This window comes from Nocardioides dilutus, assembly GCF_054779555.1.
Genome location: NZ_BAAGYA010000001.1, coordinates 1,721,903 through 1,777,814, shown reverse-complemented (window position 1 = coordinate 1,777,814; position 55,912 = coordinate 1,721,903). Strand labels below are relative to the sequence as shown.

Annotated in this window: 55 protein-coding genes, 1 tRNA gene and 1 riboswitch (2 of these 57 cut by a window edge); of the genes, 25 read left to right on the top strand and 31 right to left on the bottom strand. The window is 71.8% G+C overall.

The genetic code is table 11. The annotated features are described in order from the left end of the window. The 13 genes from ACYVC6_RS08690 to ACYVC6_RS08630 all read right to left on the bottom strand — a co-directional run. Positions 1-16: transfer RNA gene (locus ACYVC6_RS08690), tRNA-Gly, on the bottom strand; it reaches 58 nt to the left of the window's first position. Between the two features lie 52 nt (positions 17-68). Further along, positions 69-1,121, bottom strand: a complete 1,053-nt coding sequence (locus ACYVC6_RS08685; protein WP_460712988.1) for a PP2C family protein-serine/threonine phosphatase — start codon at positions 1,119-1,121, stop codon at positions 69-71. A 39-nt stretch (positions 1,122-1,160) separates the two neighbouring features. Then, a complete protein-coding gene (locus ACYVC6_RS08680; protein ID WP_460712986.1) occupies positions 1,161-2,006 on the bottom strand; it encodes an Fpg/Nei family DNA glycosylase in 846 nt (281 codons plus the stop codon). After that, entirely contained in the window at positions 1,999-2,520 is a 522-nt protein-coding gene (locus tag ACYVC6_RS08675) for a ribose-5-phosphate isomerase (RefSeq protein ID WP_460712984.1), read from the bottom strand. Before ACYVC6_RS08675 ends, ACYVC6_RS08680 begins: the two co-directional genes overlap by 8 nt. 13 nt (positions 2,521-2,533) lie before the next feature. After that, positions 2,534-4,210 carry a phosphomethylpyrimidine synthase ThiC gene (gene thiC / locus ACYVC6_RS08670; protein ID WP_460712982.1) on the bottom strand — a complete coding sequence of 559 codons (1,677 nt, stop codon included), beginning with the start codon at positions 4,208-4,210 and terminating at the stop codon, positions 2,534-2,536. Then, the gene (locus ACYVC6_RS08665; RefSeq protein WP_460712980.1) at positions 4,207-4,959 is read right to left on the bottom strand and encodes a bifunctional hydroxymethylpyrimidine kinase/phosphomethylpyrimidine kinase; all 753 of its coding nucleotides are present in this window, start codon (positions 4,957-4,959) and stop codon (positions 4,207-4,209) included. Before ACYVC6_RS08665 ends, thiC begins: the two co-directional genes overlap by 4 nt. Further along, a complete protein-coding gene (locus tag ACYVC6_RS08660) occupies positions 4,956-5,537 on the bottom strand; it encodes a thiamine phosphate synthase (RefSeq protein ID WP_460712977.1) in 582 nt (193 codons plus the stop codon). The genes ACYVC6_RS08665 and ACYVC6_RS08660 overlap by 4 nt, the downstream gene beginning before the upstream one ends. Further along, a complete protein-coding gene (locus ACYVC6_RS08655; RefSeq protein ID WP_460712975.1) occupies positions 5,534-6,301 on the bottom strand; it encodes a thiazole synthase in 768 nt (255 codons plus the stop codon). The genes ACYVC6_RS08660 and ACYVC6_RS08655 overlap by 4 nt, the downstream gene beginning before the upstream one ends. Continuing rightward, complete coding sequence (gene thiS / locus ACYVC6_RS08650) at positions 6,298-6,513, bottom strand: sulfur carrier protein ThiS (RefSeq protein ID WP_460712973.1); 216 nt, start codon at positions 6,511-6,513, stop codon at positions 6,298-6,300. The genes ACYVC6_RS08655 and thiS overlap by 4 nt, the downstream gene beginning before the upstream one ends. Then, positions 6,510-7,547 (bottom strand): FAD-dependent oxidoreductase, encoded by a 1,038-nt coding sequence (locus tag ACYVC6_RS08645; RefSeq protein ID WP_460712971.1) that lies wholly within the window; start codon positions 7,545-7,547, stop codon positions 6,510-6,512. Before ACYVC6_RS08645 ends, thiS begins: the two co-directional genes overlap by 4 nt. A gap of 1 nt (position 7,548) precedes the next feature. Then, entirely contained in the window at positions 7,549-8,169 is a 621-nt protein-coding gene (thiE, locus tag ACYVC6_RS08640; RefSeq protein ID WP_460712969.1) for a thiamine phosphate synthase, read from the bottom strand. Continuing rightward, positions 8,166-8,275: riboswitch (TPP riboswitch) on the bottom strand. (Overlaps the previous gene by 4 nt.) A 60-nt stretch (positions 8,276-8,335) precedes the next feature. Further along, complete coding sequence (locus ACYVC6_RS08635) at positions 8,336-9,223, bottom strand: alpha/beta hydrolase (RefSeq protein ID WP_460712967.1); 888 nt, start codon at positions 9,221-9,223, stop codon at positions 8,336-8,338. Beyond that, on the bottom strand, positions 9,223-9,834 hold the full coding sequence (locus ACYVC6_RS08630; protein ID WP_460712965.1) for a LysE family translocator: 612 nt from the start codon (positions 9,832-9,834) through the stop codon (positions 9,223-9,225). The genes ACYVC6_RS08635 and ACYVC6_RS08630 overlap by 1 nt, the downstream gene beginning before the upstream one ends. Before the next feature lie 51 nt (positions 9,835-9,885). Here ACYVC6_RS08630 and ACYVC6_RS08625 point away from each other — a divergent pair, with 51 nt between their 5' ends. Continuing rightward, complete coding sequence (locus ACYVC6_RS08625) at positions 9,886-12,018, top strand: carboxypeptidase regulatory-like domain-containing protein (protein WP_460712963.1); 2,133 nt, start codon at positions 9,886-9,888, stop codon at positions 12,016-12,018. A 12-nt stretch (positions 12,019-12,030) separates the two neighbouring features. On the opposite strand, the gene ACYVC6_RS08620 is transcribed toward ACYVC6_RS08625, so the two are convergent. Then, positions 12,031-14,583, bottom strand: coding sequence for a CHAT domain-containing protein (locus ACYVC6_RS08620; RefSeq protein WP_460712961.1), 2,553 nt, complete (start codon positions 14,581-14,583; stop codon positions 12,031-12,033). An 87-nt stretch (positions 14,584-14,670) separates the two neighbouring features. Here ACYVC6_RS08620 and ACYVC6_RS08615 point away from each other — a divergent pair, with 87 nt between their 5' ends. Further along, on the top strand, positions 14,671-16,053 hold the full coding sequence (locus ACYVC6_RS08615; protein ID WP_460712959.1) for a S8 family peptidase: 1,383 nt from the start codon (positions 14,671-14,673) through the stop codon (positions 16,051-16,053). Positions 16,054-16,059: 6 nt separating this feature from the next. On the opposite strand, the gene ACYVC6_RS08610 is transcribed toward ACYVC6_RS08615, so the two are convergent. Next, the gene (locus ACYVC6_RS08610; protein WP_460712957.1) at positions 16,060-16,515 is read right to left on the bottom strand and encodes a hypothetical protein; all 456 of its coding nucleotides are present in this window, start codon (positions 16,513-16,515) and stop codon (positions 16,060-16,062) included. Then, positions 16,512-17,108 carry an RNA polymerase sigma factor gene (locus tag ACYVC6_RS08605; protein ID WP_460712955.1) on the bottom strand — a complete coding sequence of 199 codons (597 nt, stop codon included), beginning with the start codon at positions 17,106-17,108 and terminating at the stop codon, positions 16,512-16,514. The genes ACYVC6_RS08610 and ACYVC6_RS08605 overlap by 4 nt, the downstream gene beginning before the upstream one ends. Positions 17,109-17,318: 210 nt before the next feature. Between ACYVC6_RS08605 and ACYVC6_RS08600 the strand changes: the two genes are divergently transcribed. After that, the gene (locus tag ACYVC6_RS08600) at positions 17,319-17,645 is read left to right on the top strand and encodes a hypothetical protein (RefSeq protein WP_460712953.1); all 327 of its coding nucleotides are present in this window, start codon (positions 17,319-17,321) and stop codon (positions 17,643-17,645) included. Positions 17,646-17,839: 194 nt separating this feature from the next. Next, positions 17,840-18,130, top strand: a complete 291-nt coding sequence (locus ACYVC6_RS08595; protein WP_460712951.1) for a hypothetical protein — start codon at positions 17,840-17,842, stop codon at positions 18,128-18,130. A gap of 36 nt (positions 18,131-18,166) precedes the next feature. On the opposite strand, the gene sucD is transcribed toward ACYVC6_RS08595, so the two are convergent. Both sucD and sucC read right to left on the bottom strand, forming a co-directional pair. Further along, positions 18,167-19,048 (bottom strand): succinate--CoA ligase subunit alpha, encoded by an 882-nt coding sequence (sucD, locus tag ACYVC6_RS08590; protein WP_460712949.1) that lies wholly within the window; start codon positions 19,046-19,048, stop codon positions 18,167-18,169. Positions 19,049-19,060: 12 nt separating this feature from the next. Next, positions 19,061-20,227, bottom strand: coding sequence for an ADP-forming succinate--CoA ligase subunit beta (gene sucC / locus ACYVC6_RS08585; RefSeq protein WP_460712947.1), 1,167 nt, complete (start codon positions 20,225-20,227; stop codon positions 19,061-19,063). A 212-nt stretch (positions 20,228-20,439) separates the two neighbouring features. Between sucC and ACYVC6_RS08580 the strand changes: the two genes are divergently transcribed. Next, complete coding sequence (locus tag ACYVC6_RS08580; RefSeq protein WP_460712945.1) at positions 20,440-21,672, top strand: M23 family metallopeptidase; 1,233 nt, start codon at positions 20,440-20,442, stop codon at positions 21,670-21,672. 114 nt (positions 21,673-21,786) lie between these two features. Here the strand turns inward: ACYVC6_RS08580 and ACYVC6_RS08575 are convergent, their stop codons facing one another. The 7 genes from ACYVC6_RS08575 to ACYVC6_RS08545 form a co-directional block, all read right to left on the bottom strand. Then, on the bottom strand, positions 21,787-22,701 hold the full coding sequence (locus ACYVC6_RS08575; RefSeq protein ID WP_460712943.1) for a cation diffusion facilitator family transporter: 915 nt from the start codon (positions 22,699-22,701) through the stop codon (positions 21,787-21,789). Continuing rightward, positions 22,691-23,329: a cation diffusion facilitator family transporter gene (locus ACYVC6_RS08570; protein ID WP_460712941.1), complete on the bottom strand. Its 639-nt coding sequence runs from the start codon at positions 23,327-23,329 to the stop codon at positions 22,691-22,693. The genes ACYVC6_RS08575 and ACYVC6_RS08570 overlap by 11 nt, the downstream gene beginning before the upstream one ends. Beyond that, entirely contained in the window at positions 23,326-23,706 is a 381-nt protein-coding gene (locus tag ACYVC6_RS08565) for an ArsR/SmtB family transcription factor (protein ID WP_460712939.1), read from the bottom strand. The genes ACYVC6_RS08570 and ACYVC6_RS08565 overlap by 4 nt, the downstream gene beginning before the upstream one ends. A gap of 50 nt (positions 23,707-23,756) precedes the next feature. Continuing rightward, positions 23,757-26,180 (bottom strand): DNA helicase PcrA, encoded by a 2,424-nt coding sequence (gene pcrA, locus ACYVC6_RS08560; RefSeq protein ID WP_460712937.1) that lies wholly within the window; start codon positions 26,178-26,180, stop codon positions 23,757-23,759. 199 nt (positions 26,181-26,379) lie between these two features. Further along, complete coding sequence (locus ACYVC6_RS08555; protein ID WP_460712935.1) at positions 26,380-26,736, bottom strand: hypothetical protein; 357 nt, start codon at positions 26,734-26,736, stop codon at positions 26,380-26,382. Positions 26,737-26,772: 36 nt separating this feature from the next. Further along, on the bottom strand, positions 26,773-27,453 hold the full coding sequence (locus ACYVC6_RS08550) for a LuxR C-terminal-related transcriptional regulator (protein ID WP_460712933.1): 681 nt from the start codon (positions 27,451-27,453) through the stop codon (positions 26,773-26,775). Beyond that, positions 27,450-28,748, bottom strand: coding sequence for an ATP-binding protein (locus ACYVC6_RS08545; RefSeq protein ID WP_460712931.1), 1,299 nt, complete (start codon positions 28,746-28,748; stop codon positions 27,450-27,452). The genes ACYVC6_RS08550 and ACYVC6_RS08545 overlap by 4 nt, the downstream gene beginning before the upstream one ends. Before the next feature lie 143 nt (positions 28,749-28,891). Here ACYVC6_RS08545 and ACYVC6_RS08540 point away from each other — a divergent pair, with 143 nt between their 5' ends. Together ACYVC6_RS08540 and ACYVC6_RS08535 are read left to right on the top strand one after the other, a co-directional pair. Further along, a complete protein-coding gene (locus ACYVC6_RS08540; protein WP_460712929.1) occupies positions 28,892-30,214 on the top strand; it encodes a PspC domain-containing protein in 1,323 nt (440 codons plus the stop codon). Then, positions 30,211-30,537 (top strand): hypothetical protein, encoded by a 327-nt coding sequence (locus tag ACYVC6_RS08535; RefSeq protein WP_460712927.1) that lies wholly within the window; start codon positions 30,211-30,213, stop codon positions 30,535-30,537. The genes ACYVC6_RS08540 and ACYVC6_RS08535 overlap by 4 nt, the downstream gene beginning before the upstream one ends. A 1-nt stretch (position 30,538) precedes the next feature. On the opposite strand, the gene ACYVC6_RS08530 is transcribed toward ACYVC6_RS08535, so the two are convergent. Further along, positions 30,539-31,492 (bottom strand): glycerophosphodiester phosphodiesterase family protein, encoded by a 954-nt coding sequence (locus ACYVC6_RS08530; RefSeq protein ID WP_460712925.1) that lies wholly within the window; start codon positions 31,490-31,492, stop codon positions 30,539-30,541. A gap of 145 nt (positions 31,493-31,637) precedes the next feature. Here ACYVC6_RS08530 and ACYVC6_RS08525 point away from each other — a divergent pair, with 145 nt between their 5' ends. Genes ACYVC6_RS08525 through ACYVC6_RS08515 form a run of 3 tightly spaced genes read left to right on the top strand, consistent with a single transcriptional unit; the run spans position 31,638 to position 33,686 of the window. Beyond that, complete coding sequence (locus ACYVC6_RS08525; RefSeq protein WP_460712923.1) at positions 31,638-32,198, top strand: YbaK/EbsC family protein; 561 nt, start codon at positions 31,638-31,640, stop codon at positions 32,196-32,198. Positions 32,199-32,228: 30 nt separating this feature from the next. Continuing rightward, entirely contained in the window at positions 32,229-32,720 is a 492-nt protein-coding gene (locus ACYVC6_RS08520) for a DUF6328 family protein (protein ID WP_460712921.1), read from the top strand. A gap of 15 nt (positions 32,721-32,735) precedes the next feature. Continuing rightward, complete coding sequence (locus ACYVC6_RS08515) at positions 32,736-33,686, top strand: hypothetical protein (protein WP_460712919.1); 951 nt, start codon at positions 32,736-32,738, stop codon at positions 33,684-33,686. Here ACYVC6_RS08515 and ACYVC6_RS08510 read toward each other — a convergent pair. Next, positions 33,680-34,396 carry an SDR family NAD(P)-dependent oxidoreductase gene (locus ACYVC6_RS08510; RefSeq protein WP_460712917.1) on the bottom strand — a complete coding sequence of 239 codons (717 nt, stop codon included), beginning with the start codon at positions 34,394-34,396 and terminating at the stop codon, positions 33,680-33,682. The genes ACYVC6_RS08515 and ACYVC6_RS08510 overlap by 7 nt on opposite strands. Before the next feature lie 143 nt (positions 34,397-34,539). On the opposite strand from ACYVC6_RS08510, the gene ACYVC6_RS08505 reads away from it, so the two are divergent. Genes ACYVC6_RS08505 through ACYVC6_RS08495 form a run of 3 tightly spaced genes read left to right on the top strand, consistent with a single transcriptional unit; the run spans position 34,540 to position 35,955 of the window. Next, a complete protein-coding gene (locus ACYVC6_RS08505) occupies positions 34,540-35,136 on the top strand; it encodes a hypothetical protein (protein ID WP_460712915.1) in 597 nt (198 codons plus the stop codon). 1 nt (position 35,137) lies between these two features. Further along, complete coding sequence (locus tag ACYVC6_RS08500; protein WP_460712913.1) at positions 35,138-35,332, top strand: hypothetical protein; 195 nt, start codon at positions 35,138-35,140, stop codon at positions 35,330-35,332. A gap of 56 nt (positions 35,333-35,388) precedes the next feature. After that, the gene (locus ACYVC6_RS08495) at positions 35,389-35,955 is read left to right on the top strand and encodes a TOPRIM nucleotidyl transferase/hydrolase domain-containing protein (RefSeq protein WP_460712911.1); all 567 of its coding nucleotides are present in this window, start codon (positions 35,389-35,391) and stop codon (positions 35,953-35,955) included. Here ACYVC6_RS08495 and npdG read toward each other — a convergent pair. Then, complete coding sequence (gene npdG / locus ACYVC6_RS08490; RefSeq protein ID WP_460712909.1) at positions 35,930-36,610, bottom strand: NADPH-dependent F420 reductase; 681 nt, start codon at positions 36,608-36,610, stop codon at positions 35,930-35,932. The genes ACYVC6_RS08495 and npdG overlap by 26 nt on opposite strands. 91 nt (positions 36,611-36,701) lie before the next feature. Here npdG and ACYVC6_RS08485 point away from each other — a divergent pair, with 91 nt between their 5' ends. The 10 genes from ACYVC6_RS08485 (at position 36,702) to ACYVC6_RS08440 (ending at position 51,678) form a co-directional block, all read left to right on the top strand. After that, positions 36,702-38,858 carry an acyltransferase family protein gene (locus ACYVC6_RS08485; RefSeq protein ID WP_460712908.1) on the top strand — a complete coding sequence of 719 codons (2,157 nt, stop codon included), beginning with the start codon at positions 36,702-36,704 and terminating at the stop codon, positions 38,856-38,858. Positions 38,859-38,911: 53 nt separating this feature from the next. Then, positions 38,912-39,943, top strand: a complete 1,032-nt coding sequence (locus ACYVC6_RS08480) for an LLM class F420-dependent oxidoreductase (protein WP_460712906.1) — start codon at positions 38,912-38,914, stop codon at positions 39,941-39,943. Continuing rightward, positions 39,943-40,890: an oxygenase MpaB family protein gene (locus ACYVC6_RS08475; RefSeq protein WP_460712904.1), complete on the top strand. Its 948-nt coding sequence runs from the start codon at positions 39,943-39,945 to the stop codon at positions 40,888-40,890. The genes ACYVC6_RS08480 and ACYVC6_RS08475 overlap by 1 nt, the downstream gene beginning before the upstream one ends. Next, positions 40,883-42,031 carry an acyl-CoA dehydrogenase family protein gene (locus tag ACYVC6_RS08470; protein ID WP_460712902.1) on the top strand — a complete coding sequence of 383 codons (1,149 nt, stop codon included), beginning with the start codon at positions 40,883-40,885 and terminating at the stop codon, positions 42,029-42,031. Before ACYVC6_RS08475 ends, ACYVC6_RS08470 begins: the two co-directional genes overlap by 8 nt. A gap of 190 nt (positions 42,032-42,221) precedes the next feature. Beyond that, positions 42,222-44,357 carry an MMPL family transporter gene (locus ACYVC6_RS08465; protein ID WP_460712900.1) on the top strand — a complete coding sequence of 712 codons (2,136 nt, stop codon included), beginning with the start codon at positions 42,222-42,224 and terminating at the stop codon, positions 44,355-44,357. A 67-nt stretch (positions 44,358-44,424) separates the two neighbouring features. After that, positions 44,425-46,977: a bifunctional FO biosynthesis protein CofGH gene (locus ACYVC6_RS08460; protein ID WP_460712898.1), complete on the top strand. Its 2,553-nt coding sequence runs from the start codon at positions 44,425-44,427 to the stop codon at positions 46,975-46,977. A gap of 184 nt (positions 46,978-47,161) precedes the next feature. After that, positions 47,162-48,256 (top strand): sugar ABC transporter substrate-binding protein, encoded by a 1,095-nt coding sequence (locus ACYVC6_RS08455; RefSeq protein ID WP_460712896.1) that lies wholly within the window; start codon positions 47,162-47,164, stop codon positions 48,254-48,256. A 101-nt stretch (positions 48,257-48,357) separates the two neighbouring features. Then, the gene (locus tag ACYVC6_RS08450) at positions 48,358-49,134 is read left to right on the top strand and encodes an ATP-binding cassette domain-containing protein (RefSeq protein WP_460712894.1); all 777 of its coding nucleotides are present in this window, start codon (positions 48,358-48,360) and stop codon (positions 49,132-49,134) included. A gap of 14 nt (positions 49,135-49,148) precedes the next feature. After that, positions 49,149-50,435, top strand: a complete 1,287-nt coding sequence (locus tag ACYVC6_RS08445) for a sugar ABC transporter permease (RefSeq protein ID WP_460712892.1) — start codon at positions 49,149-49,151, stop codon at positions 50,433-50,435. Positions 50,436-50,451: 16 nt separating this feature from the next. After that, positions 50,452-51,678, top strand: coding sequence for an ROK family protein (locus ACYVC6_RS08440; protein WP_460712890.1), 1,227 nt, complete (start codon positions 50,452-50,454; stop codon positions 51,676-51,678). A gap of 41 nt (positions 51,679-51,719) precedes the next feature. On the opposite strand, the gene ACYVC6_RS08435 is transcribed toward ACYVC6_RS08440, so the two are convergent. The 3 genes from ACYVC6_RS08435 to ACYVC6_RS08425 are packed head-to-tail and all read right to left on the bottom strand — an operon-like array spanning position 51,720 to position 55,501. Continuing rightward, positions 51,720-52,913: an ROK family protein gene (locus ACYVC6_RS08435; protein ID WP_460712888.1), complete on the bottom strand. Its 1,194-nt coding sequence runs from the start codon at positions 52,911-52,913 to the stop codon at positions 51,720-51,722. A 4-nt stretch (positions 52,914-52,917) separates the two neighbouring features. Next, complete coding sequence (gene xylA, locus ACYVC6_RS08430) at positions 52,918-54,084, bottom strand: xylose isomerase (RefSeq protein ID WP_460712886.1); 1,167 nt, start codon at positions 54,082-54,084, stop codon at positions 52,918-52,920. A gap of 22 nt (positions 54,085-54,106) precedes the next feature. Further along, positions 54,107-55,501: an FGGY family carbohydrate kinase gene (locus ACYVC6_RS08425; protein ID WP_460712884.1), complete on the bottom strand. Its 1,395-nt coding sequence runs from the start codon at positions 55,499-55,501 to the stop codon at positions 54,107-54,109. A 132-nt stretch (positions 55,502-55,633) separates the two neighbouring features. On the opposite strand from ACYVC6_RS08425, the gene ACYVC6_RS08420 reads away from it, so the two are divergent. Further along, positions 55,634-55,777: a GPGG-motif small membrane protein gene (locus ACYVC6_RS08420; protein ID WP_460712882.1), complete on the top strand. Its 144-nt coding sequence runs from the start codon at positions 55,634-55,636 to the stop codon at positions 55,775-55,777. Positions 55,778-55,848: 71 nt separating this feature from the next. Next, positions 55,849-55,912 carry the 5' end (the start) of a TIGR03619 family F420-dependent LLM class oxidoreductase gene (locus tag ACYVC6_RS08415; protein ID WP_460712880.1) on the top strand. It continues 812 nt past the right edge of the window, so only the first 64 of its 876 coding nucleotides appear in the window; the start codon lies at positions 55,849-55,851; its stop codon lies beyond the right edge, outside the window.

Genomic DNA, 55,912 nt, shown 5'->3' with positions numbered 1-55,912 from the left:
ATTGAGCTACATCCGCGCACCCGGGATCGTGCCACAAACTGGGCCTCCGACCCGAACTGGCGGCGGGCTCAGGAGCGCGTGAGCAGGAGCACGGCCCGGTCGTCGGACGTCGATCCGAGGCCGTCAACCAGCCGCTTGGCCGACCCCACGATGCCGCCGCGCATCATCTGCTCGGTCTCGCCGAGCATCCGGTCGATCCCCAGGTCGATGTCGCGGCGCGGCCGCTCGACCATGCCGTCGGTGTAGAGCAGGAGCGTGTCGTCGCGCTGGAGGACGCCCGAGGCACAGGTGAACTCCGCGTCCCGGACGATGCCCAGGATCGGACCCTCGGTCGGCAACACCGTCCACCTCCCCGAGCCGGCCTTGCGCAGCGCGGCCGGCGGGTGACCCGCCGAGCGCACCTCGTAGGAGCCGGTGCGCAGGTCGACCGACAGGTGGATGGCGGTCGCGAACCCCTCCTGCCACTCCTGCCGCAGCAGGTAGTCGTTGGCCGCCGGCAGGAACGCCGCGGCCGACAGGGCACCCAGCAGCCCGCCGAAGGACCCGGCCAGCAGCAGAGCCCGGACGCCGGCCTCCTCGCCCTTGCCGGAGACGTCCACCAGCGCCACCTCGAGCCGGTCCGGCGTCGGCCGGGTGGCCACCAGGAAGTCACCGGCGAACGCCGTGCCCCCGGCGGACTCGAGCGCCGTCTCGACGTACCAACCCGGGGGCAGGTGGTCGAGGCCGGTCTGGCGGCTGATCCGGTCGCGCAGGTCGACGAACATCGACTCCCCCGCGACCAGGCCCACGCCCAGGCGCGAACGGCGCCACGATGCGGCCAGCACGATCAGGCACATCAGCACCTGGATGCCCACAGCCCCCCAGGTGCGCACGGTGCGCTCCTCCTGGGCGGCGACCGAGACCGCGAGCAGGACGAGGATGAACACGACGAACAGCGGCAGCCGCCGCGGACCCAGCAGGATGCTGCCGAGCAGCAGCGGCACCATCAGGCTGGTGATGGGCACGATGTTGGTGACCGCGACGACGGCGATGACCACCGCCAGGCTGAGGGCCACGAGCCCGACCATGATCTGCGTCTGCACCGTGACCCCGCGGCGGGCCAGTGTCTGCGTCCAGGTCATGGGAGGTGGGTCCTCGTAGTCGTCGGGGGCTGGCTCACTCTAGGGGGCGCCTCGGTAGCGCCGTTGACACTTGCCACACCAGTAGAGGTTGCGGGCCTGGAGCTCGACCGTCCGCACCCGCGAGCCGCAGACGCGGCACGGCAGGCCGGCCCGGCGGTAGACATAGGAGTGGCCGCGCCGGCGCCCGGCCCCGAGCGGTCGGGCGTCGGCCTCGCTGTCGGTCAGGTGCTCGGGACCGACGGTGTCGATCAACCCGCTGCGCACACCGTCCTCCATCAGACCGACCAGGTCGGCCCACATCTCCTGCCACTGCCGGGCCCGCAGGGAGCGGCCGGGGCGGAACGGGTCGACGCGGTGCCGGAAGAGCAGCTCGGCACGGTAGACGTTGCCGACGCCGGCGACCACCGACTGGTCCATGAGCAGCCCGGCGATGGGCGCCCGGCTGCGCCGGATCCGCTGCCAGGCGACGTCGGGGTCGGCATCGGGGCGCAGCGGATCTGGCCCGAGCCGCGCCAGCACGGCCGCCCGCTCCACCTGGGTGAGCAGCTCGCAGGCGGTGGCGCCGCGCAGGTCGGCGTACGCACCGCCGCCGACCAGCCGCAGCCGGACCTGACCGACCGGCTCGGGCACCGCGCGGACGTCGCGATGCACGTCGAACCTCCCGTAGAGCCCGAGGTGGACGTGTACGACGTCTTGGACCGCGCCCTCGCCGAACGACGCGAACAGGTGCTTGCCGTAGGCCTCGGCGGCGTCGAGCACCCGGCCGTCGAGGAGCGCCGCGGACTCTGCGAACCGGCCCTGCGGGCTGGTCACCCGGACCTGCTGGCCCGCGAAGGCATCGCCGATGTCCAGCGCCAGGCGATGGAGGGTGTGGCCCTCAGGCACCCGCGGCCCCACGAGCAGCCCCGTCAACAGCGGAGTCCGGCAAGGGCGGCAGCTCGCGGGTCTGCTCGTAGGACGACATCTGGCCGATCCGGCGTGCGTGCCGCTCGTCGCCGCTGAACGGCGTCGTGAGGAACACCTCCACGAACCGGGTCATGTCCTCCAGCGAGTGCATCCGACCGCCCACCGAGACGACCTGGGCGTCGTTGTGCTGGCGGGCGAGGGCGGCGGTCTCCTCCGACCAGGCCAGCGCGCACCTGATGCCGGCGACCTTGTTGGCCGCCATCTGCTCCCCGTTGCCGGACCCACCGACCACAACGCCGAGGCTGTCCTGCCCCTCGGCCCGCTCCCGGGCGACCGCCTCGGCGGCGCGCAGGCAGAAGACGGGGTAGTCGTCGAGGGCGTCGTAGACGAACGGTCCGTGGTCGACGGCCTCGTAGCCGTGCTGTCCGAGCCAGCCGATGAGGTGGGCCTTGAGGTCGATGCCGGCATGGTCCGAGCCGAGGTGCACGCGCATGGCCGCAATCCTGTCAGGAAGCGGGCTGCTCGACGTAGACGGTGCCGCCCAGCTCCACGAACTCCTGGGACTTCTGCTTCATCCCGAGCTCCGCATCCCCGAACCGCTCCCGGACGTCCTGGCTGATCCGCATCGAGCAGAACTTCGGGCCGCACATCGAGCAGAAGTGGGCGGTCTTCGCGTTCTCCGCCGGCAGCGTCTCGTCGTGGAACTCCTCGGCGGTCACCGGATCGAGCGACAGCGCGAACTGGTCGCGCCACCGGAACTCGAAGCGCGCCTTCGAGAGCGCGTCGTCCCAGTCCCGCGCACCGGGGTGGCCCTTGGCCACGTCGGCTGAGTGCGCGGCCAGCTTGTAGGTGATCACGCCGGTCTTCACGTCGTCGCGGTTCGGCAGGCCGAGGTGCTCCTTGGGTGTGACGTAGCAGAGCATCGCCGTGCCGTGCATGGCGATCGTGGCGGCGCCGATGGCTGAGGTGATGTGGTCGTATCCCGGCGCGATGTCGGTCGCCAGCGGACCCAGCGTGTAGAACGGCGCGCCGTGGCACCAGTCCTGCTGCAACCGGACGTTCTCCTCGACGAGGTGCAGCGGCACGTGGCCGGGTCCCTCGACCATCACCTGCACGTCGTGCCGCCACGCCCGCTGCGTCAGCTCGGCGAGGGTGCGCAGCTCGGAGAGCTGGGCCTCGTCGTTGGCGTCGGCAGTCGAGCCGGGCCGGAGGCCGTCGCCGAGGGAGAAGCTGACGTCGTACTGCCCGAATATCTCGCAGAGCTCGTCGAAGTGCGTGTAGAGGAAGTTCTCCTCGTGGTGCGCCAGGCACCAGCCGGCCATGATCGAGCCGCCCCGGGAGACGATCCCGGTCACCCGCTGCGCGGTCATCGGCACGTAGCGCAGCAGTACGCCGGCGTGGATCGTCATGTAGTCGACGCCCTGCTCGCACTGCTCGATGACGGTGTCCCGGAAGACCTCCCAGGAGAGCCGGTCGGCCTCGCCGTCGACCTTCTCCAGAGCCTGGTAGATCGGCACCGTGCCGATCGGCACCGGGCTGTTGCGGATGATCCACTCCCGCGTGGTGTGGATGTCGTCGCCGGTCGACAGGTCCATCACGGTGTCGGCGCCCCAGGTGATCGCGTGGGTGAGCTTGTCGACCTCCTCGGCGATGCTGCTGGTGACCGCGGAGTTGCCGATGTTGGCGTTGATCTTCACCAGGAACCGCTTGCCGATGACCATCGGCTCCGACTCGGGGTGGTTGACGTTGACCGGGATGATCGCGCGGCCTGCGGCCACCTCGCTGCGCACCAGCTCGACGTCGCAGCGCTCGCGCTCGGCGACGTACCGCATCTCCTCGGTGACGATGCCCGCGCGGGCGTAGGCCATCTGCGTCGTGGTGCGGCCGGTGACCGCGCGCCGGGGCGTACGCCGCTCACCGCGCCACTCCCCCTGAGCCTCCCCGCGCCGCACGGCGGACCTCCCGTTGTCGAGCAGCTGGGTCTCGCGACCGTCGTAGGACTCGGTGTCACCGCGACCCTCGATCCACTGAGCGCGCACGGGGGGCAGCCCGCGCTCAGGATCGGAGCCCGGGCCCTCGGTGCAGTAGCGCTCGAAGGTCTCGCCGTTCGTCAGGGCGACGCGGGTGAAGGGCACCTTGAGGTCTCCGACCTCGATGCGGGTGTGGGCGGGGTGGACGGTCATGTGGTGTCTCCTTGGGTGCCGGTGGTGAAGGTTGCCGGGACGAGGTGTGCGATCGGCCCCCGGCCACGGCCGAGGTCCCAGTCCTTGCCGAGCCGCAGCTGCCGGACGACGTACGACGCCGCGGACCGTGCTGCCTCGGGAAGGTCGAGCCCGTGGGCCAGGTGGGCGGCCAGGGCCGCGGCGTAGGTGCAGCCGGTGCCGTGGTCGTTGGCAGTGACGACGCGTGCGTGCGGGAGCCGCACCGCCGGCTGCCCGGGGGCGCAGAGCAGGTCGGTGTCGCCACTTCCCGTGCGGATCACGGTGACGCCGTGGTCGCGCCCGAGGCGCTCGTCCTCGTCGGCATTGGGCGTGCTGACCGTCGCGACCGGAAGCAGGTGCTCGCGATAGGCGCGGACGACGGCCTCGTCGGCGAGCAGGGCTCCGGACGTCGCCGCGATCACGGGGTCGACGACGAGGACCCGGTCCGCACAGCGCTCGGCGACGAGCCGCACCACCTCGGGCGTCCCGAGCATCCCGGTCTTCACGGCGACCGGATCGAGGTCGTCGAGGACCGCGTCGAGCTGGGCTGCGACCACGTCGAGCGGCACCGGGTGGATGGCCCGAACGCCGGTGGTGTCCTGCGCGGTGATGGCCGTGACCACCAACGCGCCGTGCACGCCGAGCGCGGCGAAGGTCGTCAGGTCCGCGGCGATGCCCGCCGCTCCCCCGGAGTCGGTGCCCGCGACGGTGAGGACGACGGGCGGGCTCACGCTGCCACCTCCTGCAGCAGCGCAGCGACGACGCCCGCCGGGTCGGGAGCCCGCATCACGGCACCCATCACGGCGACGCCGTACGCCCCGGTCGCACGGGCCGCGGCCGCATTGCCAGGGGTGATCCCGCCCAGTGCGTAGACGGGGATGACGTGCCCCGCGAACGCCTCCGCTGGCAATGGGGGCCCGTAGCCGGGCTTGCTCCCAGTCGGGGCGTACGGCGACAGCGTGGCCCACTGCGCGCCCTCTCGGGCCGCGGCGACGACGTCGGGTGCGCTGTGGCAGGACCGCCCCCAGGACGCCGCCCGCGATGCGTCGGGCGCGGGTGCCGGCTGGCGGGAAGCCAGGTGGAGGCCGCTGGCTCCCGGCACCGGCCGGTGGGCGGCGATGACGGCGAGGCCGGCCGCGGCGAGGTCAGCCGCCAGGCCTGCGCGTTGCTCGTCGGCGAGGTCGGTCTCGCGCAGGACCACGTGGGTCAGACCGGCGTCGGCGCACGGCGCGAGCACCGAGCGCAGGCTCTGGCCCAGCTGCAGCTGGCTCCGGTCGGTCAGCACGAGCAGCCGCGGGGGCGGGCTCACGAGATCCGCCCCCGGATCGGGCTGGAGGCGCGTGCGGTCGCCCGGCGTGGGATCCGACCTGCCCGACGTGCCGTGCGACCGGCCTCGACCGCGAGGCGCAGGGCCCGGGCCATGGCGATCGGGTCGTCGGCCCGGGTCACGGCCGTCGCGGCGAGCACCGCGTCGCAGCCGAGCTCCATCGCCACGGCGGCGTCGCTGGCCGTGCCCACGCCGGCGTCGAGGACGAGCGGGATGTCGACGGCCGCACGGAGCCCCTCGATCGCATGCGGGTTGAGCACCCCGAGGCCGGAGCCGATCGGCGAGCCCAGCGGCATCACGGCGGCGCAGCCGGCGTCGACCAGTCGCCGGGCGACGACCGGGTCGTCGGTGGTGTAGGGCAGGACGGTGAAGCCGCGGCGCACCAGCTGTTGTGCCGCGTCCAGCAGCTCGACCACATCGGGGAGGAGCGAGGTCTCGTCGCCGATCACCTCGAGCTTCACCCACGTCGTGCCCAGCGCCTCGCGCGCCAGCTCGGCGGTGAGCACGGCCTCGCGGGCCGAGAGGCAGCCGGCGGTGTTGGGCAGCACCCTGACGTCGGCGGCCCGCAGGGCAGCGAGTAGCCCTCCCTCGGCGACCGAGGAGATCCGCCGGATGGAGACCGTGACCAACGCCGGCTCGGCCGCCGCGAGCACGGGCTCCACCAGGGACACGTGGGGCAGCCCGCCGGTGCCGAGGAACAGCCGCGACGGCAGCTCCTCGCCCGCGATGGTCAGCGCGTCGCTCATCCGCCCTGCACCGCCGTCACGACCTCGACGACGTCGCCGTCGGCCAGCGGCCGGCGTGGCCAGTCGTCGCGCGGCACCACCTCGTCGTTGACGGCGACCGCGACGCCGTGCGGGCGGGGGTCGTCGAGGCGCAGGGTCAGCAGGTCGGCGACGGTGCCGGCGTCGAGCGCCAGCGCCTCGCCGTTGACCGTGACCGTCATCGTGATCGTCATCGTGTTCCTCCTTCGGTCGCTGCGATGGATGCGCTGGCGGGTCCGGCGAAGCGCCGCGGGTCGACGGCGTCGTCGACCGACCCGCACTCGAGGTGGGCGGCGACCAGGCGCGCGGTGAGCGGTGCCAGCAGCACGCCGTGCCGGTAGTGCCCGGCTGCCAGCAGCACGCCGTCGACACCGGAGGGCCCGACGAGCGGCCGCCCGTCGGCGGTGGCGGGCCGGTCGCGTGCCGTGGTCTCGAGGAGCTCGGCGCGGTCGAGCGCCGGCCAGATCGCGCGGGCGGCCGCCAGCAGGCGCCGCACGCCGCCGGCGGAGACCACGGGGGGCGCCGCGTGCTCCTCGCTGGTCGCGCCGACCACCACCTCCCCGCCCGCGCGCGGCACGAGATAGACCGGCTCGCCGCCGACCCACCCGCGCACCGTCCGCGACGGTGGGTCCTCACTGCGCAGGCGTAGGATCTCGCCGCGCACGCCGCGCACCAGGTGCCGCCACGGCCGGGGCAGCTGCGCCCCGGTCGCGACGACGGTGACGTCGGCGCCGCCCGCGTCCTCGGCCACCACCCGCACCCGGCCCAGCAGGGCGGCGCACACGGCGCGCGGGTCGACGCTGGCCTCGGCGGGCAGCAGGGCGCCGCCGGCGACCCGTGCCAGACCGGGCTCGAGCGTCCGCACGGCCGCGGGTGCCAACGGCTCCGCCGCGTGACCGTGGCGGGCCACGAGCGCGGCCTGCCGCTCGACACGCTGGGCGTCGCCGGCGTCGTGCCCGACGAGGAGCGTCCCGTCCAGACGCAGGACGACGCCGAGCCGCGCGGCCAGGTCCGGCCACAGCGCGAGCGAGGCCAGACCGAGCCGGAGCAGGTCCTCCTCGCCGTGCCAGACCTCCGCGGCCGGGCTGAGCATCCCCGCAGCGGCGTACGACGCCCCCCGCGCCGGGCACCGGTCGACCACCGTCACGGCGTGCCCACGCCGCTGGAGCTCATCGGCGACCGTGAGGCCGACGATGCCGGCACCGAGGACCGTGATGCGCCTCCCCATCTCAGGCACCGAGCGCTGCGACGAGCTCCTTCGCTGCCTCTACCGGGTCCGGATGTCGCCAGATCCCGCCGATCACAGCCACGCCCTGGGCGCCGGCGGCGACGACGGCGGCCACCTCGTCAGCCGTGATGCCGCCGATCCCCACGACGGGCAGCACGCCGGTGGCCGCGCGCAGACCCCGGACGCCGACCGGGTCGGGAAGCCCGGCCTTGCTGGACGTGGCGAACACCGGCCCGACCCCTGCGTAGTCCGCGCCCGCCTCAGCGGCTGCCTCCACCGCGGCCAGCGATCGGCAGGTCACGCCGAGCAGCAGCCCAGGTGCGAGCCGCCGGGCGACGTCGACCGGCAGGTCGCTGCTCCCGAGGTGCGCCCCGTCGGCGCCCGCAGCGACGGCGACGTCCACGCGGTCGTTCACGGTGACGAGCGCGCCCACCGGCCGGACCGCCGCGACCACGGCCCGGGTCAGGGCGATCAGCCGGCGGGCGTCGTACGACTTCGCGCGGACCTGGAAGCCGTCCACACCGGCGGCTGCCAGCTGGGGCACCAGGGTGAGGTCGTCGTGCTCGGAGACGATGCAGATCAGCCGAGGAACCGACAGCGCAGATGACGACGCAGGTGACATGGTGCTCCTTCGCTTCCTTCGCCGGTATGAGCCGGATCAGGTTCAACGGTCGGAGCGGCTACAGCTCCCTCTCAGCCCGCTGCCGCGGACTCCCGTGGGTTGGATGCGCCGAACATAGCCGATCTTCGCGGGTCGCTGTTCGGCGATCCCGAAGCGTGACGCGAGGTCACGAACCAGACGACAGGAAGGCCGCCGTCTGGCGGAGCAGCTGTTCCGCAGCCGGGAACACCGCGTGGTGCCGCCAGAACCCGTGGATCTGCCCCAGGTAGCGGGTCGCGATGACGGTCACCCCGGCCTCGGCGAGCCGCCTCGCCAGCTCCTCCCCCTCGTCGCGCAGCGGGTCGTGCTCCGCGGTCACGAGGAGGGTTCGGGGAAGCGTGCCGAGACGGTCGGAGCGCAGCGGCGCCAGGTCGGGGTCCTCGAGGTCCGCGGGCGTCGCGGCGTAGTGCTGCCAGTACCACGCCGCCTCGCGCGGGTCGAAGCCGTCGGCCGCGGTGCGGTAGGAGTCGAAGCCCGCCTCCGGGTCGAGGAAGGGATAGATCAGCACCGCCGCCGCGAAGCGGCCCGGGTGGCGGAGTGCCGCCACCAGGGCGAGGTTGCCACCGGCGCTGTCGCCGTGGACGTACGCCGGTCCGCCGAGCTCCAGCCCGGCCGACTCCCGGTCCAGCCAGGCGAGCACCGTGTCGACGTCGTCCGGCGCCGCCGGGAACCGGTGCTCGGGCGTCCGCCGGTAGTCGACGCTGAGGACCGCGCGGCCGGTCCGGTTGGCCAGCCGGCGGCAGCCGGGGTCGTGGACGTCCACGTCGTGGAAGACGAAGCCGCCGCCGTGCAGGTGCACGACGACCCCCTCGCCGGCCCCGTCCGGCCGGTAGAGCCGGACCGGCACCCCGTCGGCGTCGAGGTCGCGCACCTCGCCGACCTCCTCGCGCGGCTCGGCCAGGGCATCGGTCCGGTTGGCCGCCCGAGCCGCGTCGATGTCGTAGCCCTCGGTCCATACCGGCGTCTCGGCTGAGGCGGCCTCGACGGCCGCCCGCGCCTCCGGGTAGAGCGCCATCAGCGGGTTTCGAGGGCCAGCCGGCCGCTGAGGACGACGAAGCAGGCCGCGAAGGCCCGCCGGACCCGGTGCACGACGCGCGGCCGGGTCAGCACCTGGTGGCGCACCGACGCCGCGGCGAGCGCGTAGCCGACGAAGACCAGGTAGGTCATCAACACGAAGACCGCGCCGAGGCCGAGCATCCAGCCCAGCTCGTGGTCCGTGCCACTCGGCACGAACTGCGGCAGGAACGCGAAGAAGAAGATGGTGAGCTTGGGGTTGAGCGCGTTGACGCCGATCGCCGAGACGATCACCGCCCGGCGGCTGGTGGGCGTGTCGTCGGCGTCGATGCGCAGCGCGCCGGTGTCACGCCAGGTCGACCAGGCCATCCAGAGCAGGTAGGCGACGCCGGCGTACTTCACGACCTGGAACGCCACGCCGCTGGCCTGCAGCAGCGCGGCGAGCCCCGTCACCGCGGCGAGCAGGTGCGGGACGGTGGCGATCGTGCAGGCGAACGCCGCCAGCAGACCCGCCCGGGCGCCGCGGCCGAGGGCCGCGGCGAGCGTGAATAGCGCACCGGTGCCGGGGGTCACGCAGATGACGAGCGCAGTGATCAGGAAGGACCAAGACACCTCGGCCACGCTACTGGGCAGCGACGGCCACCTCGGGACACAATCCACGGCGTGACCAGCACCCGGCGCCTCAGGCACGCCCTCGTCCTCGTTCCCGCCCTGGTGGCCGCCGGCCTGGCCGTGCCCGGGCCAGCCCCCGCCGCGGCGCCGGCGGGGCCCGTGGGGCCCGTGGGATCAGCGCCGGCGGCCGAGTCGCGCACGTGGGACTCGACCTACTACTCCAGCCCGCCGCCACTGGTGGCGCCGGCCGACTCGGCCGCAGGTGCGGCGGTCCCCGCGGACCGAGCCGCGCCGAAGCCGCCGGCGACCAGCGGGTTCGTGACCGGCCGGGTGATCGGGCCGGGCGGCAAGCCGGTCAAGCAGGCCCTGATCTACGGCGTCCGCTACTCCGACCTCGGTCTGCCCGTCGACTTCAGCGAGGAGGAGCGCGTCGTCACCCGGACCACCGCCAACGGCTTCTTCCGGCTCCCGCAGCTCACCGAGCGCTACCTGGTCCGGATCTGCTCCGCCGAGCCTGGCGCGGTCGAGTGCAGCACCGACCCGGTGGTCAAGAGCTTCGCGCCGTCGTACGTCGGGCCCGACGGGACCACGGTGAGCTGGCTGCGCCAGACCTCGATGTTCCCGCCCCGCAAGCCGTCCCGGTCGATCGGAGAGGTCACCGTCAAGGCCTCGGCGGTCCTGGCCGGCACGTTCAGGGGCGGCGAGAACCAGACCGTCTACCTGCTGCGCGGGGACAACAGCATCGCCGACCGCGCGTTCACCGACGAGAAGGGCAAGTACCGCTTCGAGGTCGCCGGCGGCACCTACCGGGTCGAGGTCGACAAGGACCCGGGACTGCGCAACGACTTCACCGTGCCCGGCTTCCGCTCCGACAAGCTCAAGCTCAAGCCCGGCAGGATCAAGCACCTGTCATTCCGCACCCGGCACGCCGGCGTCGTCCGTGGCACCGTCACCTCGGGCGGCAGCCCGGTCGCGGACGTCTTCCTCGCGATCCTCGACGAGAACGAGCGGTTCGCGGCCGGCGTGGTGACCGACGCGGCCGGGCAGTACGCCGTGACGTCGCTCGAGCCCGGCGACTACACGGTCCGCACGTCGGTCGGCTTCTCCGACTACATGTCCCAGACCAAGCCGGTCACTCTCGAGCAGACCGTCCCCAAGACCGTCGACTTCGCGCTCGACCCGGGGGCCACCGTCCGGTTCTCGGTCGCGGATGCGACGTTCCCCGGCGGTGACGGCGACATCCAGGCCGAGCTGCGCAACCAGGCCGGGCGGGTGATGAAGGTCTACGAGGGCAATCCGGCCAACGAGCCCGGCGGCCAGGTGGTCCTCCGCGGGCTGCCGCCGGAGCAGTACAAGCTCTACGTCCGGCGCGGCGCGTTCCCGCTCGCACCCCCGGAGGAGACGTTCTTCCCGTGGGCCCAGCGCAGCCTGGACGTGCTGGCCGGCTCGGACACCAACCTGGGCGCCATCGCCCTGGACCAGGCCCCGATCACCCTGAGCGGGCGGATCAACAAGGGCTCGCAGGTCAAGATCACTGCCCTCCCCCAGGACCCGTGGCTGCGGGAGGCCCACGAGGTCGGCGACCAGGCCACCCCGATGGCCCTGCTGTGGACCGAGGTGGCCAGGAGCGGCAGCTACACCGCCCACGGGATGGTGCCCGGCACCTACAGCGTGCTGCAGACGACGTCCTACCGGGACCGTGGTGACAAGGGCACCGCCCACGGCGCCAACGTCGCGACCATGCTCCATTCGGTGACCGTGGCCGGCGCCACCACGGCCGACTTCGTCGCACCGAAGGGGGCGATGGTGAAGGGCCGGATGACCTATGGCTCCAACGGCCTCCCGGTGATCGCACCCATCGGCTTCCGGGTCCACGACAGCGGCCCGCAGTCGTGGCTGTTCCCGACGGTCTCGGGCAGGCAGAAGTTCGGCAAGGGCTTCCGGGTCGAGCGGCTGCACAAGGGCGACGCGGTCGGCCGGATCCTCGACCTGGAGGCGCTCTACGACGAGCACCCCGACACGCTCATCCCGGACACCCTGGTCTCCTCGGCCCGGCTGGCCGAGGCGGGCACGCCCTACTGGCTCATCGCCAAGGCCCAGCGCTTCAAGCTCAAGGGCAAGCAGGTGCTCGACCTCGGCGTCATCAAGGTGCTGGTGCGCGGGCTGGACCCGAACAGCCGGTAGTCGTCGATCGGCTCAGACACCCAGAGAGACGAACGCCGCCGCCGTGGCTGCGGCCGGGCCGCCCTCGGCGTCCAGCCGGAGGGCGAGCAGGGCGGTCGCCGGGTCATCGCCGCGGTCCAGGTGGGCGTGCAGATCGACCATCAGCTCCGCGGTGACCGCGTCGTTGACCTCGGCGACGCTGCACACCAGCCCCGCCGTGCCCAGCGCGAAGAGGGCCGACGCCAGTCCGAGCAGCTCGTCCGCCCCGACCGGGGCCAGCACGCCCGACTCGCACGCTGAGAGCACCATCCGGTGGGGCGCCACTTTCAGCCGCTCGAGGTCGTGGACGGTCAGCGGGCCGTCGGCCATCTCCAACGCGGAGAAGAGCGGGCTGTCCGCGCGGAACCGGCCATGCGCCGCCACGTGCGCGAGCCGGGCGCCGTCGAGTGCCGCCAGCGCGGCCTCGACGGTGGCGTCCGTCCCGCTCAGGTGCAGGGCGTCCGGCAGCCGCCGGGCGAGCACCGGGACCTCGGCGCCGCCCGTGCCCAGTCCGGGCCCGGCCAGCAGGGTGACGCCGCTGCCGCGCCGCGGCCGGGCGGCGCGAGCGCGCAGCCACTGCGCGGCACTGGGCACCACCCCGAACGGGCGTCCCGCCAGCGCCGGGAGCATCGCCCACGGGACGCCGTGCAGCCGGGCGGTCGGCACCACGACGACCGGACCGTCCGGCAGCGGCGGGGCCGCGTCCCCGAACAGCACCTGCTCCAGCCGGTCGCCGAGGTCGCCGGGCGCGTAGGGCCGGCCGCGGGCGCTGCGGCGCAGGATGAACCGCGCCGAGTCGGCCAGCGCCAGCGCGTCCGCAGTGGTGCCCGCGACGTACCTCCGGACGCGGCCGCGGTGGACGACCAGCACGTGCAGCACTCCGTCGACGTCGACCAGCTCGACCAGGGTGCCGTCGCCGACCGTCGCCACCAGGTGGTCGACGTCGAACCGCTCCACCTCCTCGTCCGCGCCGGCGAGCCGGTGGTGCTCCGCACGCACCTGCCGTTCGAGCCGGGTGCGCTCACCCTCCAGCTCGTCAGTGGGCTCGCCGTCGGCCCGCGCCTGGGTGAGCCGACGCACCGTCTCCCGCAGCGCCACCAGCGACTCAAGGACCGGCGCGCTGCCGGGCGTCACGGGCGCCTGCGCGAGCGCGGTGCTGCGCCAGCGCTCGCTCCACCTGAGCAACGCCCTAGGGTCGCCCGCCGCGTGCCTCAGCGCCAGGGTCGCGAGCTCGGAGCCGTGACCGGTCGCCAGGGCCCGGAGCTCGGTGCTGCCGAGCACCCGGCGGTGGTCGTCGAGCGCGTCGAGACCGCGAGCGCACCCTCGCAGGACCCCGCCCCGGTCGGCCGCGAGCTCGCGTTCCAGGGCCCGCCCCAGCCAGCCACTCGCGCGGACCAGCGACGTCGACCGGGTGCGGTATCCGGCGGCCAGGTCGAGCAGGCCGACACGGCGCCCGTCCTCGACGAGCCGGGACGCGACGATGAGGGCAACCGGGGCCTCGTCGGCATGCTGGGCGTCGAGTGTCTCCGCGACGTGGACCGCCTCGGCCGCGAGCCGCCTTCCGCGCTCACCCGCCCGGGCCCGTGCGCGCACGGCCACGAGCCGGGCCTGCGTCTCCCACCACGAGTCACCGAACCTGCGGTAGCCGTCACGCGCCTGGGCCGCCAGAGCCGCGGCGCCGTCGAGGTCGCCGGCGGCGAGCCGGGCGTTGGCCCCCCAGGTCTGCAGGCGGGCCACGTCGGCCGGGATCAGGTCGGGCTCGGCGAGCTCGCGGTCAGCGACCTCCACCGCCTCGGCGACCAGTCCGGCAGCCAGCAGCGTCTGGCATCGGGCGGTCGCCAGGTGGGGCCGGCGGTGGCCGAGGGCGGCATAGGCCCCGGTCACCTCGTCGAAAACGCGCAGCGCCGCCGGCAGGTCTCCGCGGACATAGGCGAACTCGCCGAGGTTCTGGCGCGCCCACAGCGCCTCGAGCTCCAACCCGGCCTGCTCGAACAGCTCCGCCGCCCGAGAGGTGTGCTCCTCGGCGGCCTCGACCCGGCCCATGGTCATCTCGAGGTAACCGAGGTTGTGTAGTGTCCCGGCCTCCCAGGCGGGCTGGCCGGTGCGACGGAACCCGTCGAGAGCCGCGAGCATGTCGTCGTAGGACGCGCGGTGCCGGCCCAGCATGCCGAGCGCCGTGGCTCGGCGCATCCAGGTCACTGGATTCACGACCGACGGGTCGGCCACGGCGAGGTCGAGGAGTCGCAGTCCCGCGCGAGGTCGGGCGGCAACCACTAGGGTCAACCCGTAAGTCGCGCGGACGTCGCTGACCAGGTGCGGGTCGCCGGAGCGCACCGCCGACCGGACCGCCTCGCGCATCGCCGACACGGCACCGTCCAGGTCGCCACGGTCCCGCCTGACGATGCCCAGCGCCTGCTGGGCACGTGACCGGTCGGCGGGACCTGGGTCGCCCGCGAGGAGCCGGGTCGCCAGCGCCTCCGCGCGCTCGGGCTCCTCGACTGCCAAGGAGACGAGGTCGGCGACGTCGTCACCCCCTGAACGTGTCATTTACGGCGTTCTCCCGGCGCATTACGTTGGCTGTTCCGACCGACCGTCCTCGGATCGGATTCTGCTGTCTATCTCGGAGGATGGTCCATGTCGGCACCGGGAGACTCCCCCACACCCCGCCCGTCCTTCTCGGCACGCCTCCTGGCCTCGCTGCGCGCCACGTGGCACCGCATCCTGGGTCGCCCGTCCAAAGGACAGGAGCCCCAGGACGACCTCAAGCGCCGCACCGCCGAGGTGCAGCTGGGACTGATCCGCGAGGCGTTGGGCCAAGACGGGATCGGCGCGCACTGGGGGGACGCCGCGGAGGACGGGTTCTTCCTCTACCGGCCCGGCCACCTGCTCGTGCGTGATGACGGCCGCGGCTCGCTCGAGGAGTTCTTCGCCGAACGGCAGGAGGACTACGACGGCGAGCCCCGGATCGCCGAGGAGCTCCCGCTCGGGCTCAGCCTCATCGAGCTCCCGCGCCGGCGGGACGGCAAGGACGACCTGCCACGCACCCTGGACGAGATCGAGAGGTCCGGCCGCGACGGGATCGCCACCCCGGACCACCTCCTCTACGTGACGCCCAACGGCTGGGGCCGGCTCTGCCCGGCCACCGAGCCCGAGCTGCCGCTGGGCAAGGGCCCGCTGCCGGCGGTCACCACCAACCCCGACGCGGGCAGCGACATCCGAGTCTCGGTGGTCGACACGGGGTGGTACGACGCGGCGGCGATCAACCCGGAGACACCCTGGCTGGCTGGGTCCATCGAGGGCGACCTCGAGCACGTCGACCCGCACGACATCCACGCCTACGCGGGACACGGCACCTTCGTGGCCGGCATCATCCGCTGCCTGGCTCCCAAGACCTACATCGAGATCGAGGGGGTGCTGACCCACGCCGGCGCCGTGTTCGAGTCCGCCATCACCCGCGAGCTCAACGAGGCGATGTCGGACGAGGACCGACCCCAGCTCATCTCCATCTCGGCCGGCACCTACACGCGCAACAACCGCGGGCTCCTGGTGTTCGAGGCACTGGCGGCCGCACACGGCCTGACCGAGCGCGAGGGTGGGGTGCTGGTCGTGGCGGCGGCGGGCAACGACTCGAGCAAGCGGCCGTTCTGGCCGGCGGCCTACCCCTGGGTGCTGTCGGTCGGTGCGCTGGACGAGGACATGTGCGTCTCGGACTTCTCCAACTTCGGCGACTGGGTCGACGTCTACGCCCACGGCCGCGACCTGGTCAACGCGTTCCCCACCGGCACCTACACCTGCCACGAGCCGCTGCACGCCGGCGAGGTGCGGAGCTTCACCGGCATGGCCCAGTGGAGCGGCACGTCCTTCGCCACCCCGGTGGTGACCGGGCTGATCGCGGCCTACATGAGCGAGCACGGCGTCAGCGCACGACAGGCTCGGGACGACCTGGTCGCGGCCGGCAAGATCGTGACGGACCCGGCCGGCCTCAAGCGACCGGTGGTCGGCCCGCCGTTCGTCTGAGGCTCGTCAGAGGGCGACCCAGGGGCTGGTGAGGGTCCAGTCCCCTGCCTGCACCACGAACCGGACCGGCCCGGGGGCGACGTCGTCGAGCCGGAAGAAGCCGGAGGGGTCGACGTCCAGCGGCTCGTCGTCGGCGATCGTGCGCTGCATCAGCACGGACTGGGCCGTCGCACCCACGACCTGGCCCCTGACGGTGTCGCCGTCGACCTCGACCTCCAGGGTGATCGGGCCGCTCGCGAACGACAGGGTCCGCGCCGAGTCGTCGCCGCGCACCGCGGCACTCTCCAGGGCGGAGTCGTGCAGCAGCTCGGCCAGCTCGGCGTCGACGGTGCGCCAGGTGAACGCCGCCCGCGCGGCTTCGCGCTGCCGGTCGGTGACCAGGTCGGCCTCGGCCACCGCCTCGCGCAGCTCGGCGAGCAGCTGGTCGTCGGTCCAGCCGGTCAGGTCATTCGGTTCGGTCATGCTCGGTCCCCCGTCGGTTCTGGTCCGAGACTGTCTTCTGAGAGGTTGCGCAGCGCCTTGGTGTCGCGCAGCTGCGCGAATGCCCGCGCCCGGGTCGGCCCGATGCTGCCGATCGGGATGCCCAGCCGGCGACTGATCTCCTCGTAGGCCAGCGGCGGGTCGACGAGCAGCATGAGCAGCAGCTCGCGCCGACCCTCCGGCAGCTCGGCGAGGGCGTCGCGCAGGGCCTGGCGGCGTTCGGCCGCGAGCAGCTCGGCGTCGGTGAGGTCGTCGCTGACGCTGTCGAGGCCACCGCCCTGTGGGTCGACGGCACGGGTCCGGCCGCGCGCGGCGAGCAGCCGCAGGCACTCGTTGCGGGCGGTGGTGCGGATCCATCCGGGCAGTGCAGCCGGCTCGCGCAGGTCGCCGAGGTGCTCGACCAGGCGCAACCACACCGTCTGGCCGACGTCGTCACCGTCAGCGGGCGTGAGCCGGTGCTGGCGGGCGATGGCGCCGACCAGCGGCAGGAAGCGCTCGACGATCGCGTCCCATGCATCCTGGTCCCCTTCCTGGGCACGGGAGACGAGGACGGTCAAGGAGTCCGACCCAGACACTGTCGACCTCCTCCACCCGAGCCGCGGAAGCGGCGTGGGTGGCATCGTCTCGTATGTCCAGAGCGATGAGCCACCACCCCTGATACGTCAGGCGTGTCGAGAAAGATCTCGGCGGACTCGTATCACCGTGACCGACCGACGCTCCTTCCTCACAACGGCTGCCTCCCCGCCGCCGTACTCACCCGGCATTCACCCGGAAGGAACCACGAGATGACCTGGCACGAGACCCACGAGCGCACCCGGATCATTCGCGAGGTCGAGGCAGCTGCTGCCGTCGACATGAGCGGCCGCCTCCCCTGGCGTGACTCCTGGTCCGCCTACTTCGGCGACCGCTCCGGGCTGCTCACCGCCCTGCGCTCCCGCTGGGACCGCATGTGCATCGCCCAGCTCGACGAGCTCACCAGCCCCGAGCAGGTGCGCGAGACCGAGCGACGTCTGCGCCGCTCCAACGCGGGCGTGCTGCGCATCCTCGAGGCACACGGTCTGGTCGGCGTCCCCGCTGGGGCGGGCATGGCTCCCCCTCTGGAAGCCGCCTGATCGCTCGACCGCTGAACGTCCGGCGCTGATCTGGGGGGATCGCCGGATTGGGGCACCTGACCCCGCACGCACCTCGGTGCCGCCGCCAGCTGCAGGTGGCCGCACCGAGGTGCCGCCCCCTACCCGCCCAACCCCCGCGAACCTCAAGCCCGATCCGTGCATCGGAGTGGGCAGGACGACTGGAAGGAAACCCCATGACCGAGATCGTCAGGGCCCAACGTGTGCGGATCATCCGAGAGATCGAGGCTTCCGCCGCCCACGACTCCACCGGCCGGCTCCCGTGGCGGCCCAGCTGGGCGGCGTACTTCGGCGACCGGGACGGCCTCCTCGAGGCCCTCGCGACCCGGCGCCAGTGCCTGGCGTTCATCCGGGTCGAGGACCTGCCACCCGGCATCGGTACGGCGGCTCTCGCGAGGAGGATCCGCCGGTCCGACGCCGCACTCGAACGCATCCTGCGTCGCTACGGCCAGCTCGAGGCGGCCTGAGCCGAGCACGGGGCGACGGGCGCCGACCCGGCAAGCTCAGAGGTTCCGCAGGACCTCTCGCATCAGCTCCGCGGTCTCCGAGGGGGTCTTGCCGACCTTGACGCCGACGGCCTCCAGGGCGTCCTTCTTGGCGGCCGCGGTGCCGGACGAGCCGGAGACGATGGCGCCGGCGTGGCCCATGGTCTTGCCCTCGGGCGCGGTGAAGCCGGCGACGTAGCCGACGACCGGCTTGGTCACGTGCTGCTGGATGAAGGTCGCGGCCCGTTCCTCGGCGTCGCCGCCGATCTCGCCGATCATCACGATCGCCTTGGTGTCCGGGTCGGCCTCGAAGGCCGCCAGCGCGTCGATGTGGGTGGTGCCCACGATCGGGTCACCGCCGATGCCGATCGCGGTGGAGAAGCCGAAGTCCTTGAGCTCGAACATCATCTGGTAGGTCAGGGTGCCGGACTTGGAGACGAGCCCGATCTGTCCCTTGCCCGCGATCGTGTGCGGGGTGATGCCGGCCAGCGACTCCTCCGGGGTGATGATGCCCGGGCAGTTGGGGCCGATCATCCGGGTGGACTTGCCCTGCAGGTAGGACCAGACCTCGGCGGTGTCCTGCACCGGCACGCCCTCGGTTATGACCACGAGCAGGCCGATGCCCGCGTCGATGGCCTCGATGCAGGCGTCCTTGGTGAACGCCGGCGGCACGAAGACCACCGAGACGTCGGCGCCGGTCTCGGCCATCGCCTCCTTGACGGTGCCGAAGACGGGCAGCTTCTGGCCGCTCAGCTCGACGGTCGTGCCGGCCTTGCGCGCGTTGACGCCGCCGACGATGTTGCTGCCGGCCTCGACCATGAGAGCGGTGTGCTTGGAGCCCATCCCACCGGTCATGCCCTGGACGATGATCCGGCTGTCCTTGTTGAGGTAGATCGACATGTCTTCGTTCCCTTACGCGTTCGCGAGCTCGGCAGCCTTGTCGGCCGCACCGTCCATGGTCGGCACCTGGGTGACCAGGGGGTGGTTGAGCTCATCGAGGATCCGGCGGCCCTCCTCGACGTTGTTGCCGTCGAGCCGGACGACCAGCGGCTTGCTGGCCTCGTCACCGAGGATCTCCAGCGCCCCCTTGATGCCGTTGGCGACCTCGTCGCAGGCGGTGATGCCGCCGAAGACGTTGACGAAGACCGCCTTGACCTGCGGGTCGCCCAGGATGATGTGGAGACCGTCCGCCATCACCTGCGCGTTGGCGCCGCCACCGATGTCGAGGAAGTTGGCCGGCTTGACGCCGCCGTGGGCTTCGCCGGCGTACGCGACCACGTCGAGCGTCGACATGACCAGACCGGCGCCGTTGCCGATGATGCCGACCTCACCGTCGAGCTTGACGTAGTTGAGGTCCTTGTCCTTGGCCGCCGCCTCGAGCGGGTCCTCCTCGTCGCGGATCACGAACGCCGCGTGGTCGGGGTGACGGACCTCGGAGGCGTTGTCGTCGAGCGAGACCTTGCCGTCGAGCGCCTCGAGCTTGTCGTCGGCGAGCCGGGCGAGCGGGTTGACCTCGACGAGCGTCGCGTCCTCCTCGACGAACACCGTGTAGAGCGCCTCGATCATCGTCACGGCCTGCTCGAAGACGGGCTCGGGGAACTTGGCCTCGGTCGCGATCTCGCGGGCCTTGGCCGCGTCCACCCCCGCGCCGGGGTCGATGGGGATCTTCTTGACGGCATCGGGGTTGGTCTTCGCGACCTCCTCGATCTCGACGCCGCCCTCGACGGAGGCGATGCAGAGGTACTGACGGTTGGCCCGGTCGAGCAGGAAGGAGAAGTAGTACTCCTCCTCCGGGGGCGTCGCCGGGGTGACCAGCACGCGCTTGACCTCGAGCCCCTTGATCTCCATGCCCAGGATGTTGGAGGCGTGCTCGAAGGCCTCGTCGGCGGTCTTGGCGATCTTGACGCCGCCGGCCTTGCCGCGACCGCCGGCCTTGACCTGGGCCTTGATGACCGTGACCCCGCCGAACTCCTCGGCCGCGGCCCTGGCCGCCTCGGCGGTCTCGGCGACCACGCCCAGCGTCGTCACCACTCCGTGCTTGGCGAAGAGCTCCTTCGCCTGGTACTCCATCAAGTCCACTGGGTCTGCACCTGTTCTCGAGACGGTCACGCGTCGTTTCCCGGGGCACCCTAGTCCCGCCCGCGCGGCCGTAGGAGACCGGCTGCCGCGACGTGACGCAGGCCACCCGCCATAACCGCCCCCGACACCGTTCGTTCACAACACGGGGGCCACCCGATTTCGGACAGCGTTGTCAATCCGTTATCGTCTGGGGCTCCGCCTGCCCGTTCCCGATGCGTAAGCAAGAGGTCCTCTTCGTGGGTCACCACCGAGCAGACGTGCCGTCCCCGGCGCGCACCGGCTCAGTGACCCCGATTACTCCGGGACGCCGGGTGGCCGCTGTGCCGGTCGACTCGCCCAGCAGCACCACGTCGCTCACGGTCGAGGCCATCGAGGCCGAAGCCGCCAGGCACGCCTATGTCGGCAAGCGCAGGGCCTCGGTACCCGCGTCCGTCGAGGTGGAAACGCATGAGGCCGAGCACGAGGCGGCGCTCGTCAGCGACGAAAACGTGGCCCGGGTGCTCGAGTCGCTCGAGCCGGTGGACCAGACCACGGGCTTCGAGCACGAGGACACCGCACGCCTGACGATCGAGCGGTCGCAGCCCCAGCCTGAGCCCGAGCCGGAGACCGCGGCACTGCCGGCGACCACGTCCATCACCACGACCTACGTCAACGACCGCCTGGTCGAGCCCGGCAAGCGCCGCGCCGTCAAGCACGCGGGCTCCCGCGGTCCGCTCTTCAAGGCGCTTCCCTCCACCCCCGTCCTCCTCGGCATCGCGGCACTCGCCGTGTCCATCGGCGGAGTGCTCACCGTGCCCGACCAGACGCCGACGAGTGCCGCGACCGACGGCCTCACCCATGCCTCGGCCCTGAGCGGCGAGAGCAACATCGGCAAGGTCGTCGGCGAGCGCGACGACCCTCCCACCCGTGACAACGACCGCACCGCCCAGGCGGACGCCGCCGGGGTCGAGGACCTCCAGGCCGTGGCCGAAGGGATGGCCCAGGACCGCAACCAGGCGCTCACGCAGCTCGCGGGCGCGGCCGAGGAACAAGCGGCGAAGCTCGAGCTCAACCTCTGGCAATACCCACTCGACAGCGTCCAGCTGACCGCCCGCTTCGGCCAGTACGGCCTGTGGTCGAGCTACCACACCGGCCTCGACTTCAACGGCGACAGCGGCGACCCGATCTACTCGATCGCCAACGGCACGGTCACCGAGGCGAGCTATGACGGGGCCTACGGCAACAAGACTGTCATCACCCTCGATGACGGCACCGAGATCTGGTACTGCCACCAGACCTCCTTCAACGTCAGCGTCGGCGATGTCGTCCGCGGCGGCGAGGTCATCGGCACCGTCGGCTCCACCGGCCACGTGACGGGCTCGCACCTGCACGTGGAGGTCCGGCCCGGCGGCGGCGACCCCGTCGACCCCTACGCCGCGATGCAGCAGCACGGTCTTTTCCGCTGAGCGAGCGAGGAACGAGCTCGGTCAGCACGGAAAAGAGGTCGAGCAAGCGTCGCTACTGAGGAACGAAGTAGCGACAGCGTGTCGAGACCACCGCAAGGCGGGCTGGAACTGAAGTCAGGCGTGCGTGTCGTGCTCGTGCGCCCCATGCGACCGCGCCTCGAACTGGATCGTCGAGTGCTCGACGTCGAACTCGTCGGCCAGGCATCCCTGGACCTCGTCGAGCATCCGGGCCAGGTGGCCGTCGTGGAAGCACGAGTCGTCCACGACGAGGTGCGCGGTGAGGACCGGCAGGCCGGTCGCGACCTGAGACGCGTGCAGGTCGTGGACCCCGTGGACGTGCTCGGCGCTCAGCAGCCGGGCCCGCACCGCGTCGAGGTCGAGGCCCGCCGGGGTCGACTCGAGCAGCACGTGCGCGGTCTCGCGGAGCAGCCGGACGGTCCGCGGCACGATCAGCACGCCGATCACGAGCGAGGCGACGGCGTCAGCGCGCAGCCACCCCGTGGTGGCGATGACGACGGCGGCCACCAGCACCGCGATCGACCCGAGCGCATCGTTGGCCACCTCGAGGAACGCCGCCCGCATGTTCATGTTGTCGGTGCGCGCTCCGGCGAGGAGCAGCAGGCCGACCGCGTTGCCGACCAGGCCGACCACACCGAACACGAGCATCGCGGTCGAGGCCACCTCGGGCGGTGACAGCAGCCGCTGCACCCCCTCGACCAGGACGTAGACACCCACCGCGAGCAGCAGCGCCGCCTGAGCGGCGGCACCGAGGATCTCGGCGCGCCGGTAGCCCCACGTGCGCGTCGAGGTGGGCGGGCGCCGGGCCAGGGCCGCGGCGACCAGACCGAGGGTCAGGCCCGCCACGTCGGTGAGCATGTGCGCGGCGTCCGCGAGCAGGGCAAGGCTGCCGGACACGACCGCGCCGACGACCTCGACCACCAGCACCGTGACGGTGACCGCGAGCACCGTGGCCAGACGGCCGCGGTGGTCGGCGAGCCCGGCAGCGCCGTGGTCGTGGTCATGGGCCACAGCAGTGGTCCTCTCCGCGCCAGGCCTCGAGGCCTTCCCGCAGGGCGACCGCGGCGATCACCAGTCCGGCCAGCGGGTCGGCCCACGACCAGCCGAGGGTCGCGTTGAGCACCAGCCCCACGAGCAGGACCGCGGAGAGGTAGGTGCAGAGCAGCGTCTGCGTGGAGTCGGCCACTACCGCGCTGGACCCGAGCTCGCGCCCCGTGCGGCGCTGGGCCCAGGAGAGGAACGGCATCACGACGAGCGACACGGAGGCAAGCGCGATCCCTACGGACGAGGGGTCGGGATCGTGGCCGCCCAACAGCGTACGAACGGACTCGAGGGCGACGTAGGCGGCGAGGGCGAAGAACGAGATCGCCATCAGGCGCAAGGCCCGACGCTCGCGAGACTCCGGCATCGGGTGGCGGAACTGCCAGAGGATGACAAGCCCGCTCGACACCTCAACCGTCGAGTCGAGGCCGAAGCCCACTAGCGCCACGGACCCGGCGACGAGGCCCGCACTGATGGCGATGACGGCCTCGACCACGTTGTAGATGACCGAGGCACCCGCGAGCCGCCGCGCGCGCCGTCCGAGCACCCGGCGGCGCTGGGCGTCCGGGCCCACCCCGACGTCGAGCAGACCGCTCACCTGGGGTCCTCCAGGGGCTCGACGCCGTAGTGGGGACACAGCGCGACGGCGCCCCCGGTCAGGTCGAGCAGCCGCTCCGCCGCCGACCAGACCCCCATCAGCGCCTCGGGATGGGTCAGCGAGAACACCGACGCGCGGCCTTCGGGCCGGGAAGTCACCAACCCGCAGTCCTTGAGGCAAGCCAGGTGCTTGGAGACGGTGCTCTGAGCCAGCCCCAGATGATCGGTCAGGTCGACGACCCGGTGCTCTCCCAGGGCCAGGTGCTGGAGGATGGCGATCCGGTTGGGGTCGCTGAACCCGTGGAACAGCGAGGCCGCGGAGAGCAGTCCGTCCGCTTCGGACACTGACGTGGCGAGCTCCGGAGTATTCATCGCCATTTGACGATGATATTGCCTAGCGGCGTCGTATTGTCAACGACTGCGCGCGCCTACAGCTTCTCGACCGGGGCGTAGCGCAGCAGCAGCCGCTTGACGCCCTCGCTGCCGAAGTCGATGGAGGCGACCGCCTTGTCGCCGTCACCCTCGGTCGTCACCACCGTGCCGAGACCGAACGTGTCGTGCTGCACCCGGTCGCCAGAGGCCAGCACGGGAATGGGACGGGACGCCTTGGCCTTGCGGGCCGCGTCGGCCCGGGCCGCGGCGGCCGAGAAGTTGCGGCGCCCGCCCGCGGTCGGCGATCCCAGGCCCGGGCGGCGGTAGGTGTCGCGCTCGCCGGACCAGGCCGGCCGCTCCCAGACCGCCTGCTCAGCCTCGGTGCGCCGCCAGTCGACGAGGTCGACGGGCAGCTCGTCGAGGAACCGGGACGCCGGGTTGTGGGACGGCGCACCCCAGGCCGAGCGCACCAGGGCACGCGAGACGTAGAGCCGCTCGCGGGCGCGGGTCAGCCCGACGTAGGCCAGCCGGCGCTCCTCCTCCAGCTCGGGCCGGTCGCCGAGCGAGCGGGAGTGGGGGAAGATCCCGTCCTCGAGGCCGGTGAGGAACACGACCGGGAACTCCAGGCCTTTGGCGGTGTGGAGCGTCATCAGCGTGACGACGCCGTCCTCGTCGTCTGGGATCTGGTCGGTGTCGGCCACCAGGGACACCCGCTCGAGGAAGTCCGCGAGCCCTGGCTCGACGAGCCCGGCGTCGACATCGGTCGGGTCGGCCGACGGCCCCGCCACCGGGTCCTCGCTGAACTCGCGGGCGACGGCGACGAGCTCGGCGAGGTTTTCTTGGCGGGTCTCGTCCTGCGGGTCCGTGGACTCCTCGAGCGACCTGAGATAGCCGGAGCGCTCGAGGACGGTCTCGAGGACGACGTCGGCGCGCTCACCGGCGTCGACCATCGACTGGAGCTCCTCCACCATCGCCACGAACCCGCGCATCTGGGTCAGAGACCGGGTGGCGACGCCCGGCGCCTGGTCGGCGCGGCGCAGCGCCTCCCAGAAGGTCAGCCGCTCCTGCTCCGCGAACGCCTGGACGCACGCGATCGCGCGGTCTCCGATGCCGCGTTTGGGGACGTTGATGACCCGGCGCAGCGAGATCTCGTCGGCCGGGTTGGCCAGCAGCCGCAGGTAGGCGAGGGCGTCGCGGATCTCGCGCCGCTCGTAGAAGCGGACGCCTCCGACCACGCGGTAGGGCTGGCCGGTGCGGATGAACGTCTCCTCGAACACCCGGGACTGCGCGTTGGTGCGGTAGAACACCGCCACGTCCGCGGCCCGGACCTCGGCCTCCTTGCCGAGGGTGGTGATCTCGCCGGCCACGAACCGCGCCTCGTCGTGCTCGTCGTCGGCGACGTAGCCGACGATCCGCTCGCCGTCGCCGGCGTCGGACCACAGCGTCTTGTCCTTGCGCCCCTCGTTGCGGCTGATCACCGCGTTGGCGGCGGTGAGGATCGTCTGTGTGGAGCGGTAGTTCTGCTCCAGCAGGATCGTCCGGGCGTCGGGGAAGTCGTCCTCGAAGTCGAGGATGTTGCGGATGCTGGCGCCCCGGAACGCGTAGATCGACTGGTCGGCGTCACCGACGACCATCAGCTCGGCCGGCTCGGCGCGCGGTCCGGCGTCGTCCAGTCCGCCGTCGCGGTCCTCGAGGTCGGCCGCGCACAGCTGGTGGATCAGGGCGTACTGCGCGTGGTTGGTGTCCTGGTATTCGTCGACGAGCACGTGCCGGAACCGGCGGCGGTAGGTCTCGAGCACGTCGGGGTGCTCGGCGAACAGGTGGACGGTCAGCATGATCAGGTCGTCGAAGTCGAGGGCGTTGGCCGCCCGCAGGCGGCTCTGGTAGAGGGCGTAGGCCTGGGCGTAGGTCTCGTCGAGCTTGGTCCGGGCCTCGTCGGCGGCGTCCTGCTCGTCGCGCAGCTCGTTCTTGTGGTTGGACACCCAGTGCAGCAGCGCGCCGGCCGGGAACTTCTTGGCGTCGAGGTCGAGGTCGCTGGCGACCAGCGCCATCAGCCGTTTCTGGTCGGCGGCGTCGTAGATGGAGAACGACTTGCCGTAGCCCAGCCGCTCGATCTCCTTGCGCAGGATGCGCACGCAGGCGGAGTGGAACGTCGAGACCCACATCAGCCGGGCCCGGCGGCCGACGAGCTGCTCGACCCGCTCCTTCATCTCCGCAGCGGCCTTGTTGGTGAACGTGATCGCCAGGACCGAGCCCGGGTGGGCCCCGCGCTCCGAGACGATCCACGCGATCCGCCGGGTGAGCACCCGGGTCTTGCCCGACCCCGCGCCGGCGACCACGAGCAGGGGCGCGCCCTCGTGCACCACGGCCGCTCGCTGCGGCTCGTTGAGTCCCTCGAGCAGCTGCTCGCGGGTCGCCGTACGGCGCTGTTCGGCGGGCGTCTCGAGGCCCTCCAGCCCGGGGATCGCGTCGGTCGTCATCTCGCCGACAACCCTACGTGCGCCTACCCTCAGCGGCCGGCGTGGCCAGAGGTGATGGGAGCGTGCGAGCGAAGCGAGCGTGGCGAGCGGAGCGAGCGCGCCCCGCGATCGGCCCGCGGCCACGATGGACGGCGGAGCTCCGCGGAGCGGAGCGGAGCGTCCGTCGTGGGTGCGGGCCGAAATTTGCGGGGGTAGACAATCAGTGACTCGAGGACCAGAACACGGCCACCCCGATGTTGGCCGCGGTCAGCACGAGCAGGCCGACCCACAGCCCCTGGGGGATCCGCTCCTTGCGCACGTTGGCCATCACCAGCACCAGCAGCACCAGGCCGATGACCGTCTTGACAGCGATCTTGGCGTTGTCGACCGTCCCGAGGTCACCACCCTGGATCACCCCGACGAGCGCCAGACCGGTGAGGAACGCCGTACCCGCCCCGTCGCGCATCGCAGCGTTGACCCGCTTCGGCTCCTCCCGGCCCTGGACGAGGAGCCCGCCGAAGAGCGCGGCCCAGCCGAGGATGTGGACGAAGAGCAGGATCAGCCGCAGGGTCTCCATGGGGTGCAGCCTAGGAGGTGCCGGCCGGGGGCTGCGTCAGAGGAGCCGGCGGTCGTTGGCCCAGCGGGTCAGCTCGTGGCGTGAGGACAGCTGCAGCTTGCGCAGCACCGACGACATGTGGGTCTCGACGGTCTTGATCGAGATGAACAGCTCCTTCGCGACCTCCTTGTAGGCGTAGCCACGAGCGATGAGCCGCATGACCTCACGCTCGCGCTCGGTGAGCCGGTCCAGGTCCTCGTCGACGGCGGCGACCTCGATGGTGCCGGCGAAGGCGTCGAGCACGAAGCCGGCCAGGCGCGGAGAGAAGACCGCGTCGCCGTCGGCCACCCGCCGGATCGCGGACACCAGCTCGGGGCCGGTGATGGTCTTGGTGACGTAGCCGCGGGCGCCGCCGCGGATCGTGCCGATGACGTCCTCGGCCGCGTCGCTGACGCTCAGCGCGAGGAACTGGGGCTGACGCGGCTGCCCCGGGTGGCCGGCGGCCTGACCGGTCCTCCTCATCACCTCGACCCCGCCACCCCCGGGTAGGTGGACGTCGAGGAGCACGACGTCGGGCGAGTGCGCGGCGATGGCGGCCACCGCCTCGTCGACGTCGGCGGCCTCGGCGACGACGTCGACCACGCCGGCGCCGGCGTTGGTCAGCTCCGAGCGCACGCCGCTGCGGAACATGGCGTGGTCGTCGACGACCACCACGCGCACGGGGGCGTTGTCTGTCATGTCGTCTCCTTGGATGAGGGTGGTGGTGCGGTGTCGCCGGGTCGGGGCAGCCGCAGCCGGACCTCGGTGCCTTCGTCGGGTGCGGTGCGGACCTCGGCGGAGCCGCCGTGCCTGGTCATCCGGTCCACGATGCTGTTGCGCACGCCCATCCGGTCCTCCGTCACCGCCCCCGGGTCGAAGCCCACGCCGCGGTCGCGGACGAACACCGAGACCGTACGGTCGTCGACCTCGGCGTAGACGTCGACCCGCCCGGTGCCGGCGTGCTTGGCGGCGTTGGTCATCGCCTCCCTGGCCGCGGCGACGATCGGGCGCAGCGTCTCGTGCATGGGGCAGTCGCCCACGGCCACGACGTCGACGCTGACGCCGTGGGCGTCCTCGACCTCGGCGGCCGCGCCGCGCAGGGCACTCGCCACGCTGCGGTCGTCGATGGACTCGCCCGCGTAGAGCCACGAGCGCAGGTCGCGCTCCTGCGCGCGGGCCAGGCGCGCGACCGTGGCGGGGTCCTGCGCGCTCTTCTGGATCAGAGCCAGTGTCTGGAGCACCGAGTCGTGGAGGTGCGCCGCGACGTCGGCGCGCTCCTGGGTGCGGATGCGCTCGGCGCGCTCCGCGCTCAGGTCGGTGGACAGCCGGAACACCCACGGGCCCACGACGAACAGCAGGCCGGCGACGCCGAGCCCACCGGCCAGGAGGGCCAGTCTCGCCTCGCGGAGCGACCCGCCGTCGAAGCCGATGATGAACATCGCGGTGATGACCAGCACCATGCCGACCAGCACCCGCGCGTAGGCCGCCCAACCGCCGCTGCCGAAGACCAGCCTGGCCGGGTTCATCCGGCCGCTGGTGATCCAGCGCTCCCGCTGGACCTCGTCGGCCTGCCGCCACAGGAGGCCGACCCCCACGACGCCGATGACGATCGACCAGAACACCGCGCCCTGGCCCAGCGTCGCCTGGACCAGCAGGATCGCGCCCAGCCCCAGGGTGGCCAGGACCACGAGGGGGCCGACGTCGCCCAGCCGGCGGCGTACGCCCGGCCGCCGGCCGCCGCGGGTGTGGCTCTCGGCGCCGGGCGTGCTCGTCTCGAACGCCGTGTCGGCGGGCAGCATGAGCCACCACCCGGCGTAGAGCGCGACGCCCAGCCCGCTCAGGGCGGTGGCGGCCACGAAGGCGACCCGCACCCACAGCACCGGAAGGCCGAGATGGCGCGCGAGACCGGCCGCGACGCCGCCGATGATGGGCGCCTCGGTGTCGCGGGTCGCGCGTCGGTAGGCGTACGGCGCGTCGGTGGGAGCGGTTGACATGTCACTGCCAGCATCCCAGAGCGGGGGGTCGCACCCCATGAGGAAGCACCCCGAGACCACCCTGACTCGGCGCCCCTGGGCTCGGGTGCCGCTCAGGGTCGTCCCCGATGGTGTGGGACCACCCCGGAGAGGAAGGTTGAGGCATGACCACCATTCCGCCCGAAGCCCCCCCGGGTCCCGACCCGGCCGGCGACCCCGGACCGCAACAGGAACCGCAACAGGAACCGCAGCAGGGACCTCGCCCCACCGGCGGCGACATCCGCGACCTCGCGCGGCTGCGGCGTACGACCGGGCCGGACAAGAAGGTCGCCGGTGTGGCCGGCGGGCTAGCCCGGCACCTCGACGTCGACCCGCTCATCCTCCGGGTCGCCCTGGTGGTGCTCGTGTTCTTCGGCGGCGCCGGTCTCATCATCTACTTCGCGTGCTGGCTCCTCGTGCCCGAGGACGGTGACGAGCGGGCGCCGTTCAACTTCGACGAGCGCACCCGCACCGTCGCGCTCCTGATCGCCGGCGTGATCGCCGCACTCGCGCTGATCGGCGACACGATGGGCGGCTACGGCTTCCCGTGGCCGTTGGCGGTCCTCGCCGTCATCGTGCTGGTCGTGGTCGCGTTCGGCGACCGCGACCGGCCCAGGCCCACTGCGCCCCCGGTGCCTTACACGCCGCCGACCAACTACGGGCCGACCAGCTACGGGCCGGCCAGCTACGGGCCGACCCACTACGGGCCGCAGAACCAGCAGGGCTGGGTCTCGCCCGCGGAGCCCACTGCGACGTACGTGCCGCCGAGCTCCGCACCTCCCGGCTACCCCGCACCGCCCACGTCCTGGCAGCCGCGGCCGCCACACCCGCGCAAGCGCGGGCCGATCCTGTTCTGGTTCACATTGGCGCTCGCCGCGCTGGGGATCGGCCTGCTCGGCATCGTCGACCTGGCCGGTGCCGGCGTGGCCGACTCCGCCTACCCCGCGCTCGTCGTGGCCGTCTGCGGCGTGATGCTCCTGATCGGCGCGTTCTACGGCCGGGCCGGCGGCATCATCCTCATCGGCCTGCTCGCAGCCATCGGCATGGCCGGCGCGACGGCCAGCAGCAGGTGGGACGAGAGCGTGGTGAGGATGCCTGCGTCGGCCGACCAGGTGCAGTCCCGCTACGAGCTCGGGGCGGGCGAGCTGGTGCTCGACCTGACCGAGGTCTCCGACCTGGAGAACCTGGACGGGCGAACCATCGACCTGCGCACCGGCCTGGGCCGGATCGAGGTGTTGATCCCCCAGGGCCTCGACGTCGACGTCACCGCCAACGTCGGGCTCGGTGACGCCGACATCTTCGGTGACAAGCAGGACGGCGGCGGGATCGACACGACCGGTTCCTACGACGGCGGGGTCAACGTCCCCGACCTCGACCTGGACATCGAGCTGGGTCTCGGCGAGGTCGACGTCCACGTGGTCAACGACACGACAGGAGAGGTGCGATGACCGACAGTCGGAACGACTCGAAGGGCAGGGCCGGCGTTCTCTCCGCGGGGCGCCACCCGGTCAACATCGGTCACCTGGTGATGGGACTGGCCTTCCTCGGCCTGGTCGGGATCTGGTCCCTGATCGTCAACGACGTCGTCGACGACAACGACATCCGCTGGCTGCTGCCGGTCCCATGGGTGCTCGCCGGCCTCGGCGGCCTGGCCGCCCTGGCGGTCAGCGGGAGCCGTCGCTACGCCACCCGGGCCAACGGCTGGGTCGACACGCCGGCGTCCGAGCCGGAGGATCCGGTCGAGCCCACTGACCCCGAACCCAAGCCCTGACCTACCCCACGCGTGCTGGCCGCCAGGCGTCCCTGGCGGCCAGCGCCACGTCGGGGTGGTCGCAGAAGACCCCGTCCACCCCGGCGTCGAGCAGGGCTGCCAGCTCGCCGGCGGCGTCCCCGCGACGGTCCGGGTCGTCGCCGCGGCGGAACCGGGGGGACAGGAAGCGGTTCTCGTCGCGCAGCGTCCAGGCCAGGACGCGCAGCCCCGAGAGGTGGGCGTGGTCGACCAGCGCCTCCGCGTCGGCCGGCGCACCGAGCAGTCGGCTCTTGGCCAGGCCCACGGCGTCGGCGTACCGGGCCACCATCCGCAGGCCCCGGGGCGAGACCAGGTCGTCGAACGTCGTCGGGTCGCCGGCCGCGGCCAGGTCGACCGGGACACCGGAGGCCTCGACGAGCTGCACCAGCCGCAGATCGGTCCGCTCACGCAGCCGGTGAAGGCAGCTCGGCTCGAACGACTGCAGGTGGACGCCGCTGTCACGGCCGTCCAGCCCGTGGTCGCGCAGCACGTCCAGGACCGCGGTCTCCAGCGAGCGGCCGAGGCCGGCCAGCCTCGAGGCGTCCTTGAGCTCGGCGTGCACCCCGATCGGCCGGTGGAGCCGCCTGGACTCGGCGGCCAGCAGTAGGAGCAGCTCGTCGAAGGTGAGGACCTGCTCGAGACCGTCCCACCGGCCGTTGCGGGGTCGCGTCCCAGGGAAGCGCTCGACCGTCCGCAGGGACTTGAGCTCGGCGAGGGTGAGCTCCTCGACCCGGTGCCCGGGCAGCTCCGGGTGGTCGGCGATGTCCGTGGTGGCCCTCAGGTCACTCTCGTGGCGGACCACCACGACGCCGTCGCGAGTCAGCAGCAGGTCCGGCTCCACGGCATCGACACCCATGGCGATCGCCAGGCAGTAGGACGAGGCCGTGTGCTCGGGTCGGTAGCCCGGCGCCCCGCGGTGCCCGATGATCGTGGCCACGGCATCAGTGCAGCCGCCTCGGGTGACGCTCAGGCGGGGTCGAGATGAACCCGCGGCGACCCGGCGGCGTCGAGATGCACGGATTGGCTGTCCGGACGTCGCTGGGACGACCATTTCGTGAGTCTCGACGCCCCCCGGGGCGCCCATGGCAGGGTGGTCCGCCGTGACGCTCCCCCACCTCGGCACCCTGGTCCCGCTCCCCGTCGCCGACAGACCGGACCTGCTGGCACCGGCGGTCGTCGAGGCCCTCTCCGGCTGGGCGCACGCGGGTGACATCGCGGTCGTCGAGATCGACCCGGAGGTGGCGGACACCGCCGCGATGAGCGCGGCCTACGACCTGCCGATGACCACCGGCGCCAACTGCGTGGTCGTGGCCGGCCGCCGCGCCGGCGAGGAACGGGTCGCGGCGTGCCTGGTGCGTGCTGACACCCGGGCCGACGTCAACAACCTGGTCAAGCGCACCCTCGACGTGCGCAAGGCGTCGTTCCTGCCGATGGACCGCGCGGTGAGCGAGTCCGGCATGGAGTACGGCGGCATCACCCCGGTCGGGCTGCCGGCGGGGTGGCGGGTGCTGGTCGACCCGCGGGCGCTGGACATCGAGGTGGCCGTGATCGGCTCAGGCGTACGCCGGTCCAAGCTGCTCGTCCCCGGCCGCCTGCTCGGGGAGCTCCCACGCGCCGAGGTGGTCGAGGGGCTGGCCGGATAGGACGGCCGGGCGCGCGGGTACAGACCGGGCGTGGAACAAGCCGACAGCCAGGCGGACAGCAGGACCGGAGACGGCCGGAGCGAGAGCGCCACCGAGCGCGCCGACCGCAAGTGGAACGACATGCTCCAGGAGCTGCGCGTCATCCAGACGGGCGCCCAGCTCACCGCGGGCTTCCTGCTGACCCTGCCGTTCCAGCAGAGGTTCGCGGACCTCACGGACCTGCAGCGCGACGTCTACCTCGGTCTGGTGCTGCTGGCCGCGGCGATCACGGCGATGGTGCTCTCGCCGGTGGCGATCCACCGGCGGCTGTCCGGCGAGCAGGTGAAGGACCGGCTGGTCCGCGCGTCGCACCTCATCATGCGGACCGTGCTGCTCCTGATGGCCCTGCTGGTCGCGGGCATCGTGGCCTTCATCTTCGACGTCGTCGTCGACCGCACCGGCGCGGTCGTCGCGGGCGGGGCGATCCTGGTGCTCCTCGTGGCCATGCTGGGGATCGTGCCCCGCACGCTCGTGCCCAGGTGAGGGCACACTGTCCGCGTGAGAGCGGGCACAGGGGTCGCAGCCGGATGCCTGCTGGTCGCCCTCGCGGCGTGCGGTGACGACACCTCCGGCACCGCGCAGCCCTCCCCCTCCGTCACGCCGTCGGACACGGGGGTCCCGACCATCACGGTCTCGGCACTCCCCGAGCCGCCACCTACCGGCACACTCATCGCCGACATGCGTCAGTCGTCACGGGACGCCGCCGCGGGCCGGATGCAGGTCTGGATCGACAACGACACCCTCGACGACGTCACACCCATCCGGATCACCTACGTCGATCCCCGGTTTCGCGCCGCGCTGACGGGAGAGCGGCTGCGCGAGATCCCTGCCCAGTCCACCCGGGGCTTCCCGCTCACACTGCCGCCACGGCCCACGTGCGGCACCTCCAACGACGCCCCGGTCGAGCTCGACGCCCCGCTCGGGACGGTGACGATCGAGCACGCGGGCGGCAAGGAGACACTCGCGGTCGCGGACGAGACCGATGTCGCCGGGCGCTACACCCGGGCCCGGTGCCTCGAGATCGCCATCGGCGAGGTGGCGAGGCTGAGCTGGTCCGACCAGGTCACCGACGGCGACCCCACCGCGACCCCGGTCGGCGGCGAGGGTGAGCTGGTGCTGGTCCTCGAGCCGACCGGCCGGCCGGGCCCCGCACTGACGATCGAGACCGTCTCCGGCACCCCCATCCTGTCCCCGGTCGGCACGGACGCGTGGCGGCCGGATGTCTCGATCTCAGGGGACGACCCACCGCTCCGGATCTCGCTGCCGCTCAAGCCCACGCGGTGCGACGCGCACGCCTTCGCCGAGTCCGGTGGCGCCACGGCGTTCAAGATCGGCCTGCGCCTGGGCGGCGAGCCGGGCCAGATCACCCTCCGGATGACCCCGGAAGGCGCCGCCAACGCGATTGCGTTCGCCCGCGCCTCGTGCGGGATGCTCGAGACCCCTCAGTGATGGCTGATGAAGCCGCCGTCCACGACGATCTCCGTGCCGGTGATGAACGATGCCTTGTCCGACATCAGGAAGCCGACGGCCTCCGCGACCTCGCGCGGTAGGCCGAGCCGGCCGAGCGCGGCACCACTCTCGAGCTCGGCCTTGAGCTCGGCGATCTCCAGAGCGGGACCGAGCATCGGCGTCTCGATGAAGCCGGGACACACCGCGTTGACGCGGATCCCGTCCGGCCCCAGCTGCGCCGCCATGGACCGGGTCATGCCCAGCATCCCGGCCTTGGACGCGCAGTAGGCCGGGATCCAGGCGCTGGCGACCAGCCCCTCGATGGAGGAGATCCCGACGACCGACGCGTTGGCCGACTGGACCAGGTGGGGGTGCATGAGCTGCACCAGCAGCGCCTGGGCGCGCAGGTTGAGACCGAGGACGGCGTCCCACGACTCGGCGGTGAAGGCTCCCACGGGTTCGACGGCGACGCAGCCGGCCGCATGCACCAGCCCGTCGAGGCCGTCGAGGGCCGCCGCGGCCCGCGCGACACTGTCGGTGAGGTCGCCCGACACGTCGACGACCTCGTGGGGCATCCCCAGCCGAGCGGCGTGGTCGGCCACCCCCGGGGAGATGTCCCAGAGCGAGACCCGGGCTCCCTGCTCGACGAGGACCTCCGCACAGGCCAGGCCGATGCCTGAGGCCGCTCCGGTCACCACGACTCCGCTCATGGCGGACACGCTCCCACAACGCCCACGCACGCCTCCGACCCGAGCACCGGCAAACCCCCCGTGTGGGCCATCGCCACAGGACCCTTGTTAGCCCTAGCCTCAGAGGCGAGGAGGGGTCTCGGGAACGGACCCAGGAGGCGGCCATGAGCCGACGACAACTCAGTGTTTCAGTCCTCATCGCGGGGTGGCTGGTCGCCATGAGCGCCGGCCTGCTCGCGCTCGCCGGCCCGGCCCATGCCGATCTCACGACGGACAAGGCGGACTGCCAGGGCCAGGTGGCCATCACCGGGGACGACGGCACCGACACCACCATCACCCAGGACACCGACCAGGCGACCGTGGACCCGGCGGGCACGTACGTCGGCGGCGGCAGCATCTACGGCGGCGCCCGCAGCGAGGAACGGTCCTACTCCGGCGGGGTCAAGATCGACCTCCCGGCGCCGCTGCCCGACTACGGCCCGTCGTCGTGGAGCTGGTCCAACGACAGCAGCACGACGTACGCGACCCAGGAGGCGAAGACCGGCGACTACGACCTCCCGGACTTCGTGCCGCGCGGCTTCTACGTCCCCCTGGTCGGCACCCACGCCGAGGAGGGCGAGACGGTGTGCGTCTACGAGGGCGAGATCAAGGTCGAGGGCAGCTTCACCGACAGCCCGGTCTCCCTGGGCGCTCTGGGTGCCACGGTGGTGTTCGGGGTGCTGGCCACCACAGCCGGCATCGCCCGGAAGAAGGGGGTCTGACATGCGCGGTCATCCGATCCTGGGGTTCTTCACCGGGCTGCTGTTCGGGGTCTTCCTGGCGGTCACGCTGGTGCTGGCCGGGGTGCTCAAGCTCAACAGCGTGGTCGTCACCGCGCTGCCCGTGGCGGGCATCGTCTACGGGCTGCTGATGGCCCGCTGGGCGCCGTTCGGGAGGAACCGCGCGCAGCCCGGCTGACACCAGCGGTCAAAAGGGGTCGCCACGGGGCTGTCACACCTCCCACCCTGGGAGGCGTGACCGCCAGCGTGGTCCTGGTCGAGGGGCCCAGCGACGCCGCGGTGCTCGGCGTGCTCGGCCGTCGGCTCGGCCTCGGCTCGCCCCACGTGGTCCCGATGGGCGGGATCACCAACGTCGGGCGCCTCCTGCGCGCGTACGCCGAGCGGCCCGGCACCGCCGTCTCGGGGCTGTGCGACCGCGGCGAGGTGCGGTTCGTGGCCGGCGCCCTGCGCCGGCTGGGGCGCGAAGCGGAGGACGGGGCGAGCCTGGCCGCGCATGGGTTCTTCGTCTGCGCGGAGGACCTCGAGGACGAGCTCCTCCGGGCCCTCGGGACCGACGCGGTCGTCGAGGTCATCGAGCGGGAGGGCGAGCTCGGCCGGCTGCGGACCTTCCAGCAGCAGCCCTACCAACGGACTCGGTCGCTCCACGAGCAGCTCCACCGCTTCGCCGGCACGAGGTCCGGCCGGAAGGTCCGGCTCGCCGCCGCGCTGGCCGAGGAGCTCGACCTGGGTGCCGTACCACCCCCGCTGCTGGGCGTGCTGGAGCACGCGGCGAGCCTCAGTCGCGGCCGGGGATACCGCTGATCCGCAGGCCGGAGTGCGCCTTGTACTTCCGGTTGATCGAGATCAGCACGGCGGTGAACGGCTCGAGCTGGCGGGCGAGCCGGAGCTTGCCGGCGCTGATGCCCTCTCGCCCGGTGACGGCCTTGGCAAGCTCCATCGCGACGGCCTTGCCCTCGTCGGAGTCGCCGACGCAGAGGATGTCCTCGTCGAGGTAGTCGTCGTCACCCCACAGCAGCACCGCGGAGACGTTGTGGAACGCGCCGACCACCACCGCCTCCGGTGCCAGCCGCTGGGCGGACTCCGCCGCCGAGCCCTCGCCCGCGTCGATGACCTGGCCGTGCGCACCGCGCTTGTCGAAGGCGAGCGGGTTGACGCAGGAGATGACGGTCTTGCCGGCCAACGGGAGCGTCGCGACCAGCTCGTCGTGGCCGTCGTAGGGCACCGCCAGGACGACCACGTCGCAGGCCTCGCACGCCTCGGCATTGCCGGCGCCGGAAACCGACCCGGCGCCCGGCACGTCGGACAGGCGTGCGCGCACCTCGTCGGCGGCCGGGACCGCCCGCTCCGCCGAGCGCGAGCCGAGCACGACGTCGTGTCCATGCCGGGCGAACCGGTAGCCGAGCCCCTTGCCCTGGGGACCGGTTCCGCCGATCACCGCGATCCGGTAGGTCGTCACGAGTCCGGATGATCGCACGTTGATAGGGCGTGACCCGGGCGGGGGTGGGAGAGTTATCCAGTTCGGAACCATTTGGGGGGCGCGGGGGAGCATGGCGAGAGAGATCCGGGGTGACATCCAGGGACTGCGCGCGGTCGCAGTCGCTGTGGTGATCTGCGCCCACGCCGGTCTCACCGTGCTGCCGGGTGGTTTCGTCGGCGTCGACGTCTTCTTCGTGATCTCCGGCTACCTGATCTCCGGTCTGCTGTTCCGGGAGGTCCTGGTCACCGGGGGCGTCTCGATCGGCCAGTTCTGGGCCCGTCGGGCCAGGCGCATCCTGCCCGCCGCGACCGTCGTCACCGTCGCGACCGTGCTCGGCTCACTGCTGGTCATGGGGTTCCTGGACGCCCGCCAGGTCGTGGTCGACGCCCTCTGGGCCTCGGCGTTCGCCGCCAACGTCCACTTCGCCCAGCAGGGTGTCTACTACTTCGCCCAGGACACCGGCCCGTCCCCGATGCAGCACTACTGGTCACTGGCGGTGGAGGAGCAGTTCTACGTCGTCTGGCCGCTCGCACTGTTCGGCGTCCTCCTCCTCACCCGCCTCGTGACGGGCCGTCGCCACCAGCGACTGCCGCGCGGCCCGGTGCTGGCGCTGCTGCTCGTCGTCGTCGCCGCATCGCTGGCCTGGTCCATCCACCAGACCGTGAGCTCCCCGACCTCCGCCTACTTCTCGACCTTCACCCGAGCCTGGGAGCTCGGCGCCGGCGCCCTCGTCGCCCTCGTCCCGGTGACGGCGGTGGCCCGTGTCGACAAGCGGGTCCTCCAGCTGACGGCGTTCGTCGGCGCCGTGGCGGTGGTCGGCTCCTGTGTGGTGATCACCTCGGCGACCCCCTTCCCGGGCATCGCCGCCGCGCTGCCGGTCATCGGCACCGCGCTCCTGCTGATCGCGGGTCACGGCAACGCCACGACGTGGGTGGGACGCCTGCTCTCGACCGAGCCGTTCCGGATCATCGGCGACTGGTCCTACTCGCTCTACCTGTGGCACTGGCCCCTGCTGATCCTCCCGGAGTACGCCTTGGGTCGTGAGCTCACCGCGTTCGAGAGTGCGCTGGCCGTGCTCGTCACCGTCACGTTCTCGGCCTACACCTACCAGTACGTCGAGATGCCGTTCCGCACCGGCCGGCCGGCCCACCGGCTCCCCCGCCGCCGTGCGCTCGCCCTCTACCCCGCGAGCGCGGTGCTGGTCCTCGCCGTCGGCGGCGTCGCCTGGCTGTGGACCGGCGCCCAGGCCACCGACGGCGGCGACAACCCGCCGATCACCGTCGCGGGCAAGGACAAGCCAGGCCCCGTCCACGTCGACACCGTCGCGCTGGTACGCGCCTCGGTCAACGCCGCCCGCAACCGCCAGGCCATCCCCAGCCAGACCGACCCCAACATCCTCGAGCTGCGCGAGAGCGTGGCCGACGTCGGCGAGTGCGACTACGAGCAGAACGTCCGCAAGCTCTGCCAGGTCGGCGAGGACGACGGCGACAAGACCCTCGTGCTCATCGGCGACTCGCACGCCCGCGCCTGGATCCCGGCGTTCGACCGGATCAACGAGGCCGGCAACTGGAAGGCCTACTACCTCGTCAAGCCGCAGTGCACCGCGGCCCATGTCCCGATCGCCACCGCGCAGTCGGACGACACCGTCTTCACCGACTGCTCGGACTTCCAGGACTGGGTCATGGAGCAGGTCGAGTCCCTCGACCCCGACCTCGTGGTGGTCGCCTCCTCACCGCCGGTCAACGGCGTCTTCGACGGCGACGACAAGCGGGTCACCTCCCTCGAGGACACCATCCCGCTGCTGCGTGAGGGCTACGACGAGCTCTTCGTGGAGCTCCGGGCGGCGGCCGACGAGGTCGTCCTGCTGCGCGACGTACCCAAGTCCCCGGAGGACCCGGCCACCTGCCTGACCACCGGCGACCCGAGCCTCGGCGACTGCATGTTCGAGCCGGACGAGCGGTCCCAGATCCTCGGCGACGTCGCGGTCGAGTCCGCCACCGTCTCCGGCGCCCGGGTCGTCGACCCGACGCCGTGGCTCTGCTACCAGGGCGAGTGCCCGATCGTCATCGGCGGCACCCTGAGCTATCGCGACAGCGACCACATCACCACGGAGTACGCCGCCAACCTGTGGGCGACGCTCGGCCGGGCGCTGCGGATGATCCCCGACAACGGCATCGCCGCGCCGAGCGACCCGCAGGAAGCGGTGGCCGGCCGGTCCAGCGACTGAGGCCGGTGAGCCCTCCCTTGCGATTGTGACAGTGAAACTGTCACAGTTGGGGGGTGCAGCTCTCCTACCCCCTCCAGTACGACGGCAACCCGCGCGCCACCGCTGACCAGGTGGCCGAGCTCGAGAAGGCCGGCCTCGACATGGTCTGGGTCGCCGAGGCATACGGCTTCGACTCCCCCACGCTGATGGGCTATCTGGCGGCCAAGACCGAGCGGCTCGAGATCGCCGCCGGCATCATCAACGTCTTCTCCCGCACACCTGGGGCGATCCTGCAGACCGCGGCCGGGCTGGACAACGTCTCGGCCGGCCGGGCCGTGCTCGGCCTCGGCGCCTCCGGTCCGCAGGTCATCGAGGGCTTCCACGGGATGCCCTACGACAAGCCGCTCGGCCGCACCCGCGAGGTCATCCGGCTGGTCCGCTCCGGCCTCAAGCGCGAGCCGCTCGAGTCCCACAACGCGTTCTTCGACATCCCGCTGTCGGAGGGCAAGGGGCTCGGCCTCGGCAAGCCGCTCAAGATCCTCACCAAGCCCGAGCGCGACACCATCCCGATCTGGATCGCGTCCCTGGGCGACAAGAACGTGGAGATGACCGCCGAGCTCGCCGACGGCTGGCTCCCGATCATGTTCGTTCCGGAGAAGGCCCGCGACGTGTGGGGCGACTCGCTCGACGCCGGCGCGGCCAAGCGCTCCGGCGAGCTGGGCCCGCTGCAGATCAGCGCGGGCGGGATGCTCGCCGTCGGCGACGACGTCAAGGGGCTGCTCGACTTCCTCCGGCCGATGTACGCCCTCTACGTCGGCGGCATGGGCGCCCGCGGCAAGAACTTCTACAACGAGCTCGCCTGCCACTACGGCTACGAGAAGGAGGCCAAGGAGATCCAGGACCTCTACCTCGACGGCAAGAAGAAGGAGGCCGAGGCGCTGGTCCCGATGGAGTGGATCGAGGCGAGCAACCTGGTCGGCCCCGCGTCGTACGTCAAGGAGCGGATCGCCGCCTTCGACGAGGCCGGCGTCAGCCACCTCTCGATCGTGCCGGTCGGCGACGACCCGGCCGCCCTGGTGAGCCAGGTCAAGGACTGGGTGTCCTGATGCGCCTGCTCGAGCGGGTGGGACGGCTCCCCCATCGACGGGGACGCTTCGACAACCTCGCCGAGATCCGCACGCTCGACCCCTACGACGACGCCGACCGCGACCGGATCGTCACGCTCACCGCCCGCCACGACTTCCCGTGGGACTTCGACCAGGGCACGGCCATCGCGTTCCTGCGCGACTACGGCGTGCCGTCGATCGCCCGGCTGCTCGACCGGACCCAGCAGTTCGAGGGCGACGGCATCAAGCGCTACGACGACACGTTGATCTTCCAGGAGGAGGCGGTCGCCGACGGCATCGAGTCCCCGCGCGCCAAAGCGGCCGTGGACCGGCTCAACCGGATCCACGGTCACTACAAGATCCCCAACGACGAGTTCCAGTACGTCCTGGCCACTACCCTGGTCGGCCCGGTGCGCTGGATCGAGAGGTACGGCTGGCGGCGGCTCGACCCGGTCGAGATCGTGGCGCTGACCCGGTTCACCACCCGCTTCGGCGAGCTGATGAACATCACCGGCCTGCCCGACACCTACGACGGCTACCTCCAGCTGCTCGTCGACTACGAGCGCGAGCACTTCCGGCTCGACCCGGCCAACACCCGGGTCACCGAGGCCACGATCCGGATCGGCCGGCAGACCGCCCCGTGGCTCCTGCGCCCCCTCTTCCGCCGGGTCACGATCGCGCTGATGGACGAGCCGCTCCGCGAGGCGCTCGGCATGCCCAGGCAGCCGCGGGCGCTGGTCGCGGCCGTCGACCTCGGGCTGCGCGCCCGCGCCAAGGCGCTCCGCTTCCTCGAGTCGCCGCGCGTGGCGCCGTACGAGCGGCACCACCCGACCTACCCGGGCGGCTACCGGCTCGACCAGATCGGGCCGAGCAAGATGCTCGACGAGCTCAACAAGGCCATGCTCGACACGACGCTCGACACGACCAAGGAGCACTCCGTTGCCTGACCGCCCCTCGATCTACGAGCAGGAGCACGAGGACTTCCGGCGCACCGCCCGCGCCTTCATGGACAAGGAGGTCGTCCCGTTCCACGACCAGTGGGAGAAGGACGGCCAGGTGAGCCGGGAGGTGTGGCTCAAGGCGGGCGAGGCGGGGCTGCTCTGCTTCGACGTCGACGAGGAGTACGGCGGCGCCGGGATGAAGGACTTCCGGTTCAACATGGTGCTGATCGAGGAGATCACCCGGGCCGGGGCGAGCGGCGTCGGCTTCCCGGTGCACAACGACGTGATCGTCCCCTATATCAGCCACCTCGCCACCCCCGAGCAGAAGCAGCGCTGGCTGCCGGGCCTGGTGAGCGGCGAGCTGATCTCGGCGATCGCGATGACCGAGCCTGGCGCCGGCTCGGACCTCCAGGGCATCCGCACCACCGCCGTCGACAAGGGCGACCACTACGTCCTCAACGGCTCCAAGACCTTCATCAGCAACGGGATCATGAGCGACCTGGTCATCGTGGTCGCGCGCACCAACCCGGACGCCGGCCACCAGGGCATCAGCCTGCTCGTCGTCGAGCGCGGCATGGAGGGCTTCGAGCGCGGCCGCAACCTCGACAAGGTCGGGCTCAAGGCGCAGGACACCGCCGAGCTGTTCTTCGACAACGTCGTGGTCCCCAAGGACAACCTGCTCGGCGAGGAGGGCTCCGGCTTCGTCTCGCTGATGGAGAACCTGCCGCAGGAGCGGGTGTCCATCGCGGCGATCGCCGTGGCGGCGTGCGAGCACGTGCTCGAGCTCTGCCTGTCCTACGCCAAGGAGCGGCAGGCGTTCGGCAAGCCGATCGGCTCGTTCCAGCACAACCGCTTCCTGCTGGCCGAGATGGCGACCGAGGTCCACATCGCGCGGGTGTTCGTCAACGACTGCGTGACCAAGCTCAACGCCGGCGAGGTCGACACGTCGCTCGCGTCGATGGCGAAGTGGTGGACCACCGAGCTGCAGAAGAAGGTCGTCGACCAGGGCGTCCAGCTCTTCGGCGGCTACGGCTACATGCTCGAATACCCCATCGCCAGGGCGTTCGTCGACAGCCGCATCCAGACCATCTACGGCGGCACGACCGAGATCCAGAAAGAAATAATCGGAAGAATGTTGGGGCTCTAGCCGCGGCTGACCGCTGTTCGCCGCGGCGTTCCGCGGGACAATGCGGCCACGTGTCTAGACAGCTCACCGATCTGTCACGTTTCGTTTTCCAATGGTGTCGATGAGTTGGCGAGGGTGATCCGGTCTGACAACCCAGACCTCGGGGAAAACCCTGATGCCGACTGTCCCCGCCTTCTGATGGAGTTACCCCATGCATCGACAGATCGCCGGCAAGCTCACCGGCCGCATCACCAAGTGGATCGTTCTCGTCGGCGTTCTCGTGATCGCCGGCGGTCTCGGCTCGTTCTCCGGCAAGCTGCTCGACGTCCAGGACAACGAGATGTCGTCCTGGCTGCCCGAGAGCGCGGAGTCGACGCAGGCGATCAAGCGACTCGACGCGTTCCAGGACCCCAACGACATGGGGACGACGGTCGTCTACTACAACGAGGACGGCCTCACCGACGCCCAGCTGGCCGCCATCGAGGAGCACGCCACCGAGATCGAGCAGATCGAGGGCGTCACCAACGTGATCACCCCGGCGCGCGCCGAGGCGGCCGGCCTCCCGGTCCACTACGTCTCCGACGACGGCCAGGTGGCCAAGCTCGACTTCACCATCAACCGGGGCGACGAGGTGTGGTACGACCTGCCCGGCGTCGCCGAGGACATCCGTGACCTCACGGAGACCGACGGCGTCGAGGTCTACGTCGCCGGCGCCGGCGGTCAGACCGCCGACCAGGCGGCCGCGTTCGAGGGCTTCGAGGGCCGGCTGCTGCTGATCACGCTGCTCGCGGTGATCCTCATCCTGCTCGTCAGCTACCGCAGTCCTCTGCTCTGGATCCTGCCGATCTTCACCGCGGTGGTGGGTCTCGGGATGTCGATGGGCCTGCTCTACTTCCTGGCGAAGTACGCCGGCCTCACCATCAACGGCCAGACACAGTTCATCATGATGGTGCTGGTGATCGGGGCCGGCACCGACTACGCCCTCCTGCTGGTCGCCAGATATCGCGAGGAGCTCCGCCGCCACGAGGACCGGCACGAGGCGATGGCGTTCGCGCTGCACCGCGCGGCGCCCGCGATCCTGGCCAGCGCGGCCACGGTCGTGGTCGGCCTGCTCTGCCTGATGTTCGCCGAGCTCAACTCGACGGCCGGCCTCGGGCCCGCCAACGCGGTGGCGATCGCCGTCACGTTCGTGGTGATGGTGACCCTGCTCCCGGCGCTGCTGGTGATCTTCGGTCGCTGGGTCTTCTGGCCCTACGTGCCGCACTTCGGAAGCGAGGAGCCCACCGCGTCGGGAGTCTGGGCCCGCATCGGCAACACCATCGAGAAGCGGCCTCGGTTCGTGTGGATCGGGACCGCCCTGGTGCTGGGCGCTCTCTGCCTCGGCTTCTTCCGGCTCGACACGTCGGGCACGCCGTCCGACGAGATCTACGCCGGTGACGAGGTCGGCTCGGTGACGGGCCAGGAGCTGCTCAACGAGCACGACCTGGTCGACGCGAGCACGCCGGTGCAGGTCGTGGCCCCGGCGGCCGACGCGGAGAAGGTGGCGGAGGCGATGACCGGCATCGAGGGTCTCGACGCCCCCATGCCGCCCCTCGTCGAGGGCGACACGGCGCTGATCATGGCCTCCCTGCAGGCCGACTCGATCTCGGACGCGGCCAAGGACGCCGTCGCCGAGGTCCGCGAGCGCGTGCACGCGGTCTCCGACGAGGCACAGGTGACGGGGTGGACGGCGCTGACGATGGACATCATGGAGGCGTCCGAACGTGACAACCGGGTGATCATCCCGATCGTCCTGCTCGCCGTGCTGCTGATCCTGGTGGCCCTGCTGCGTGCCCTGGTCGCGCCGCTGCTGCTCATCGGCACGGTGATCCTGTCCTTCGGAGCGGCGCTCGGCATCTCCGGGCTGGTGTTCGACTTCGTCTACGGGCTCCCCAACGTCGACCCCGGCTTCCCGCTGTTCGCGTTCGTGTTCCTGGTGGCCCTGGGCATCGACTACAACATCTTCCTGATGACCCGGGTCCGTGAGGAGACCCTGCAGCACGGCACCCGACGGGGCTCGCTGATCGCCCTGTCGTCGACCGGGGGCGTGATCACCTCGGCCGGATTCGTGCTGGCGGCGACGTTCGCGATGCTCGCCACCATGCCGATGACGTTCGCCCTGCAGATCGGCACGACGATCGCGCTCGGGGTCCTGCTCGACACCATGATCGTCCGCTCCGTCCTGGTCACTGCGATCAACCTCGACCTCGGCGGGAAGATCTGGTGGCCCGGCAACCTGGACCGCAACGGCAACGCGGTGGAGCCGCCCGCGGAGGAGAAGCAGCCGGTGTCGGCGGGTGTCCACTAGCTAGAACACGTTCCACGAGGTGGGCCGGGGGAATCACCCCGGCCCACGTCTCGTTACCGTGAACGCAATGGGCATTGAGTCGGTGGTGACACCTCAGCAGGTCCGCCGGGCTCTCGCCCGCGCGGAGCGCGGTGCCGCCCTCGACCTCGCCGAGGCCACTGCGCTGCTGGCCGCCACCGGAGCCGACCTCGACCGGCTCTGCGCGGCCGCCGCCCAGGTCCGCGACGCCGGGCTCGTGGCCGCCGGAAGGTCGCGGGTGGTCACCTACTCCCCCAAGGTCTTCATCCCGGTCACCAGGCTCTGTCGCGACCGCTGCCACTACTGCACGTTCGTGGAGACCCCGGGTCAGGCCGCTCGCGATGGCCGCGAGCCCTACCTCTCCCCCGACGAGATCCTCCACATCGCCCGGCAGGGTGCGGAGCTTGGTTGTCTGGAGGCGTTGTTCACCCTGGGCGACCGGCCCGAGGACCGCTGGCCCGAAGCGCGACGGTGGTTGGACGAGAAGGGCTACGACTCGACGCTCGCCTACGTCCGGGCGATGGCCGTCCGGGTGCTGGAGGAGACCGGCCTCCTCCCCCACCTCAACCCCGGCGTCATGTCGTGGGAGGAGCTCAACCGGCTCAAGCCGGTCTCCCCGTCGATGGGGATGATGCTGGAGACGACCTCGCGACGGCTGTTCGAGACCAAGGGCGAGGCGCACTTCGGGTCGCCGGACAAGGACCCGGAGGTCAGGCTCCGGGTGCTGGAGGACGCCGGGCGGCTGTCGATCCCGTTCACGACCGGTCTGCTGGTCGGCATCGGCGAGACGCTCACCGAGCGGGCCGAGACGATCTTCGCGCTGCGGGCCACCGCGCGCCGCTACTCGGCGGTGCAGGAGGTGATCGTCCAGAACTTCCGGGCCAAGCCGGACACGGCGATGCGGCACACCGACGACCTCGACCTCGACGACTACCGGGCTGCCATCGCGGTCACCCGCCTGGTGCTCGGCCCCAAGGCCCGGGTGCAGGCGCCGCCCAACCTGGTCGACCACTCCGAGGGGGCTGCGGAGTGCCGAGCCCTGCTCGAGGCGGGCGTGGACGACTGGGGCGGTGTCTCTCCGCTGACGCCCGACCACGTCAACCCCGAACGTCCCTGGCCGTCACTGGAACGCCTGCGGACGATCACCGCCGAAGCCGGCTTCGAGCTGGCCGCCCGGCTCACGGTCCACCCTGAGTACGTCCGCCAGGGCGAGCCGTGGCTCGACCCTCGGGTCTCCGCCCACGTCGCCGCGCTCGCCGGGCCGGACGGGCTGGCGCGGCCCGGCGTACGCCCCACCGGCCTGCCGTGGCAGGAGCCCGACGGCGGCTTCGCCAACGTCGGGAGGACGGACCTCTACGCCGCGGTGGATGCGGAGGGGCGCACCGACGACCGCCGCTCGGACTTCGCCGACGTCTACGGCGACTGGGACGCCCTGAAGGAGCAGGTGAGCGACCGGGCCGGCGAGATAGTCCCAGACGTTTCGCACGGCGACACGCGGTCCGGGCGTGCCAATCGTCAGGGACTATCCGCGCTGCGGGCGGCCGAGAAGGACCCCGGCAACCTGTCGGACGAGCACGCCCTGACCCTGATGACGGCGGAGGGCGCGCTGCTCGAGCAGGTGGTGCGGCTGGCCGACGACCTGCGCCGGGAGGTGGTTGGCGACGAGGTGACCTACGTCGTCAACCGCAACATCAACTTCACCAACGTCTGCTACGTCGGCTGCCGGTTCTGCGCGTTCGCCCAGCGGCGCACCGATGCCGACGCCTACTCGCTCTCCCTCGACGAGGTCGCCGACCGGGCCGCCGAGGCGTGGGACCTCGGCGCCACCGAGGTGTGCATGCAGGGCGGCATCGACCCTGAGCTGCCGGCCACCGCCTACTTCGACCTCGTCACCGCGGTGAAGCAGCGGGTGCCGGAGATGCACGTCCACGCGTTCAGCCCGATGGAGGTCGTCAACGGCACCGCCCGCACCGGGCTGTCGATCGAGGACTTCCTGATCAAGGCCCGCGAGGCCGGCCTCGGGTCACTGCCCGGCACCGCGGCGGAGATCCTCGACGACGAGGTCCGCTGGATCCTCACCAAGGGCAAGCTGCCGACCCGCACCTGGGTCGAGGTCGTCACCACCGCTCACAAGGTCGGCATCCCGACGACCAGCACGATGATGTACGGCCACGTCGACAACCCGCGGCACTGGGTCAGCCACCTCCGGGTCCTGTCCCGCATCCAGGAGGAGACCGAGGGGTTCACCGAGTTCGTGCCGCTGCCCTTCGTCCACACCAGCGCCCCGATCTACCTGGCCGGCGTCGCCCGCCCCGGGCCGACCCTGCGCGACAACCTCGCCGTCCACGCGATGGCCCGGATCCTGCTGCACGGCCGGATCCGCAACATCCAGACCAGCTGGGTCAAGCTCGGCGTGGATGGCACTCGGGCGATGCTCCAGGCCGGCGCCAACGACGTCGGCGGCACCTTGATGGAGGAGACCATCTCCCGGATGGCCGGCTCCGAGCACGGCTCGGCCAAGACCGTCGCCGAGCTGGTCGAGATCGGGGCCGGCATCGGCCGCCCGGTCCGGGAGCGCACCACGCTCTACGGCTCTCGTTGAGGTCCGGTCGCGACCGCGCGGCCGCTGGTCACGCGCCGTCGGTAACGAAACGATCACGGGACGTTTGGCCCATTTACATGACGGCCGTCACACCATATGTTGTCGCGAACAACAAACGCCAGGCGCAACAACTCCTCAGGACGAGCTGAGCCGGGCATCGGAAGCGAAACAGGAGGCGGTTCGCGTGCAGCGAAAGGTTAGTTTCGCCGTGGTGGGGATGCTGGGGTTCGCCCTGACACTCACCGCGTGCGGTGACGACGACAACGGTGGTTCGGGCAACGACGGCGGCGACAACGGCGGCACCAGCGCCGGCAAGATCGGCGTCATCCTTCCCGACACTGAGTCCTCGGTCCGCTGGGAGGCCTCGGACCGCCCGGAGCTCGAGAAGGCCTTCGAGGCGGCCGGTGTCGAATACACCATCCAGAACGCCGAGGGCGACGCCGAGAAGATGGGCACCATCGCCGACGGCATGATCGCCGACGGCGTGACCGTGCTCGCGATCGTCAACCTCGACTCCGAGTCGGGTGCCGCGATCGAGGAAGAGGCGGCCGCGCAGGGCGTCAAGACCATCGACTACGACCGGCTGACTCTCGGCGGTTCGGCGGACTACTACGTCTCCTTCGACAACACCGTCGTCGGTGAGCTCCAGGGACAGGGTCTCGCGGACTGCCTCGGCGAAGGCCCCGCCAACATCATCTACCTGAACGGGTCGCCGACCGACAACAACGCGACGCTCTTCTCGGCCGGTGCGCACAGCGTTCTCGACCCGATCACCGACTACACGATCGTCGGCGAGCAGGCGGTTCCGGACTGGGACAACGAGCAGGCCGTGACCATCTTCGAGCAGCTCTTCACCCAGGCCGACGGCAAGGTCGACGGCGTGCTCGCCGCCAACGACGGTCTCGGTGGCTCGGTCATCTCGGTCCTCGAGAAGAACGGTCTCGCCGGCCAGGTCCCCGTGACCGGCCAGGACGCGACGGTCGAGGGGCTGCAGAACATCCTCGCCGGCACCCAGTGCATGACGGTCTACAAGTCCGCCAAGCTCGAGGCCGGTGCACTCGCCGACGCGGCGATCGCCCTGGTCAACGGCGAGGAGGCCGAGACCACCGGCACGGTCGAGGACAGCGAGGGCGGCCGCGACGTTCCGTCGATCCTGCTCACGCCGGTCGGGATCACCAAGGACACCGTCAAGGACGTGATCGACGACGGTGGCCAGACGGCAGCTGACGTGTGCGCGGGCGAGTACGCCGCGCTGTGCGCCGAGGCGGGAATCTCCTGACCGTAGGAGACTGACCAGATAGCGAGGGCGCCCGGGTCGGATCACCCGGCCCGGGCGCCTTTCGTTCATCCGAACAACCAATCTCGGCCCAAGGAGTCCCGATGAGCCAGCCGCTGCTCGAGCTGCGCGGAGTCAACAAGAGTTTCGGCGTCGTCCACGTCCTGCACGACGTCGACTTCGCCGTCTATCCCGGCACGGTCACGGCGCTGGTCGGCGACAACGGCGCCGGGAAGTCGACCCTGATCAAGATCATCGCCGGTATCTACGGCCGCGACAGCGGGGACTACTACTTCGACGGCAAGCAGGTCGAGGTCCACGGCCCCCGCGACGTGGCCGCCCTCGGCATCGAGGTCGTCTACCAGGACCTCGCGCTGTGCGACAACCTCGACATCGTCCAGAACATGTTCCTGGGCCGCGAGGAGCTCAAGCGCGGCACGCTCGACGAGCCGGACATGGAGTCCCGAGCCCGGGAAACCCTCGCCTCCCTGTCGGTCCGCACCGTCAACTCGGTGCGTCAGACCGTCGCCAGTCTCTCCGGAGGCCAGCGCCAGACCGTGGCGATCGCCAAGGCGGTCCTGTGGAACTCCCGGATCGTGATCCTTGACGAGCCGACCGCCGCGCTGGGCGTGGCCCAGACCCGCCAGGTCCTCGACCTGGTGCGCCGTCTCGCCGACCGCGGCCTCGGCGTCGTGCTCATCTCGCACAACATGACCGACGTCTTCGAGGTCGCCGACCGGATCACAGCGCTCTACCTCGGACGCGTGGCCGCGGACGTGGCCGCCAAGGACGTGACCCACAGCCAGGTGGTCGAGCTCATCACCGCCGGCCGCTCCGGCGATCTGGGCATCTCCGAGAACCCCGCCACCGCGAGCGTCTGAGGAGGAACGGACATATGACTGTCGAGACCAACGACCAGCCCGACGCGGGAGGCACCGCGGCCGCGGACAAGGCCTTCTCCGGCGACACCGTGCACAACGTCTCCCTGGGCGGCGCCTTCCAGGAGTACGTCGCCCGAGTGCGCGGCGGCGACATGGGATCGCTGCCGGCGATCTTGGGCCTGATCCTGCTGATGATCATCTTCAGCTTCGCCAGCGACACCTTCACCACCACGCTCAACCTTGCCAACCTGGTCACCCAGGCCGGCCCGATCTGCGTGCTCGCCCTGGGCCTCGTCCCGGTCCTGCTGCTCGGCGAGATCGACCTGTCCGCCGGCGTGGCGGGCAGCACGGGCGCCATGACGGCCGGCCTGCTCATGATCGACCACGGCCAGAGCTGGTACGTCGCCACGGCGGCCGCGCTGGCCGTCGGAGTGTTCATCGGCGTGCAGATCGGCCTGCTGGTGGCGCGCCTGGGCATCCCGTCGTTCGTGGTCACGCTGGCGTACTTCCTGGGTCTCCAGGGCGTGATGCTCTACTTCATCGGGCAGGGCGGCTCGGTCCGCTTCAACAACGAGGTGCTCCGCGGCCTGGCGATCAAGAACGTCGACCCGACGGTCGGCTGGATCGGCGCGGCCGTGCTCGTCGCCGCCTACGCGCTGCTGTCGGCGCGCACCTTCCGCACCCAGGTCGCCCAGGGCCTCCAGCACCCGCCCCTCAGCCTGGTCCTGATCCGGATCGGCGTCGTAGCGGCCATCCTGCTCGGCCTGGTCACCTTCTTCAACCAGAACCGCAGCCGCAACCCCAACTTCCCGATCGAGGGCGTGCCGCAGATGCTCATCGTGGTCGTCGTCCTGCTGATCCTGTGGACGTTCATCCTGACCCGCACCCGCTACGGCCGGCACATCTACGCCGTCGGTGGCAACGCCGAGGCCGCCCGTCGGGCCGGCATCAACGTGGCGCGGATCCGGACCTCCGCGTTCGTCGCCTGCACGACGATGGCGGCGGTCAGCGGCCTCCTGCTCGCCGCCAACACCGGCAAGATCTCCCCCGGATCGGGTGGCAGCAACACCCTGCTCTACGCCGTGGGCGCTGCCGTGATCGGCGGGACCAGCCTCTTCGGCGGTAGGGGCCGCGCCGTCGACGCCATCATCGGTGGACTGGTCATCGCGACGATCCTCAACGGGCTGCTCCTGCTCAACAACGCTGCCTGGCTCAACTTCGTCGTGACCGGTGCCGTCCTCCTCCTCGCCGCAGGCGTCGACGCGATCTCGCGCCGCCGTCGTTCCGCGGCCGGGGTCTAGGAACGCCGGGAGCTCGATGAGCACCGACCGACGGGCGGGCACGGGGACCAACCAGGAAGCCGTCCGCCGCCACAACCTGGGCACCCTGCTCCGGCACGTCCACCGTGCCGGGCAGGTGTCCCGGGCCGAGCTCACCAGCGCGATGGGGCTCAACCGGAGCACCATCGCGGGGCTGGTGGGCGAGCTCGAGTCGCTCGGCGTGACCGAGCGGGCCGTGCCGGCGGGCGGTCGGCGGGGGGCCGGCCGCCCCTCGGCCGGCGTCGCCCTGACCGACCACGGTCCGTACGTGATCGCGGTCGACCTCGGCGTCGACCGGATGTCGGTGGCCCGGATCGGGCTGGGCGGCATCGTGCTCCAGCGCGCCCAGGCACCCATCGACGGAGTGGCCGAGGCCTGGCAGGTCGGGGCGTCCGTGGCCACGCTGATCCGCCAGGTCACCGAGGACGCCGCGGCCTCGGCCCCGCTCGTGGGGATCGGGATCAGCGTCCCGGGTCTCGTCCGGCGCAGCGACGGGCTGGTGCGGCTCGCCCCCAACCTGGAGTGGCACGACGTCTCGTTCGGCTCGATCGTGCTCGCGGCGCTGGGGCTCGACGTACCGATCTCGCTCGCCAACGACGCCGACCTTGGGGCGCTCGCCGAGCACGAGCGCGGGGTCGGGGTCGGCGTCGACGACCTGATCTACGTCTCCGGCAACGTCGGTGTCGGCGCCGGGGTCATCACCGCCGGACGCCGGCTGGAGGGAGCGGGCGGCTACGCCGGCGAGATCGGACACCTGCGGTTCAACCCGGCCGGCAAGCCGTGCCACTGCGGCAACCGCGGCTGCTGGGAGACCGAGGTGGGGGCCCACGCCATCGCCTCGGCGATCCGCTGTCCCGAGGACAAGATCCCCCAGCTCGGGGAGGTCCTGGACAGCTTCACCGAGCCGACCAAGGAGCTGCGCGTGATCGGCGGTCACATCGGCTCGGGCCTGGCCAGCATCGTCAACGCCTTCAACCCGCGGATGATCGTGCTCGGCGGCTACTTCCGCGCCCTCTACGCGCTGGTCGGCCCCGAGGTGACCCGCGGGATGACGGAGCGCTCGCTGCCCGCACCCTTGGAGTCCGTGACCCTGGCGCTCCCCGGCCTCGGCGACGACTCGGTGCTGCTGGGGGCGGCCGAGATGGCCTTCGAGCCGCTCCTCGTCGACCCGGTCGCCGCGCTCGGCACCGCCCTGGTGGACGTCCGCGCCCGCCTGGCCGGCTGATCGAGCGGGCGTGAGTTTCACCGGCTAGCCGGTGAACTCACTCACGCCGACAGGTCGAGCTCGCCGGCGAGCAGGTCGCCGAAGGACCACTCGGCAGCACCGAGCGCGGCGGCCTGGATGCCGAGGGCGCCGGGCCGGAGCTCGGGGCGGTGCTGGACCTCCGAGACCAGCCGCTCGTCGAGCGTGCGGCGGGCCGGCCCGAGGACCAGGTCCCCCAGCGGCACGAAGTAGCCACCCAGGACGACCACGCCCGGGTCGAGCACCTGGGTCAGGACGGCTATCCCGAGGCCCACGTCGCGTCCGATCCGGGCGAGGCCGGAGCGCACGGCCACATCGGTGAGGGCACGGGTCGCGACCGCTCGCGAGGTGTCCAGCGGAGTCGCCAGCTCGGTCATGCCGACCTCCTCGAGCATGGCGTGCAGACCGATCGACGCCTCCCAGCAGCCCCGGCGGCCGCAACCGCACTGCGCGTCCGGGTCGCCGACCGGCATGTGGCCGACCTCGCCGGCGAACCCGGTGGCGCCCCGCACCAGCTCGCCGTCCTCGACGATGCCGGCGCCGATGCCCACGGTGCCCGTCAGGTAGAGCACGTGCGGGCTGTCGGTCGCGGCACCGTGGTGGGTCTCGGCGTACGCCGCGCAGTTGGCGTCGTTGCTGACCCGGATCCGGCAGCGCCCTCCCAGCAGGCGCTCGAGCCGCCGGACGAGCGAGTCCCCCCGCAGCGGGACGTTGGGCGCCCAGGCGACGGTGCGGTCGTCGCCGCGCACCAGGCCCGGGACGGCCAGCGTGGCGCCGACCAGCACGCGCCCGGCCACTGCCGGGAGCACGGCCTGCTCGACGAGGTCGAGGAGCGCCTGCTCACGGCGCAGCACGTCGAGCGGCGTGGGGCGGATCTCCACCAGCCTGGTGTCGCCGGCGAGGTCGAGGACGACCACGGCCACGTAGTCGACGTTGATCTCCAGGCCGAGCGCCACGAACCGGTCGCCGTGCAGCGCGACCGGTCGGCCGGGCCGGCCGCGGGCCCCGGCCCGGGACTCCTCCTCGAGCACCGCCCGGGCCCGCTCGAGCTCGGCCACGATCACACCGACGGTGGCCTTGGCGAGCCCGGTGCGGTGGGACAGCTCGGTCCGGGTGGCCGGCCCCTCCCGGCGCAGGCTTCGCAGCACCAGCGACACGTTCTGCCGCCGGAGCCGCTCAGTGCTGGACGGCTCGACCTGGCCCCCTGACTGAGCCATCGGGTCAGCGCACCCCGTAGAGATGCTCGAGGGCGAGCTGGTCGAGGTGCTCGGCGCCGAGCCCGCGGGCGGCCAAGGCCTCGACGTCCGGCAGCGGCCAGGACTGCAGGTCCTGCCAGGTCTCGCCCTCCCCCATCGTGGGCACGCCGAGCTCTGGCACACGCGATGCCTCGAGCGCGGCCTGCACCTCGGGGTCGGCGCGGAACGCCTTGACCTTCTCGCGCAGCACCAGGTAGTTGGTCATGCACGCCTTGGCCGACGACCAGACGCCGTCCTCGTCCTCGGTCCGGGCCGGCTTGTAGTCGAAGTGCACCGGACCGTCGTAACCACCGGCGAGCAGGGTGTCGACCACCCAGAAAGCCCCCCGCACGTTGCCGGCCCCGAACCGCAGGTCCTGGTCGAACTTCGGCCCGTGCTGGCCGTTGAGGTCGATGTGGAAGAGCTTGCCCTGCCACAGCGCCTGCGCGTAGCCGGCGGCGGCGTTGAGGCCGGCCATCTCCTCGTGCCCGATCTCCGGGTTGACGCCGACCAGCTCAGGCCGGTCGAGCGTGCCGATGAACGCAAGCGCGTGGCCGACGGTCGGCAGCAGGATGTCGCCGCGCGGCTCGTTGGGCTTGGGCTCGATCGCGAAGCGCAGGTCGTAGCCCTGGTCGGCGACATAGTCGCCGAGGAGGTTGAACGCCTCCTGGTAGCGGTCCAGCGCCACCGCCACGTCCTTGGCGGCGCCGGTCTCGGAGCCCTCGCGCCCGCCCCAGCAGACATAGACCTTCGCACCGAGCTCGGCGGCGAGGTCGAGGTTGCGCATCACCTTGCGGATCGCGAACCGGCGTACGTCGCGCACGTTGGAGGTGAACGCGCCGTCGCGGAAGACCGGGAGGGTGAAGAGGTTGGTGGTCGCGGTGGTGACCACCAGGCCCGTGTCGGCCAGGCCCTTGCGGAACCGCTCGATGATCGCTTCGCGCGTCGCGTCGTCGCTACCGAAGGGGATGACGTCGTCGTCGTGGAAGTTGACGCCGTAGGCACCGAGCTCGGCGAGCTTCTCCAGCGCGTGAACGGTGTCCATCGGCGGCCTGGTCGCGTCGCCGAACGGGTCGCGAGCCTGCCAGCCCACGGTCCACAGGCCGAAGGAGAACTTGTCCTCGGGGGTCGGTGCGGGGATCTCGATGGTCATCGGATGCTGCCTCTCGTTCGGATCATGCCGGGTGGGTCCAGGACTGGGTGCGGTCGCGCAGGTCGGCGTAGCGCTCACGGACGCCGGGGGCCGACGCGCCCTCGACGGTCTCCCCGCCGGGGAGCGGCCAGGCCGGCGGATCGGCTGCGCCCGAGAGCGCCCAGGCGGCCTGGCGGGCCGCACCGAGCGCGACGTACTCCCCCGCCGGCAGGAAGGTGACCGGCCGGCCGAGGATCGTGGGCGCCAGGGCGCGCAGGGCCGGGCTGGCCGTCGCGCCCCCGATCATGAGCAGCCGCCGGGGTTCCTGGCCGGTGTGTGCGACCAGCTCGTCGACCGCGTCGGCGAGCGAGCAGAGCAGGGCCTCGAACGCCGCCCGGGCGAGGTCGGCGCGGGTCGTGGCCTTTGACAGCCCGGTCCAGGTGCCGACCGCGTTCGGCCGGTTGGGGGTCCGCTCGCCGCCGTAGTAGGGCAGCAGGCACACACCGTTGGCCCCGGCGGGGGCCTCCAGGGCGAGCGCCGACAGCCCGTCGTGGTCGACGCCCAGCAGGGCGGCCTGCAGGTCGAGGATGCCGGCGGCGTTCATGGTGGTGACCATCGGCAGGAACCCACCGGTGGCGTCGGCGAACCCGGTGACCACCCCGGTCCCGTCGGCGACCGGCGTCCGGCTCACCGTCGAGGCCACGCCCGAGGTGCCGACCGAGAGGACCACGTCGCCGGGCTCGAGGGCGAGGCCGAGCGCGGCGCCCATGTTGTCGCCGGTGCCGGCGCTCACCACGGCGCCCCCGACCGTCTCCCCGGCGACCGAGCCCGGTCCGACGACCTGCGGGAGGGCGACCTCGTGGCCGAGTGCCGCGGCGGCCAGGTCGGGTCGCCACTCACCCGCCGCGGTGGCGAAGTAGCCGGTGCCCGAGGCGTCACCGCGGTCGGTGAAGGGCGCGGTGCCCTCCGTGCAGGCGTGCAGTGCGACATAGTCGTGGGGCAGCAGGACGTCGGCGACCCGGGCCGCAGCGGAGGGTTCGTGGTCGCGGAGCCACCGCAGCTTGGTCGCGGTGAACGAGGCCACCAGCACGCTGCCGATCGCATCCGCACAGGCCTGCGGTCCGCCGTGCTCGGCGATCAGGTCCGCGGCGGCCCCGGCCGAGCGGGTGTCGTTCCACAACAGGGCGGCGCGGACCGGCTCACCAGCCGTGTCCCTCGCGACCATGCCGTGCTGCTGGCCGGCGACGCCGACGCCGGCCGCCTGGTCGGCGAGGCCGGTCGTCGCCTCGTCGTAGGCATCGAGCCAGGCCCGCGGATCCACCTCGGTGCCGAGTGGGTGGGGGGCGCCCTGCCGTCGGAGGACCGTGCCGTCCGCGGCGTCGACCAGGAGGGCCTTGGTCGACTGGGTGGAGGAGTCCACCCCCAGCACAGTGGTCACGGTCACATAATAAGTACGAGTCCCGAACTAATGTCAACAGCCTGACGGTCGGGGGTACCTGACCAGCGCTGAGGAACGTCCGCTGCGCCGACCGGCGCCGCGGTGGTTACGGGGGAAAGAGGGGAGCAACTCATGGAGTTCATCCTGTGGATCGCTGCGGTGATCCTGGTCGTCTGGGGCATCGTCACGGCGGTGCGAGGAGCCTGGCTCATGGGAATCGTCCTGATCGTCGTCGGCCTGCTCGTCGGCCCCGGGGGCGTCAGCGTCTTCACCTAGGCCTCAGCCACACATCCAGCCGGCGTAGTCGCTAGGTAGAACACGTTCTACCTGGCGACTACGCTGCGTCTGTGCGCTTCTCGATCAGCACCGCCTACATGCCGACCGCGCAGCTCGTCGAGATCGCCAAGGCAG

Bases quoted from the DNA above. Each gene is read 5' to 3' on its own strand.
- ACYVC6_RS08475 (WP_460712904.1), top strand. From the start codon at position 39,943: ATGCGCCTGCTCGAGCGGGTGGGACGGCTCCCCCATCGACGGGGACGC.
- ACYVC6_RS08500 (WP_460712913.1), top strand. From the start codon at position 35,138: ATGCGCGGTCATCCGATCCTGGGGTTCTTCACCGGGCTGCTGTTCGGG.
- ACYVC6_RS08535 (WP_460712927.1), top strand. From the start codon at position 30,211: ATGACCGACAGTCGGAACGACTCGAAGGGCAGGGCCGGCGTTCTCTCC.
- thiE (WP_460712969.1), bottom strand. From the start codon at position 8,169: ATGTCACCTGCGTCGTCATCTGCGCTGTCGGTTCCTCGGCTGATCTGC.
- pcrA (WP_460712937.1), bottom strand. From the start codon at position 26,180: ATGACGACCGACGCGATCCCCGGGCTGGAGGGCCTCGAGACGCCCGCC.
- ACYVC6_RS08685 (WP_460712988.1), bottom strand. From the start codon at position 1,121: ATGACCTGGACGCAGACACTGGCCCGCCGCGGGGTCACGGTGCAGACG.
- ACYVC6_RS08440 (WP_460712890.1), top strand. From the start codon at position 50,452: ATGAGCACCGACCGACGGGCGGGCACGGGGACCAACCAGGAAGCCGTC.
- thiC (WP_460712982.1), bottom strand. From the start codon at position 4,210: ATGACCGTCCACCCCGCCCACACCCGCATCGAGGTCGGAGACCTCAAG.
- ACYVC6_RS08610 (WP_460712957.1), bottom strand. From the start codon at position 16,515: ATGACCGAACCGAATGACCTGACCGGCTGGACCGACGACCAGCTGCTC.
- ACYVC6_RS08580 (WP_460712945.1), top strand. From the start codon at position 20,440: ATGCGTAAGCAAGAGGTCCTCTTCGTGGGTCACCACCGAGCAGACGTG.
- ACYVC6_RS08540 (WP_460712929.1), top strand. From the start codon at position 28,892: ATGACCACCATTCCGCCCGAAGCCCCCCCGGGTCCCGACCCGGCCGGC.
- ACYVC6_RS08615 (WP_460712959.1), top strand. From the start codon at position 14,671: ATGTCGGCACCGGGAGACTCCCCCACACCCCGCCCGTCCTTCTCGGCA.
- ACYVC6_RS08565 (WP_460712939.1), bottom strand. From the start codon at position 23,706: ATGGCGATGAATACTCCGGAGCTCGCCACGTCAGTGTCCGAAGCGGAC.
- ACYVC6_RS08465 (WP_460712900.1), top strand. From the start codon at position 42,222: ATGCATCGACAGATCGCCGGCAAGCTCACCGGCCGCATCACCAAGTGG.
- ACYVC6_RS08510 (WP_460712917.1), bottom strand. From the start codon at position 34,396: ATGAGCGGAGTCGTGGTGACCGGAGCGGCCTCAGGCATCGGCCTGGCC.
- xylA (WP_460712886.1), bottom strand. From the start codon at position 54,084: ATGACCATCGAGATCCCCGCACCGACCCCCGAGGACAAGTTCTCCTTC.
- sucD (WP_460712949.1), bottom strand. From the start codon at position 19,048: ATGTCGATCTACCTCAACAAGGACAGCCGGATCATCGTCCAGGGCATG.
- ACYVC6_RS08600 (WP_460712953.1), top strand. From the start codon at position 17,319: ATGACCTGGCACGAGACCCACGAGCGCACCCGGATCATTCGCGAGGTC.
- ACYVC6_RS08655 (WP_460712975.1), bottom strand. From the start codon at position 6,301: ATGAGCGACGCGCTGACCATCGCGGGCGAGGAGCTGCCGTCGCGGCTG.
- ACYVC6_RS08420 (WP_460712882.1), top strand. From the start codon at position 55,634: ATGGAGTTCATCCTGTGGATCGCTGCGGTGATCCTGGTCGTCTGGGGC.
- ACYVC6_RS08485 (WP_460712908.1), top strand. From the start codon at position 36,702: ATGGCGAGAGAGATCCGGGGTGACATCCAGGGACTGCGCGCGGTCGCA.
- ACYVC6_RS08525 (WP_460712923.1), top strand. From the start codon at position 31,638: ATGGCAGGGTGGTCCGCCGTGACGCTCCCCCACCTCGGCACCCTGGTC.
- ACYVC6_RS08550 (WP_460712933.1), bottom strand. From the start codon at position 27,453: ATGACAGACAACGCCCCCGTGCGCGTGGTGGTCGTCGACGACCACGCC.
- ACYVC6_RS08460 (WP_460712898.1), top strand. From the start codon at position 44,425: ATGGGCATTGAGTCGGTGGTGACACCTCAGCAGGTCCGCCGGGCTCTC.
- ACYVC6_RS08595 (WP_460712951.1), top strand. From the start codon at position 17,840: ATGACCGAGATCGTCAGGGCCCAACGTGTGCGGATCATCCGAGAGATC.
- ACYVC6_RS08450 (WP_460712894.1), top strand. From the start codon at position 48,358: ATGAGCCAGCCGCTGCTCGAGCTGCGCGGAGTCAACAAGAGTTTCGGC.
- ACYVC6_RS08620 (WP_460712961.1), bottom strand. From the start codon at position 14,583: ATGACACGTTCAGGGGGTGACGACGTCGCCGACCTCGTCTCCTTGGCA.
- ACYVC6_RS08675 (WP_460712984.1), bottom strand. From the start codon at position 2,520: ATGCGCGTGCACCTCGGCTCGGACCATGCCGGCATCGACCTCAAGGCC.
- ACYVC6_RS08445 (WP_460712892.1), top strand. From the start codon at position 49,149: ATGACTGTCGAGACCAACGACCAGCCCGACGCGGGAGGCACCGCGGCC.
- ACYVC6_RS08545 (WP_460712931.1), bottom strand. From the start codon at position 28,748: ATGTCAACCGCTCCCACCGACGCGCCGTACGCCTACCGACGCGCGACC.
- ACYVC6_RS08555 (WP_460712935.1), bottom strand. From the start codon at position 26,736: ATGGAGACCCTGCGGCTGATCCTGCTCTTCGTCCACATCCTCGGCTGG.
- ACYVC6_RS08505 (WP_460712915.1), top strand. From the start codon at position 34,540: ATGAGCCGACGACAACTCAGTGTTTCAGTCCTCATCGCGGGGTGGCTG.
- ACYVC6_RS08435 (WP_460712888.1), bottom strand. From the start codon at position 52,913: ATGGCTCAGTCAGGGGGCCAGGTCGAGCCGTCCAGCACTGAGCGGCTC.
- ACYVC6_RS08645 (WP_460712971.1), bottom strand. From the start codon at position 7,547: ATGGGGAGGCGCATCACGGTCCTCGGTGCCGGCATCGTCGGCCTCACG.
- ACYVC6_RS08635 (WP_460712967.1), bottom strand. From the start codon at position 9,223: ATGGCGCTCTACCCGGAGGCGCGGGCGGCCGTCGAGGCCGCCTCAGCC.
- thiS (WP_460712973.1), bottom strand. From the start codon at position 6,513: ATGACGATCACGATGACGGTCACGGTCAACGGCGAGGCGCTGGCGCTC.